Origin of the sequence: Lentzea rhizosphaerae, assembly GCF_042649515.1 — a bacterium.
Classification (GTDB): Bacteria; Actinomycetota; Actinomycetes; order Mycobacteriales; family Pseudonocardiaceae; genus Lentzea; species Lentzea aerocolonigenes.
This window is the reverse complement of the sequence record NZ_JBHRZI010000023.1, coordinates 185,156-242,136: the sequence shown is the minus strand read 5'-3', so window position 1 is coordinate 242,136 and position 56,981 is coordinate 185,156. Positions and strand designations below refer to the sequence as shown.

At 69.6% G+C, this 56,981-nt stretch carries 52 protein-coding genes (2 of these 52 running past the window's edge); 26 read left to right on the top strand and 26 right to left on the bottom strand.

Annotated features, from left to right (window positions below; all coding sequences use genetic code 11):
• The 8 genes in view from ACFOWZ_RS28165 to ACFOWZ_RS28130 are tightly spaced (at most 13 nt apart) and all read left to right on the top strand, a layout consistent with a single transcriptional unit that may run on beyond the window.
• Positions 1-1,763: the 3' portion of a condensation domain-containing protein gene (locus tag ACFOWZ_RS28165; RefSeq protein WP_382376920.1), read on the top strand. The gene continues 43 nt to the left of window position 1, outside the view; 1,763 of the gene's 1,806 nt are visible here — the last part of the coding sequence; its start codon lies off the left edge, out of view; the stop codon is at positions 1,761-1,763.
• Between the two features lie 13 nt (positions 1,764-1,776).
• Positions 1,777-2,862: a pyridoxal phosphate-dependent aminotransferase gene (locus ACFOWZ_RS28160; RefSeq protein ID WP_382376919.1), complete on the top strand. Its 1,086-nt coding sequence runs from the start codon at positions 1,777-1,779 to the stop codon at positions 2,860-2,862.
• Positions 2,859-3,707, top strand: coding sequence for a GNAT family N-acetyltransferase (locus ACFOWZ_RS28155; protein WP_051783089.1), 849 nt, complete (start codon positions 2,859-2,861; stop codon positions 3,705-3,707). The genes ACFOWZ_RS28160 and ACFOWZ_RS28155 overlap by 4 nt, the downstream gene beginning before the upstream one ends.
• Positions 3,704-5,116, top strand: a complete 1,413-nt coding sequence (locus ACFOWZ_RS28150) for a class I adenylate-forming enzyme family protein (protein WP_382376918.1) — start codon at positions 3,704-3,706, stop codon at positions 5,114-5,116. Before ACFOWZ_RS28155 ends, ACFOWZ_RS28150 begins: the two co-directional genes overlap by 4 nt.
• Positions 5,110-5,940 (top strand): transketolase, encoded by an 831-nt coding sequence (locus tag ACFOWZ_RS28145; protein WP_382376917.1) that lies wholly within the window; start codon positions 5,110-5,112, stop codon positions 5,938-5,940. The genes ACFOWZ_RS28150 and ACFOWZ_RS28145 overlap by 7 nt, the downstream gene beginning before the upstream one ends.
• Complete coding sequence (locus ACFOWZ_RS28140; RefSeq protein ID WP_382376916.1) at positions 5,937-6,899, top strand: transketolase family protein; 963 nt, start codon at positions 5,937-5,939, stop codon at positions 6,897-6,899. Before ACFOWZ_RS28145 ends, ACFOWZ_RS28140 begins: the two co-directional genes overlap by 4 nt.
• Positions 6,887-7,612 carry a hypothetical protein gene (locus ACFOWZ_RS28135; protein WP_382376915.1) on the top strand — a complete coding sequence of 242 codons (726 nt, stop codon included), beginning with the start codon at positions 6,887-6,889 and terminating at the stop codon, positions 7,610-7,612. The genes ACFOWZ_RS28140 and ACFOWZ_RS28135 overlap by 13 nt, the downstream gene beginning before the upstream one ends.
• A complete protein-coding gene (locus tag ACFOWZ_RS28130) occupies positions 7,609-8,655 on the top strand; it encodes an iron-containing alcohol dehydrogenase family protein (protein ID WP_382376914.1) in 1,047 nt (348 codons plus the stop codon). The genes ACFOWZ_RS28135 and ACFOWZ_RS28130 overlap by 4 nt, the downstream gene beginning before the upstream one ends.
• A gap of 80 nt (positions 8,656-8,735) precedes the next feature.
• On the opposite strand, the gene ACFOWZ_RS28125 is transcribed toward ACFOWZ_RS28130, so the two are convergent.
• The gene (locus ACFOWZ_RS28125) at positions 8,736-10,196 is read right to left on the bottom strand and encodes an MFS transporter (protein ID WP_382376913.1); all 1,461 of its coding nucleotides are present in this window, start codon (positions 10,194-10,196) and stop codon (positions 8,736-8,738) included.
• Between the two features lie 120 nt (positions 10,197-10,316).
• Here ACFOWZ_RS28125 and ACFOWZ_RS28120 point away from each other — a divergent pair, with 120 nt between their 5' ends.
• The 8 genes from ACFOWZ_RS28120 to ACFOWZ_RS28085 all read left to right on the top strand — a co-directional run bounded on the left by ACFOWZ_RS28120 (position 10,317) and on the right by ACFOWZ_RS28085 (position 16,819).
• Positions 10,317-11,255: a LysR family transcriptional regulator gene (locus ACFOWZ_RS28120; protein ID WP_382376912.1), complete on the top strand. Its 939-nt coding sequence runs from the start codon at positions 10,317-10,319 to the stop codon at positions 11,253-11,255.
• Between the two features lie 23 nt (positions 11,256-11,278).
• On the top strand, positions 11,279-11,944 hold the full coding sequence (nthB, locus tag ACFOWZ_RS28115) for a nitrile hydratase subunit beta (RefSeq protein WP_382376911.1): 666 nt from the start codon (positions 11,279-11,281) through the stop codon (positions 11,942-11,944).
• 12 nt (positions 11,945-11,956) lie between these two features.
• Positions 11,957-12,535 (top strand): nitrile hydratase subunit alpha, encoded by a 579-nt coding sequence (gene nthA / locus ACFOWZ_RS28110; RefSeq protein ID WP_382376989.1) that lies wholly within the window; start codon positions 11,957-11,959, stop codon positions 12,533-12,535.
• On the top strand, positions 12,532-12,828 hold the full coding sequence (locus ACFOWZ_RS28105; protein ID WP_382376910.1) for a nitrile hydratase accessory protein: 297 nt from the start codon (positions 12,532-12,534) through the stop codon (positions 12,826-12,828). Before nthA ends, ACFOWZ_RS28105 begins: the two co-directional genes overlap by 4 nt.
• A 121-nt stretch (positions 12,829-12,949) precedes the next feature.
• Complete coding sequence (locus ACFOWZ_RS28100) at positions 12,950-13,147, top strand: MbtH family protein (RefSeq protein ID WP_382376909.1); 198 nt, start codon at positions 12,950-12,952, stop codon at positions 13,145-13,147.
• Between the two features lie 3 nt (positions 13,148-13,150).
• The gene (locus ACFOWZ_RS28095) at positions 13,151-13,858 is read left to right on the top strand and encodes a thioesterase II family protein (protein WP_382376908.1); all 708 of its coding nucleotides are present in this window, start codon (positions 13,151-13,153) and stop codon (positions 13,856-13,858) included.
• Between the two features lie 10 nt (positions 13,859-13,868).
• Positions 13,869-15,623, top strand: a complete 1,755-nt coding sequence (locus ACFOWZ_RS28090) for a non-ribosomal peptide synthetase (protein ID WP_382376907.1) — start codon at positions 13,869-13,871, stop codon at positions 15,621-15,623.
• A complete protein-coding gene (locus ACFOWZ_RS28085; protein WP_382376906.1) occupies positions 15,620-16,819 on the top strand; it encodes a cytochrome P450 in 1,200 nt (399 codons plus the stop codon). The genes ACFOWZ_RS28090 and ACFOWZ_RS28085 overlap by 4 nt, the downstream gene beginning before the upstream one ends.
• Before the next feature lie 126 nt (positions 16,820-16,945).
• Here the strand turns inward: ACFOWZ_RS28085 and ACFOWZ_RS28080 are convergent, their stop codons facing one another.
• From ACFOWZ_RS28080 to ACFOWZ_RS28065, 4 genes are read right to left on the bottom strand one after another with little or no spacing between them, the layout of a single operon-like run.
• The gene (locus tag ACFOWZ_RS28080) at positions 16,946-17,533 is read right to left on the bottom strand and encodes an anthranilate synthase component II (RefSeq protein WP_382376905.1); all 588 of its coding nucleotides are present in this window, start codon (positions 17,531-17,533) and stop codon (positions 16,946-16,948) included.
• On the bottom strand, positions 17,530-18,906 hold the full coding sequence (locus ACFOWZ_RS28075) for an anthranilate synthase component I family protein (RefSeq protein WP_382376904.1): 1,377 nt from the start codon (positions 18,904-18,906) through the stop codon (positions 17,530-17,532). Before ACFOWZ_RS28075 ends, ACFOWZ_RS28080 begins: the two co-directional genes overlap by 4 nt.
• 13 nt (positions 18,907-18,919) lie before the next feature.
• Entirely contained in the window at positions 18,920-20,248 is a 1,329-nt protein-coding gene (locus tag ACFOWZ_RS28070; RefSeq protein WP_382376903.1) for a phenylacetate--CoA ligase family protein, read from the bottom strand.
• A 3-nt stretch (positions 20,249-20,251) separates the two neighbouring features.
• Positions 20,252-20,923, bottom strand: a complete 672-nt coding sequence (locus ACFOWZ_RS28065; RefSeq protein ID WP_382376902.1) for a flavodoxin family protein — start codon at positions 20,921-20,923, stop codon at positions 20,252-20,254.
• A gap of 55 nt (positions 20,924-20,978) precedes the next feature.
• Between ACFOWZ_RS28065 and ACFOWZ_RS28060 the strand changes: the two genes are divergently transcribed.
• Positions 20,979-21,545, top strand: a complete 567-nt coding sequence (locus ACFOWZ_RS28060) for a DJ-1/PfpI family protein (protein ID WP_382376901.1) — start codon at positions 20,979-20,981, stop codon at positions 21,543-21,545.
• Positions 21,546-21,644: 99 nt separating this feature from the next.
• Positions 21,645-22,331: a G1 family glutamic endopeptidase gene (locus tag ACFOWZ_RS28055; protein ID WP_382376900.1), complete on the top strand. Its 687-nt coding sequence runs from the start codon at positions 21,645-21,647 to the stop codon at positions 22,329-22,331.
• Here the strand turns inward: ACFOWZ_RS28055 and ACFOWZ_RS28050 are convergent.
• Positions 22,328-23,428: a winged helix DNA-binding domain-containing protein gene (locus ACFOWZ_RS28050; RefSeq protein ID WP_382376899.1), complete on the bottom strand. Its 1,101-nt coding sequence runs from the start codon at positions 23,426-23,428 to the stop codon at positions 22,328-22,330. The genes ACFOWZ_RS28055 and ACFOWZ_RS28050 overlap by 4 nt on opposite strands.
• Positions 23,425-24,177, bottom strand: a complete 753-nt coding sequence (locus ACFOWZ_RS28045) for a thioesterase II family protein (protein ID WP_382376898.1) — start codon at positions 24,175-24,177, stop codon at positions 23,425-23,427. Before ACFOWZ_RS28045 ends, ACFOWZ_RS28050 begins: the two co-directional genes overlap by 4 nt.
• A 66-nt stretch (positions 24,178-24,243) precedes the next feature.
• Between ACFOWZ_RS28045 and ACFOWZ_RS28040 the strand changes: the two genes are divergently transcribed.
• Positions 24,244-25,419, top strand: a complete 1,176-nt coding sequence (locus ACFOWZ_RS28040) for a condensation domain-containing protein (protein ID WP_382376897.1) — start codon at positions 24,244-24,246, stop codon at positions 25,417-25,419.
• On the top strand, positions 25,416-26,450 hold the full coding sequence (aroF, locus tag ACFOWZ_RS28035) for a 3-deoxy-7-phosphoheptulonate synthase (RefSeq protein ID WP_382376896.1): 1,035 nt from the start codon (positions 25,416-25,418) through the stop codon (positions 26,448-26,450). The genes ACFOWZ_RS28040 and aroF overlap by 4 nt, the downstream gene beginning before the upstream one ends.
• On the opposite strand, the gene ACFOWZ_RS28030 is transcribed toward aroF, so the two are convergent.
• The 3 genes from ACFOWZ_RS28030 to ACFOWZ_RS28020 form a co-directional block, all read right to left on the bottom strand.
• Positions 26,428-27,072 carry a response regulator gene (locus tag ACFOWZ_RS28030; protein ID WP_382376895.1) on the bottom strand — a complete coding sequence of 215 codons (645 nt, stop codon included), beginning with the start codon at positions 27,070-27,072 and terminating at the stop codon, positions 26,428-26,430. The genes aroF and ACFOWZ_RS28030 overlap by 23 nt on opposite strands.
• Complete coding sequence (locus ACFOWZ_RS28025) at positions 27,069-27,980, bottom strand: sensor histidine kinase (RefSeq protein WP_382376894.1); 912 nt, start codon at positions 27,978-27,980, stop codon at positions 27,069-27,071. Before ACFOWZ_RS28025 ends, ACFOWZ_RS28030 begins: the two co-directional genes overlap by 4 nt.
• A gap of 249 nt (positions 27,981-28,229) precedes the next feature.
• A complete protein-coding gene (locus ACFOWZ_RS28020; RefSeq protein WP_382376893.1) occupies positions 28,230-29,138 on the bottom strand; it encodes a UbiA family prenyltransferase in 909 nt (302 codons plus the stop codon).
• A gap of 192 nt (positions 29,139-29,330) precedes the next feature.
• Between ACFOWZ_RS28020 and ACFOWZ_RS28015 the strand changes: the two genes are divergently transcribed.
• Together ACFOWZ_RS28015 and ACFOWZ_RS28010 are read left to right on the top strand one after the other, a co-directional pair.
• Entirely contained in the window at positions 29,331-30,131 is an 801-nt protein-coding gene (locus tag ACFOWZ_RS28015) for an AfsR/SARP family transcriptional regulator (RefSeq protein ID WP_382376892.1), read from the top strand.
• 20 nt (positions 30,132-30,151) lie between these two features.
• Entirely contained in the window at positions 30,152-30,295 is a 144-nt protein-coding gene (locus ACFOWZ_RS28010) for a hypothetical protein (RefSeq protein WP_382376891.1), read from the top strand.
• Between the two features lie 45 nt (positions 30,296-30,340).
• Here ACFOWZ_RS28010 and ACFOWZ_RS28005 read toward each other — a convergent pair whose 3' ends face one another.
• The 16 genes from ACFOWZ_RS28005 to ACFOWZ_RS27930 form a co-directional block, all read right to left on the bottom strand.
• The gene (locus tag ACFOWZ_RS28005) at positions 30,341-34,495 is read right to left on the bottom strand and encodes a DUF4062 domain-containing protein (RefSeq protein ID WP_382376890.1); all 4,155 of its coding nucleotides are present in this window, start codon (positions 34,493-34,495) and stop codon (positions 30,341-30,343) included.
• Between the two features lie 107 nt (positions 34,496-34,602).
• The gene (locus ACFOWZ_RS28000; protein WP_382376889.1) at positions 34,603-37,806 is read right to left on the bottom strand and encodes a S8 family peptidase; all 3,204 of its coding nucleotides are present in this window, start codon (positions 37,804-37,806) and stop codon (positions 34,603-34,605) included.
• A gap of 35 nt (positions 37,807-37,841) precedes the next feature.
• A complete protein-coding gene (locus ACFOWZ_RS27995; protein ID WP_382376888.1) occupies positions 37,842-38,777 on the bottom strand; it encodes a hypothetical protein in 936 nt (311 codons plus the stop codon).
• Entirely contained in the window at positions 38,749-39,264 is a 516-nt protein-coding gene (locus ACFOWZ_RS27990) for a SigE family RNA polymerase sigma factor (protein ID WP_382376886.1), read from the bottom strand. Before ACFOWZ_RS27990 ends, ACFOWZ_RS27995 begins: the two co-directional genes overlap by 29 nt.
• Positions 39,265-39,322: 58 nt before the next feature.
• On the bottom strand, positions 39,323-40,132 hold the full coding sequence (locus tag ACFOWZ_RS27985; RefSeq protein WP_382376885.1) for a lipoyl protein ligase domain-containing protein: 810 nt from the start codon (positions 40,130-40,132) through the stop codon (positions 39,323-39,325).
• 22 nt (positions 40,133-40,154) lie between these two features.
• Positions 40,155-42,332, bottom strand: a complete 2,178-nt coding sequence (gene fxsT, locus ACFOWZ_RS27980; RefSeq protein ID WP_382376884.1) for an FxSxx-COOH system tetratricopeptide repeat protein — start codon at positions 42,330-42,332, stop codon at positions 40,155-40,157.
• A gap of 31 nt (positions 42,333-42,363) precedes the next feature.
• On the bottom strand, positions 42,364-43,701 hold the full coding sequence (locus tag ACFOWZ_RS27975) for an alpha/beta hydrolase family protein (protein ID WP_382376883.1): 1,338 nt from the start codon (positions 43,699-43,701) through the stop codon (positions 42,364-42,366).
• A gap of 171 nt (positions 43,702-43,872) precedes the next feature.
• Positions 43,873-45,144, bottom strand: coding sequence for a vanadium-dependent haloperoxidase (locus tag ACFOWZ_RS27970; RefSeq protein WP_382376882.1), 1,272 nt, complete (start codon positions 45,142-45,144; stop codon positions 43,873-43,875).
• A 104-nt stretch (positions 45,145-45,248) separates the two neighbouring features.
• Positions 45,249-46,202 (bottom strand): aldo/keto reductase, encoded by a 954-nt coding sequence (locus tag ACFOWZ_RS27965; RefSeq protein ID WP_382376881.1) that lies wholly within the window; start codon positions 46,200-46,202, stop codon positions 45,249-45,251.
• A gap of 37 nt (positions 46,203-46,239) precedes the next feature.
• The gene (locus ACFOWZ_RS27960) at positions 46,240-46,599 is read right to left on the bottom strand and encodes a hypothetical protein (protein ID WP_382376880.1); all 360 of its coding nucleotides are present in this window, start codon (positions 46,597-46,599) and stop codon (positions 46,240-46,242) included.
• A gap of 14 nt (positions 46,600-46,613) precedes the next feature.
• The gene (locus ACFOWZ_RS27955; protein ID WP_382376879.1) at positions 46,614-48,260 is read right to left on the bottom strand and encodes a hypothetical protein; all 1,647 of its coding nucleotides are present in this window, start codon (positions 48,258-48,260) and stop codon (positions 46,614-46,616) included.
• A 9-nt stretch (positions 48,261-48,269) separates the two neighbouring features.
• Complete coding sequence (locus tag ACFOWZ_RS27950) at positions 48,270-48,851, bottom strand: hypothetical protein (protein WP_382376878.1); 582 nt, start codon at positions 48,849-48,851, stop codon at positions 48,270-48,272.
• Positions 48,852-48,907: 56 nt separating this feature from the next.
• Entirely contained in the window at positions 48,908-50,329 is a 1,422-nt protein-coding gene (locus ACFOWZ_RS27945; RefSeq protein WP_382376877.1) for a dynamin family protein, read from the bottom strand.
• A complete protein-coding gene (locus ACFOWZ_RS27940) occupies positions 50,326-52,104 on the bottom strand; it encodes a dynamin family protein (protein WP_382376876.1) in 1,779 nt (592 codons plus the stop codon). Before ACFOWZ_RS27940 ends, ACFOWZ_RS27945 begins: the two co-directional genes overlap by 4 nt.
• 4 nt (positions 52,105-52,108) lie before the next feature.
• Positions 52,109-52,702, bottom strand: a complete 594-nt coding sequence (locus tag ACFOWZ_RS27935) for an IniB N-terminal domain-containing protein (protein ID WP_382376875.1) — start codon at positions 52,700-52,702, stop codon at positions 52,109-52,111.
• Positions 52,703-52,757: 55 nt separating this feature from the next.
• Entirely contained in the window at positions 52,758-53,330 is a 573-nt protein-coding gene (locus ACFOWZ_RS27930) for a hypothetical protein (protein WP_382376874.1), read from the bottom strand.
• Positions 53,331-53,694: 364 nt separating this feature from the next.
• Between ACFOWZ_RS27930 and ACFOWZ_RS27925 the strand changes: the two genes are divergently transcribed.
• The 4 genes in view from ACFOWZ_RS27925 to ACFOWZ_RS27910 are tightly spaced (at most 56 nt apart) and all read left to right on the top strand, a layout consistent with a single transcriptional unit that may run on beyond the window.
• Positions 53,695-55,026, top strand: coding sequence for an Hsp70 family protein (locus tag ACFOWZ_RS27925; protein WP_382376873.1), 1,332 nt, complete (start codon positions 53,695-53,697; stop codon positions 55,024-55,026).
• Positions 55,027-55,082: 56 nt separating this feature from the next.
• Complete coding sequence (locus tag ACFOWZ_RS27920) at positions 55,083-55,496, top strand: hypothetical protein (RefSeq protein ID WP_382376872.1); 414 nt, start codon at positions 55,083-55,085, stop codon at positions 55,494-55,496.
• Complete coding sequence (locus tag ACFOWZ_RS27915) at positions 55,496-56,887, top strand: helix-turn-helix transcriptional regulator (protein WP_382376871.1); 1,392 nt, start codon at positions 55,496-55,498, stop codon at positions 56,885-56,887. The genes ACFOWZ_RS27920 and ACFOWZ_RS27915 overlap by 1 nt, the downstream gene beginning before the upstream one ends.
• Before the next feature lie 40 nt (positions 56,888-56,927).
• A protein-coding gene (locus ACFOWZ_RS27910; RefSeq protein WP_382376870.1) for an endo alpha-1,4 polygalactosaminidase crosses the window boundary here: on the top strand, positions 56,928-56,981 show its start. It continues 693 nt past the right edge of the window; only the first 54 of its 747 coding nucleotides appear in the window; the start codon lies at positions 56,928-56,930; its stop codon lies beyond the right edge, outside the window.

The window sequence follows — 56,981 nt, the reverse complement described above, 5'->3', positions numbered from 1 at the left end:
AGCGAGCGCGACTGGTCGCCCGGGCTCGACAGGGCGCACCCGCGCGGGAGAGGCGGGTGCCGCGGGTGGACCCGAGCGGGCCGATTCCCGCGTCGTTCGCGCAGGAGCAGCTGTGGTTCCTGAGCCGGCTGGCGCCTGGCGTGCCGAACTACAACGTGCCGTTCCGCTTCGCCCTGGACGGACCCCTCGACGTCGAGAAGCTCACCGGTGCCCTCAACGACGTGATCGAGCGGCACGACGTGCTGCGGACGACCCTCCAACAGACCCCGGAAGGTCTGCGCCAGATCGTGCACGCGCACCAGGAGCGTGAACTTCCGGAGAGGGATCTCAGCGGGTACGAGGAGCCGGACGCGCTGGCCGATGCCAGGGCGTTCGAGCTGGCGCGCACGGTGTTCGACCTCGAAGAAGGTCCACTGTGGACGGCTGAGCTGCAGAAGCTCGCAGACCAGCGATATGTGCTCATCTGGGTCGCCTCGCACACGATCGCCGACGGCGGATCGATCGGCGTCGTCGTGGAGGAGCTCGCCAAGTGCTACACGGCACGGATCACGGGCACACCGCCACAGCTCGACGAGGATCCCGTCCAGTTCGGCGACTTCGCTGCCTGGCAGCGAAACACACTCGACAGCGACCGCACCGACGAACTGCTCGGCTACTGGCGCGAGCAGGTTCGCGGGTACGTCGGGCTCGGGCTGTCCTACGACCACCCCAAGCGGCCCGGGCTCGACGGGCGCACCATCGCGTTCCAGATCGAGCCGACCACCGCGGCCCTCGTCGACGAACTGGCCAAGAAGCGTGCCTCGTCGCCGTTCATGGTTCTGCTCGCCGCCTACCAGGTGCTGCTGATGCGGCTGAGCGGCCGGGACGACATCGCCGTCGCGACCCCGCTCGCCGGGCGTGACCGCGCCGAGTTCGAACGGGTCGCCGGGTCGCTCACCAACACCGTGGTCCTGCGCACCTCGCTCGAAGCCAACCCGTCGTTCGGCGAACTGGTCGACCGGGTCCGCGACGTCACGTTCGACGCGCTCAAGCACGCTGACCTGCCGTTCGGCAAGCTCGTCGAGGACACGAGGCCTGCCCGCAACGGGCAGTCGAACCCCATCGCGCAGACCATCTTCAGCTACGCCGGCACGCCGATGATGCGCAGCATCACGCCGTTCGGCCCGGACGTGCGGATGCGGTGCGACGGCATGTCGAACGACACCGTCCGGTTCGACTTCGAGCTCGTGCTCGACGAGAAGCTGGAGGGGCTGAGCGCCCGGTTCGAGTACAACGCCGGCTGGATCGAACGCGCCAGTGCCGAGCTGATCTGCCAGGCCTACCAGGAGATCCTCGCCGCGGCGGTGCGCGAGCCCGAGCAGAAGCTCGACGAGCTGCCCGCCCCGCGGCTGCCCGGCTGGGAGCCCGAGGAGGAGATTCCCGAGCAGAGGAGCCCCGAGGACGTGTCACCGCTGGAGGAACAGCTCACGCGGCTGTGGGCCTCCAAGCTCGATGTCGAGCGGATCGGCCGTGACGACGACTTCTTCGCGCTGGGCGGGCACTCGTTCCTCGCCACCGAGCTGGTGGCCGACATCAACGCCCAGCTGGGTTCCCGTCTCACCGTCCTGGAGCTGTTCCAGGCGAGCACGGTCGCGTCACTCGCGGAAGTGATCGAAGAAGCGCCCGACGAAGCACCCGAAGAGCCCGATCTCGCCGAGACCGTGCAGAGCATGTCCGACGACGAGGTCGCCGCCGCCTTGCAGCGACTGCGGTCCCGTGCCTGAAGGAGGTCCCCAGATGTCCGTCCCCGCTTACCGCTCGCAGGAGTGGCTGTTCGACGTGGCGGCCGGCCGGTACGACGTCGACCTCGCGGTCAGCGGCATGGAGGCGCACAGCGTCGAGCCGCTGCTCGCGGAGATGACCACGAAGGCCGGCTACGACGTCGACCGCGGCGCAGGGCAGCTCCGCGAGACGATCGCCGAGCTCTACCGCGTGCGGCCGGAGAACGTGCTGATCACGCACGGCGCGCAGGAAGCGCTCTACCTGCTGTACGCGTCGCTGCTCGAACCCGGTGACGAGGTCGTCGCCCGCGGACCCGGCTGGCAGCAGACGCTGGACCTGCCCGCCCGGTTCGGCGCGACCACGAAGACCGTCGACTACGACCTCACCAACGGTGACGCGGACGGCGGCGCGCGAACAGCCGCTGCCGTCGGCGAGAACACCCGCATGGTCGTGCTCAACAGCCCGCACAACCCGACCGGGCTGACGTTCGACGACGCGCAGTGGGAACCGCTGGGCGCCACGAAGACGTTGGTGGTCAACGACGAGGAGTACCTCACCGACTTCGACCGCAGCGTCGTGCAGCACGTGCCCGGCTCGTGCTCGGTCAGCTCGCTGTCCAAGGTGTACGGCTTCCCCGGCTTGAGGCTGGGCTGGCTCGTCGGCCCGTCCGACGTCGTCGAGAAGTGCGTGAACTACCGCCGCTACACCACGATCAGCAACTCGCCGCTGCTGGAGGACCTCGGCCTCGCGGTGCTGCGCCGCCGCGAGACCTACCTCGCCGAGTACCGCCGGCGGCTCACCGACGGCTGGCGGGTGTTCCGGGAGTGGGCAACCGGACACCCCCAGCTCCAGCCGCTCGAACCGCAGGGCACGCCGTACGTCTTCTGCCGCGTCGACCTGCCGGAGACCACGTCGTTGCAGCTGTGCAACGAGCTGCTCGACCGCGAACGGCTGCTGCTCATGCCGGGTGACGTCTTCGGCGCGCCCGGTCACGTCCGGATCTCCTACGCCCGGCCGGCCGACCTGCTCACCGACGGCCTCGACCGGCTCGGCCGGGTCGTGAAGTCGTTGTCGGGCCTCGAACTCGCGGAGCTGACATGACGATCACACCGGGCACCACCGAGGTGGAGAAGATCACCCTCGGCGGCGAGGCGATCGTGCTGCGCCGCGTCCAGGGGCACGACGAGTACACCGCGTGCGAGGACCTCCAGCGCCGCATCTGGGGCGAGGAGGACATCGCGCGGGTGCCGTTGCTGGACATGGTGACCGCGCAGGAGAACGGCGGTTTCGTGCTCGGCGCGTTCACCTCCGACGGCGATCTCGCCGGGTTCGTGTTCTCGTTCCCCGGCGTCACCGAGCACGACGAGGTCAAGCAGTGCTCGGTGCTCGCCGCGGTCGCCCCCGAGTACCAGAACCTCGGCCTCGGCTTCCGGCTCAAGCAGTACCAGGCCCACCTCGCCGCCCAGCACGGGTTCCGGCTGATCACCTGGACGTTCGACCCGCTGTCGGGGCGCAACGTGGTGTTCAACCTCAACAAGCTCGGCGCGGTCGGGGTCGAGTACGTCGTCAACGCGTACGGCGTCGGACAGGGCCTCAACGCGGGCCTCGAGACCGACCGGCTGCTCGTCGCCTGGCACGTGCCGCACGTGCCCCGGCAACGCGACCTCGGCGGCGGCACGCCGGTCAACGACATCCGCTTCTCCCGCAACGACCTTCCGGTGCCCGCGTGGTCCACGACCGAGTGCGACGACCACACCGTGCTGCTCAAGGTGCCGTGGGACGTCTACGCCATCAGCTCCCGCGACAAGGAGCTCGCGATCTCCTGGCGGCACACGAGCCGCGACCTGCTCGGCGGCTACCTCGGCCGCGGCTACCGCGCCGTCGGCCTGCGGGTGCACGAGCGCGGTGCGCCGCCGACCTACGTGCTGCGCAGGGGCGCGTTATGACGCTGGGGGAGTTGTTCGACGAGGCGGTCGCCAGGTTCGGCGACCGGCCGGTGCTGCTCGACCCTGACGTGTCCTATGTGGACTACTCGGCGAAGGTCAACGGCTGCGCGCACGCCCTGCGTGAGCTGGGCGTGGGCCGGGGAGACGCGGTCGCGGCGGTGCTGCCGAACTCACCGGTCCTGCTCACGCTGTGGCTCGCGGTCGCGAAGCTCGGAGCCGTGTTCGTGCCGCTGAACCCCGCGTTGCGCGACGCCGAACTGGAGCCGTTGCTCGCGCACTCGGAGGCAGTGCTGGTCGTCACGGATCGTCCGTTGCCCTGGCGTTCCACGAAGCCCGAGGAACTGGACGTGACGGCACCGACCGCACCGGACACGCACGTCGACCCCAGTGATCCGGTCACCCTGCTCTACACGTCCGGCACGACCGGGGCACCCAAGGGCTGCGTGCTCAGCCACACCTCGTACACCGCACCGGCTCCGGCGTTCGTGCTCAGGCTCGGCCTGGAGCCGGAGGACCGCCTGCTGGCGTGCCTGCCGCTGTTCCACATGGCCGGCCAGTCGTTCGCAGTCAGTGCGTTGCAGGCAGGCGCGTCGATCGGCGTGGTGCCCAAGTTCAGCGCGTCGGGCTTCTGGGACCAGGTCGCGCGGTTCGACGCGACAGTGTTCCGCCACCTCGGCGAGATGCTCACGCTCGTCCTGCGCAGTCCCGTCGAACCGGCGGACCACCGACTGCGCCTGGCCTACGGCGGCGGCGCGCGGCCCGACGTGGCCCGCGAGTTCACCGAACGGTTCGGAACGGCCGTCGTCGAGGGCTACGGGATGAGCGAGACCAACACGGTGCTGTGCGGCGATCCGTACGACCCGCGGCCGGGCTCGATGGGCACGCCGCTGCCACCCGCCGAGGTGCGGGTGGACGCCCCGGTCGGTGAGATCGGCGAGATCCAGGTGCGCGGCCCCGGCCTGATGAAGGGCTACCACCGCGACCCGGCCAGGACCCGCACCGCATTCGTGGAGTCATGGCTGCGCACCGGCGATCTCGGCTGGATGGACGACGACGCGCACGTGCACTTCGCCGCGCGTCGCACCGACGTGATCCGCCGGCGCGGCGAGCACGTCGACCCGGCCGAGGTCGAGGAGGCGCTCGCCGAGCACCCGGCAGTGCTGCTGGGCGCCGTGGTGGGCGTGCCGGGAGAGATGTCCGACGAGGACGTCGCCGCGTTCGTCGTGCCGCTGCCCGGCGCGCGGCTGGACGCCGCGGACGTGCGGACCTGGTGCCGCACGCGGCTGGCGTCGTTCAAGGTGCCGAACCACGTCCACGTGGTCGACCGGCTGCCGATGACCCCCACTTCGAAGATCAACCGGTCCCTGCTTCGGGCGGCCGGTGCACACGGGAGGAACCCGCGATGGTGAACGACCTCGCTGAGAGGGCACGCACGTTGCGCAAGCACGTGGTGCACCTGGCGGCCGACTCGCCCGGCGCGCACGTCGGCGGCTCGATGTCGGTCGTCGAGATACTGACCACGCTCTACTTCGACGGCGTGCTGCGCGTCGACCCGGCCGATCCCGCCAGGCCCGGCCGCGACCGGCTCATCTTCAGCAAGGGCCACTCCAGCGCCGCCTACTACGCCGCGCTCGCCGAGGCCGGCTTCTTCCCGGTGTCCGAACTGGACACCTACAAGAAGACCGGAAGCAGGCTCGCCGGCCACCCGCACACCGGGGTTCCCGGCGTCGAACTGGCGACCGGCTCGCTCGGCCACGGTCTTCCCGTCGGTGTCGGCCTCGCCATGGCCGCGCAGGCGGAAGGACTGCCCAGCAGGGTGTTCGTGATCGTCGGCGACGGCGAGTGCCAGGAGGGTTCGGTGTGGGAGGCCGCGATGGCCGCCGCGCACTACAAGCTCGACAACCTCGTGGTGATCGTCGATCGCAACGGCATCCAGGAGGACGGCCCGACCGAGGAGATCATGGCGCTGGAGCCGTTCGCGGACAAGTGGCGCGCGTTCGGCTGGGCGACCGTCGAGGTCGACGGGCACGACGTCGGCGAGCTGTCCAACGTCCTGCACGAGGTGCCGCTCACCTGGAGCCGGCCGACCGCGATCATCGCGAAGACGGTGAAGGGCAAGGGGTTGTCGTTCTCCGAGAACACCAACACCTGGCACTACGGGCATCTTTCTGCCGACCTGAAGCAGCAGGCGTTGCAGGAGCTCGCCAAAGAAACCATCGGGGGTGCCTCATGACGGCGCTCGCCGATCTCCGTGAAGGGGTGCGGTTCGATCCCGCGACGACGACGGCGTTCGAGGCGTGCCGCCTGGCCCAGCTCGACCTCGCGCGGGAGGATCCGCGCGTGGTGTCCGTCGAGGCCGACCTCGGCGACTGCTGGGGGCTCGAGTTCCGCGAGCAGATGCCGGACCGGTTCCTCGACTTCGGCATCGCCGAGGCGAGCGCGGTCGGTGCGGCCGCGGGCCTGGCGATGGGCGGGAAACGGCCGTTCCTCAACACGTTCGGCACGTTCGCGTTGATGCGCGCGGCCGAACAGGTGCGGCTCGACATCTGCTACCACCGCGCGCCGGTGGTGATCGCGGGCATGTTCACCGGCATCGCGGCCGGGTTCTCCGGCCCGACGCACCACGCCATCGAGGACGTCTCGGTGGCGCGGGCGTTGCCGAACCTCACGGTGATCGCGCCCGCCGACGCGGTGCAGGCCTACGACGCGACCCGTGCGGCGTTCGCGCACAACGCGCCGGTGTACCTGCGGCTCGGTGTCGAGCCGGGCGACCAGGTCTACGACGCGCACGAACCGTTCGAGATCGGACGCGGACGCGTGCTGCGAGAAGGGGATCGGCTCACGATCGTGACGTGCGGCGTGACGATCGTGCCCGAGGTGCTGAAGGCCGCCGAACGCCTCGGCGACGTCGAGGTGATCGACATGCCGACGATCAAGCCGATCGACCGCGAGGTGCTGGTGCGCAGCGCGTCCAGGACCGGCCGGGTCGTGACCGTCGAGGAACACTCGACGATCGGCGGCCTGGGCAGCGCGGTGGCGGAGGTGCTCGCCGAGCACGCGCCGGTGCCGTTGCGCCGGATCGGGCTGCCGGACGCGTTCGTCAAGGAGATCGGCGACTACGCCGAGCAGCTGCGCCGGTTCGAGTTGGACGCCGAGGGCGTCGAGAGGCAGGTGCGGGCATGGGTGTCCTAGGAATCCTCATGCTGGAGGGCAAGATGGCCGACGTGCCGGGCTGCATGGCGTCGGCCGAGACGTTCGGCTACCCGGTGATCCGGCACGTCGTGCGCGGCTCCACCACCCCGCGCAGCCAGGCAGAGGCCGAGGCCATGCTGCCGCTGTACGTCGAGGCGGCACGCGAGCTGGAGGCCCAGGGCGCCACCGTGATCACCGCGAACTGCGGACTCATCGCGTTGCTGCAGGACCAGCTCAGCGCCGCCGTGTCCGTGCCCGTCGTGACGTCGAGCCTCGCACTGGTCCCCGCCATCTCCACACTCGTCGGCAATCGGCCGATCGGCGTGCTCACGTTCTTCACCGAGGCGGTGGGGGAGCGCAACTTCCGCGCGAGCGGCTGGAGCTCGGAAGACGTCCCGGTCGTGATCGGCGGGGTCGGAAAGCACCCGTCGTGGCTCGAGTTCCTGGAGACCAAGGAGATCACGCCGGCCCTGCGCGGGCAGATGCGCCAGGACCTGCTGTCGGTCGTCGAGGACATGCTGGCGCGCGAACCCTCGCTGGGCGCGATCGTGTGCGAGTGCACGATGCTGCCCGCGGTGCTGGACGACGTGCGGGCCAACTCACCTGTGCCGATCTTCGACATCCTGACCGCGCTGGACTGGGCGGTCAGCGGGTTCGAACGGCCGGCGGTCGCCACGTCCGGGCTCGCCGCGCTGGGAGGCAGGGTGCGATGAGACTGCGCCTGCCGCCCAGCGTGCGGTTCGGCGCCGGATCCACCACGCAGCTTCCCGACATCGTGCGGGAGTGCGGAATGCGGCGGGCACTCGTGGTCACCGACCACGGCGTGCTCGCCGCTCGCGTTGTGGACCGGGTGCTGGACGCGCTGGACGTTCCCCGAACTGTTTACGTGTGCGGGTCGGCTTGTGCCACCGAGATCACCGCCTGCCGGAACGCGTTGCCCGGCCACGACGGGGTGATCGCCGTCGGCGGCGGCAGCGTCCTCGACGTCGCCAAGGCCGCGGTGGCCCTGCACGGCTCTGAGGGACCGCTGGAGTCCCTGTACGGCCTGGAACGGTCGCAGGGCCCGGCCCTGCCTCTCGTCGCCGTACCGACCACACCAGGCAGTGGTGGCGAGGTGTCGTCACACGCCGTGGTGACCGATGGTGAGCGCAGGCACGCGGTCAGCGGCCCGTCGCTGGTTCCCCGAGCGGTCGTCATAGATCCCGACCTGACAGCCACGCTGCCACACCAGGCCATGCTCGCCTGCGCGCTGGACGCGTTGATGCACGGTGCCGAGGCCTACCTCGCCCGTGCCGCGACACCGTTCAGCGACGCGCTCGCGTTGCCCGGAGTGCGGCGCATCGTCTCGTCGTTGCTCTCTCCGGATCCAGAAGAACTGAGCGCGGGCTGCCTGCAGGCGAATCTAGCCATGGCGCAGGCCAACGCCGGGCTCGTGCACGCGCTCGGTTACCCGCTCACGCAGCGGTACGGCATTCCGCACGGGATCGCCAACGTCGTGGTGGCGCCTGCGGTGTTGCGGGCGAGCCGGCACGTGCAGGAACAGCGTGACGCGGACCTGGCGTCTTGTTTTGGTGCTCATGACTTCGCTGACGGGCTCACCGCGTTGCTCGACCGTCTCGGGGTGGAGCGGGAGTTCCCGTCCGGCAACGCCGACGAACTCGCCACCGAGGCCTTGCTCTACGGCCCGGTCCGCGCCAACTGGCGGTTCGACGCCACCGTCGACGACATGGCCGCCATGTACCGCGCCGCCCCCTAGACCTCCTTGTCGATGAAGGGAACCTTCATCCACTTCAAGTGGATGAAGGTTCCCTTCATCGCGCACACCCGATCCGGGGATCAGACCGGAACGGCTGTTTGCGGTGCCTTCACCCGCTCCATGAAGGCCGCCACCAGAGCGGCTCCGACGGCGAGCACGATCGCCGCCACCACGAACGCGAGGCGGTAACCGGACACGGTCGCCTCGTTCTGCGCGACACCGGTGGCCACGGAGGCGGAGGCGTGGTTCAGCGCGATCGTTGTCAGCACCGCGAGACCGAGTGCGCTACCCAGCTGCTGCACCGACGTCTGCACACCCGAACCCAGTCCGGCGTCCTCATCGGACAGTTGGTGCAGCGCCGCGTTCTGCAGCGCGGGCAGGCCGATGGCGAGACCGAACGCGAGCACCGCGGTCGCCGGGACCAGCTGGCCCCAGAACGAGCCGTGCGCGTCGATGCGGGCGAGCAGCAGCATGCCTGCCGCCGACACCACGAAGCCGACGATGATGGCCGTCTTCGGGCCGAAGCGCGTCACCAGCTGGGTGGACAGCACCATGCCGGGGATGAACGCGATGCAGAACGGGATGTAGGCCAGGCCGGACTGCAACGGCGAATAACCCAGCACCTGCTGTACGTAGAGCGTGACGATGAAGAACATCGCGGCCATCGCACTGGTCAGCAGGATCGTCACGGCGTTGGCCGACACGCGCGTCCGGTTCGCGAAGAACCGCAACGGCATCATCGGGTCATCCGACCGCGCCTCGACCAGCACGAACAGGCCGAGCAGGATCAGACCGGCGACGAACGAACCCCACACGCCGAAGCTGCCCCAGGGGTGCTCGGCGGCGCGCAGCAGGCCGTTCACGACCAGAACCAGACCACCGGTCACCAGCAGGCCGCCGGGAACGTCGAGCTTGCGGCGGACACCCTGCGCGGGCGCGTCCTGCACCAGCTTGGCGCACAGCACGAGCGCGACGACGGCGATCGGGATGTTGATGAAGAACACCCAGCGCCAGTTCGCCAGGTCGACGAGCACACCGGACAGCAGGACACCGACGGTGGCACCCATACCGGCCAGACCACCCCAGATGCCGAGCGCCTTCGCGCGCTCCTTGGGCGTGGTGAACATCAGCACGATCAGCGCCAGCGCCGCCGGCGACGCGAGCGCCTCACCGACGCCCTGCAGGAACCGGCTCGCGATCAGCACGCCGGAGTTCCACGCGGCACCGCTGGTCAGCGACGCGAGCGCGAAGATCGACGTACCGATGACGAAAATCCTCTTGCGGCCCAACAGGTCGGCGAACCGCCCACCGAGCAGCAGCAGACCACCCGCGGTGAGCAGATAACCGTTGACCACCCAGGCGAGACCCGCCTGCGAGGTCCCCAGGTCGTTCCGGATGGACGGCAGGGCGATGTTCACGATCGTGTTGTCGATGACGATCATGAACTGCACCAGCGCCAGCACGGCCAACGCTTGCCACCGGCGAGGGTTCGCCTCGGGGGCTGTCACCCTCTCGCGGCTACGTTTCTCCACAGTGGACATGTGAACTCCCGTGAGACAGTCGAAAACGGGTCCATCCCAGGAAACTCCCACCAGGGTTCCCCGGTCCAACAACAACCAAGCCCAGCTTGACAACCAACGGTTGTTACCCAAGATGGAGCAGTGGAACTGGACATGGGGCAGGTGCGGGCGTTCGTGACCGCGGCCGAAGAACTGCACTTCGGACGGGCTGCCGAACGCCTGCACGTGAGCCAGCAAGCCCTTTCCAAGCGAGTGGGCAAGCTGGAGGATTCGCTGTCGGCGCGACTTTTCGACAGGTCCACGCAGAAGGTCGAGCTCACCCAGGCCGGTGAGCGCTTCCTCCCGTTCGCGATCGACGCGCTGGCCGCCGCGGACGCCGCCGTCGCGGCCATCAAGGGGACCAGGCAGACCGTCCGCGTCGACGTGCTCGACGAACGCCTGGCGCCCATGCAGCTCGTCCGGCACGCCACGCGCAGGCTAGAGGACCTGCCGATCGAGGTGAGCATGCGTCACGGCCTGCCGAACGCGCTGCCCGCGCTGCGCAGCGGTGAGGCCGACGCGGCGTTCGGCCGCGTGCACTCGCTGGCGCCACGAGAACTCGCCGAGCTCGCGCACCGCCTGGTGCTGCTGGAACCGCTGGCGCTGCTGGTGAGCCGCGACCACCCGCTCGCCGCCGCAGACTCCGTGGGCCTCGCGTCCTTGCGCGACGTTCCGCTCTGGGCGCCCATCGGTGGCGCGGTGGCGGAATGGGCCGCCTATCTCGAACAGTTCGCCGACGCGTGGGACCTGAACGTCGACTTCTCCGGCCCGTCGCTCAGCCTCGACCACCTGGTCGACGACATCGCCGCCCGCCCGGAGGTAGCGACGCTGGTCGGCGGCCGGATGCAGCTGCCGCCCACGTCCCGCGCGGCCGTGGTGTACCTGACCGGTCCGACACCGGTCTACCCGTGGTCGCTGGTGTGGCCCAAGGGCAAGCAGCACCCGTTGCTGGAGGCGCTGCTCGACGCGTTCACCGAGGGTTTCACCTGGCCGCCGGACGTGTGGCTGGCCGAGGCCGACCGGATCGGCCTGTCCGCGTAACCGCCGGCTGCCACGATGGAGCCATGGACGGTCCACACGACCTGGGTGGGGCGCAGGGCTTCGGGCCCGTGCGGTTCGACCCGGACGAACCGCTGTTCTCGCACGACTGGGAGCGCAAGGTCTTCGGGCTGACGATGGCCACGTCGACGGTCGGCCTGTACAACCGCGACGAGAACCGCCACGCCCGCGAGCGCATGCCGACGGACGAGTACCGCGCCACCAGCTACTTCGAGCAGTGGCTGGTGGCGATGGAGACCAACCTGACCGAGCTCGGCGTGCTGGACGCCTCGGCGTTGCGCGAGCGCGTCGCCGAGTTCCTGGAGGATCCGGACCGCGAGGTGCGCGGCAAGGACCAGCCCGAACTGTTCGAGCTGTTCCGCGACACGCTGGAGTTCGGTGCCTCGCTGGACCGGCCGGCCGGTCCACCGCGGTATTCCGTCGGCGACCGGGTTCGTGCCGTGCGGGACGCCAAACCCGGCCACACGCGGCTGCCCGCGTACGTGCGCGGCCACGTCGGTGTCGTGCACCGCGTCGACGGCTCGTTCGTGCTGCCGGACACCAACGCGCACCACGAGGGCGAGAACCCGGAAAACACCTACAACGTGGGGTTTAGCGCACAGGACCTGTGGGGTAAAGGGGACCACGAGGTCCTGGTCGACGTCTGGGAGAGCTACCTCGAACCGGCCTGAACCTGGGGAGGGATCGTGTCGGACGACGCCGAACTGCGCGCTCGGGTCAAGGCGCTGGAAGCCCTGCTCGTCGAACGCGGGCTGATCGGCGCGGACACGGTGGACCAGATCGTCGACGTCTACGAGTCCGAGATCGGGCCGTTGCTGGGGGCGAAGGTCGTCGCACGGGCCTGGGTGGACCCGGACTTCAAGGAACGGCTGCTGGACGACGCCACCGCCGCATGCGGAGAGCTCGGCATCGGCGGCCTCCAAGGCGAGAAGCTCGTCGCCGTCGAGAACACCGATCAGACGCACAACGTCGTCGTGTGCACGTTGTGCTCGTGCTATCCCTGGCCGGTGCTGGGCATTCCGCCCAACTGGTACAAGAGCCCCGAGTACCGCGCCCGCATGGTCGCCGAGCCGCGGACCGTGCTGGCAGAGGACTTCGGGTTGCCGCTCGGCGAGGACGTCGAGATCCGGGTGCAGGACTCCAGCGCGGAGGTCCGCTACTTCACCCTGCCGCAACGGCCCGCCGGCACCGAGGACTGGGACGAGGAACGGCTCGCGGGTGTCGTGACGCGCGAGTCGATGGTGGGGGTGGCGATCCTGTGACCGAGCTCCCTGCCGACGTGCCGCGCAGCAACGGCGAGCTGCTGTTCGAGTTCCCCTGGGAGAGCAGAGCTTTCGGCCTCGCCGTCGCGCTGGCCGAGTCCGGGACGCTCGTGTGGGACGACTTCCGCGCCGAGCTGGTGAAGGCCATCGGCGAGCGGGATCCCCAGGCGCCGTACCGGTACTACGAGTACTGGCTCGTCGCGTTGGAGCGGGCACTGGTGTCGACGGGGGTCTTCGACACCAGCGCCCTGTCAGCGTCAGTGCGTTCTGTCATGGACCAACGCGAGCACTAACGCGAGCTTTCCCGTCCCACGTTAAGAACCCCTGGTTAGACAGGGGTTACGTGCGCTCTCATAACCCCTTCCTAACCTCCGGCGCCTAACTTCGGCCGCCAGGCAGGTTCGGGAGGTCTACATGACACGGGCCGACTGCGGCTTGTTCTTCCGGGTCGTGGTGAACGCAGAGGGCCGCTACAGCATCTGGCCCACTGATCTCGCCGTGCCCCGGGGATGGCGGCCGACCGGCTTCTCCGGCAGCCGGCAGGCGTGCCTGAACCAGGTGGCCGAGCTGTGGCGCGACATGCGGCCCGGTGACGAGAGCGGAACGGAGTGATCGATGGGACGCTGGTTGCTGCTCGAACCCGATGCGAACGCCGCGAAACGGCTGTTCTGCTTCCCGTTCGCCGGAGCCGGCGCTTCGGCGTTCCGCGACTGGCCCGGCCGCATCGGCGACGTCGAGGTGTGCGCGGTCCAGTTGCCCGGCAGGGAGAACCGGATGCGGGACCCCGCGTACGGCGACTTCGACTCCTTCGCCGAGGACGCCGCGCGGGAGCTCGCGCCGTTCCTGGACCGGCCGTTCGCGTTCTTCGGGCACTGCATGGGCGCGTTGCTCGCGCACGCGGTCGCCGACCGGCTCGACCACAAGCCGCAGCGGCTGTTCGTGTCGTCGTCGTACGTGCCGTACCTCGGGGTGTCGAAACCGTTCCACCCCGACATGTCCGACGAGCACCTCGCCGAGGAGCTGCTGGCGATCACGAAGCGCCTGGGCGGGCCGGTACCGGCGCCGGAGCTGCTGGAGCTGTCGGTCATGGTGCTGCGCAACGACATCGAGATGTGCGTCGACCACGCGCCGCCCGTCCGGCCGCTCAAGTGTCCGATCACGACGATCGGCTGGGCGGACGACACGATCGTGCCGCCGGGGGACATGGGCGAGTGGGCCGAGTACGGCGACGTGACGCATCACGTGCTGAAGGGCGACTTCTTCGACTTCCTCAGCGCGCCCGCGGAGCTTCGCGACGTCATCGCACGGGACTTCAAGGAATGAGGCGGAAATCGTGACCAGCAAGACGCTCGTGGAACTGTTCGCGCGCAGTGTGCGGGACCACTCCGGCAAGGCCGCGGTCGCCGACGACGATCAGGAGCTCAGCTACGCCGAGTTGGACGCCCGCTCGGACGCGCTGGCGCACCGGCTCGTCGAGATCGGGGTCGGACGGGAGGACCGCGTCGCGGTGCACCTGCACCGCGGCGTGGACGTCGTCGTGGCCGTGCTCGGCGTGCTCAAGGCCGGCGCCGCGTACCTGCCGATCGACACGCGGTACGAGGGCGGCAGGCGGGACTACATGATCACCGCGGGCGAGGTGCGGCTGGTGATCACCGAACCGGACCTCGCGGCCGGGCTGCCGGACGTCGAGGTCCTGCACTGGCGCAGCGAACCGGTGGAGTCACCCGGATCGTTGCCAGGTCCCGAACCGGCTGACGCCGCGTGCGTCCTCTACACCTCGGGATCGACCGGGCAGCCGAAGGCCATCGTGCTGGAGCACCGGCAGATGGTCGCGTTCGCGCTCAACCCGGCGTTGCCCGAGATGACTCCGGAGGACCGCACCGCGCAGGTCGCGAGCATCTCCTTCGACCCGGCCAACTTCGAGCTCTGGAACACGTTCGCCGCGGGCGCCGCGCTCGTGGTGCTGCCGTCGATCCCGGAGCTGCTCGACGGTGACCTGCAGCGCGAGCTCAAGCGCCGCCGGATCACCGTGATGCTGGCGCCCGCCATCGCGATCAACCACGCGGTGAAGGTGGACCGCGACTCGTTCGCACCGCTGCGGATCCTGCACTCCGGCGGCGACGTGCTGTTGCCGTCGACGTGCCGCGACCTGCTCGCCGGCAAGTTCGAGGGACGGCTCTTCAACCTGTACGGCCCGGCCGAGACGACCACCGCGTGCACCGCGTTCGAGGTCACCGACGTGCCGGAGGACGCGGAGAGCGTGCCGATCGGCAGCGCACTGGAGGGCTACGAGCTCCACGTGCTCGACGCCGACTTCCGGCCGGTGCCGCGCGGTGAACCCGGCGAGCTCTGGGTGGGTGGCATCGGCGTGAGCCGCGGCTACCTGAACCGGCCGGACCTGACCGCGGAACGGTTCGTGCCCGACCCGTTCGCGGCCGACGGCGGAGCGATGTACCGCACCGGCGACCGCGTCCGCTGGAACGGCGACGTGCTCGAGTACCTGGGCAGGTTCGACACCCAGGTGAAGATCCGCGGTTACCGGGTCGAGCCCGGCGAGGTCGAACGGGCGTTGTGCGCCAACCCGGACGTGCGCGAGGCGGCCGTCATCGCGACCGGTGAGCAGGGGGACAAGCGGCTTGTCGCGTTCCTCGTGCCCGCGGTCGAGTCGTTGTCGCTCAAGGAACTGCGGACCGACCTCGACGGGCGCGTCGCGGACTTCCTGGTGCCCAGCGAGTTCATCGTGCTGCCCGCCATGCCGACCGACGCGCACGGCAAGCGGGACTGGGAGGACCTCGGCCACACGGCGTCGAGCCGGCTGCGGCAACGGCCGGACCACGTCGCCCCGCGCACCGACACGGAGAAGTACCTGGCAGAGCTGTGGGAGAAGCTGCTGATCGTCGAGCACGTCGGCGTCAACGACGACTTCTTCGTGCTGGGCGGCCACTCGCTGCTGGCCGTGCGGGTGCGTTCGCTGGTGCGCAAGGAGCTCGGCGTGACGCTGCGGCCGCGCGCGGTCTTCGAGTCGAGCGTGCTCGGCGAGCTGGCGGAACTCGTGGACCGGACCAGGGAAGGGGTGATGGTGTCGTGACCACCGCCAGGACCATCGATCTCACCGACACCGACCTGTTCGTGCACGGCGACCCGCACGAGGTGTGGGCCCACCTGCGGCACCACGAGCCGGTGCACTGGAACCCGTCCGCGGACGGCGGCTTCTGGTCGTTGACGAAGTACAACGACATCCACGACGTGTACCTGGACCCGTCGGCGTTCAGCTCCGAGCAGGGCACCGTGATGGGCGGTTCGTTCGGCAGCGCCCAGGACAGCGCCACCGGCCAGATGCTGATCTGCGCCGACCCGCCGGAGCACCGCCTGCTGCGCCAGCAGGTCAAACAGGGCTTCGCCGCCAGGATGCTCGAGGTCATCGGCACGAGCGTGCGGGAGTACGCCGGCCGCGCTTTGGACCGGATCGTGGCGGCGGGCGGCGGCGACTTCGCGGTCGAGGTCGCACCCGAACTGCCGGCGGGCGTGCTCGCGGCGATGTTCGGACTGTCCACAGAGGATGCGCACCACCTGCTGGCACTGACCCGCAACATGATCGGTTCCGAGGACGGCGAGTACCGGGACGGCGAACTCGCCCTGGTCAGCGCGCAGGTCGAGATCTTCGACTTCCTCGGCGACCTGGCCGACGAACGCCGCGAGCAGCCGGGCGACGACCTGGTCAGCATGCTGCTGAGCTCGTGTGTCAACGGCCGGCCGATGTCCGACGCGGAGATCCTCTACAACTCCCTCAACGTCGTGGTGGGCGGCAACGAGACCACGCCGTACACCGCGTGCGCCGGCGTGGCGGCCTTCGACGAGTTCCCGGACCAGGCGGACCGCTTCTACTCCGATCCGGAGGTACTGCCGACCGCGCTGGACGAGATCCTGCGCTGGACTTCCACGAACGCGTACGTGCAGCGCACCGCCACCCGTGACACGTCCATCCGGGACGTGGCGATCACCAAGGGCGACAAGCTGACCCTGTGGAACGCGTCGGCGAACCGCGACGAGGACGTGTTCGAGGCGGCGGACAGGTTCGACGTCACGCGCACGCCCAACCACCACATCGCGTTCGGCGTCGGCAACCACCGGTGCATCGGGCAGACGGTGGCGCGGCAGGAGATCACGATCCTGTTCGAGCTGCTGCGGGACCGCGGGATCCGGTTCGCGCTGGACGGACCGGTCGAGCGGCTGCGGTCGAACTTCATGCTGGGGACGAAGCACATGCCGGTGCGCGTGGTGTGAGTTCGGGACGGGGGATGGGCGGCCCCGTGGGAGCCGCCCATCCTCATGTGGTTGTGGCATGTGGTTGTGGCATGTGGTTGTGGCATGTGGTTGTGGCGAAGGGCGGCTCCGGGGGAGCCGCCCTTCTCACGCGGTCTTCGCCACCGCCCACGTTCTGACGAAGTTGGCGAAGAGCCGCAGCCCGTGCCCGGTCGTGATGCTCTCCGGGTGGAACTGCACCGACTCGACAGGCAACGTCCGGTGCCGCAGCCCCATGACGTAGCCGTCGTCCTCGGACCGGGCCGTCACCTCCAGCACGTCCGGCACGGTGTCCTCCACGACGATCAGCGAGTGGTACCGGGTCGCGTCGAACGGGCTGGGCAGGCCGCGGAACACCCCGCGGCCGTCGTGCCGGACCGGGCTGGTCTTGCCGTGCACCAGGTGGTTCGCCTGCCGGACGTCGGCGCCGTGCGCGAGCCCGATGGCCTGGTGGCCCAGGCACACGCCCAGCATCGGCGTCGAGTCGGCGAACCGGTGCACCAGCTCGACGTGCCCGGAGGCCGACGGGTGGCCGGGACCGGGGCCCAGGACGATGAGGTCCGGGTGCATCTCCGCCACGCCGGCCGGAGTCAGCTCGTTCGAGCGGACCACGACCGGGCCCGCGTCCACGGAGTCGAGGTACTGCCGGATGATGTGCACGAAGCTGTCGTAGGCGTCGACGACGAGCGTCCTCACGTGGCGAGCTCCTTTCCGGTGACCGCCCAGTAGGCGGCGCTCATCTTGGCCAGCGTCTCCCGCCACTCCTTGCCGGGATCGGAGTCCGCCACCACGCCGGCCGAGGCCCTGGTGCGGTACGTGGTGCCGGTGTGGGTGAGGCTGCGGATGCACAGCGCCAGGTTCAGCGTGCCGTCGAAGTCGATGAGGCCCAGCGCGCCCGCGTAGATGCCGCGGCGGCTCGTCTCGATGGACTCGATGATCTCCATCGCGCGGATCTTCGGCGCGCCCGTCATCGTTCCGGACGGGAACAGTGCGCGCACGACCTCGTAGGCGTCCGCATCAGAAACCTGGCCCGTTACCGTGGACACAAGGTGCGCCACGTGCGAGTAGCGGTCGACGACGAGCATGTCCGGCACGTCCAGCGTGTCGCGGTCGCAGACGCGGCCGATGTCGTTGCGGCACAGGTCGACCAGCATGACGTGCTCGGCGATCTCCTTGGGGTCCGCGCGCAGCCGTGCCGCCGCCTCGGGACCGGCGTCCAGCGGGATCGTGCCCGCGATCGGGCGCATGGTCGCGACTCCGCCGTCGTAGCGCACGAACAGCTCGGGGCTCGCACCGATCACGGTGTGCCCGCCGAAGTTCGCGAGGTACATGTACGGCGACGGGTTGCGTTCCCGCAGCCGCCGGTAGACGTCGATGGGCGCGAGCTGGCTGGTGATGCGCAGCTCGTGCCCGATCTGCACCTGGTAGATGTCGCCGATCGCGATGTGGTCCAACGCCCGCAGCACGTTGCGGTGGAAGGACGGCTCGTCGGTCTCGTCGACGCACTCCGCCGGGGGAAGCCGGGGAGCGGGAACCTCAGGGGCGCCGGTCAACGCGTCGAGCACCGCGTCCGGTTCGAGGTCGGGCCACAGCGAGCTGTGGTGCACGAGCAACTCCGCCTCGCCTGTGGTGAGGTCGAACCGGATCCGGCCCTGGTGCAGGACCACGCACACGTCCGGTTCGTCGTGGTTGCGCGCGATGGTCCGCGGCAGCTGTTCCACGTAGTGCGCGGTGTCGTAGCCGAAGAACGACAGGAAGCCGAAGTCGGGCAACGACGGGAACGCGTTCTGCGCCTGGCGCAACAGCTCCCACAGGTCGTCGAAGGGCAGCGAGATCCTCGACCGCACCGCCTCGACCACGGCCGGGACGCCGGTGAGCCGCACCTCGTCGCCGAACACCGACAGCGTCAGCAGCACGCCGAAACCGACCACCGCGTGGCGGCAGTCGGTTTCCGGGCCGGACGGCGACTCGAGCAGGTAGACCTCGTCCGTGCCGAACCGTTCGGCGAGGGCGAGGTAGGTGGTCAGCGGGTCGGCCGCCGGGAGTGCCCGGCGCTCGGTCGACACCATCGCGGCCTCCTGGTCAGGTGGTGTACGAGTGCCGGGCCGCCGCGGTGCGGGCGGCCTCGACGACGCGGTCGGGTCCGGTGCGGTTGTCCTTGATGCGTGCGGCTTTCCAGCTGACGAACGCACCGGTGTTGGTGATCGGGTCCAGCTCGGCGTCGACCGCGATGTCCGCGCCCACGCCGAACCTGTCCCGCAGCCGCTCGACGATGCCCCGCCGCACCACGCTCTCGTCGCCGTCGAGCAGGTCGAGCCGCACGGTGACGCGGTCGCCGGGATCGATCTCGACCTGGTAGCCCAGGCACCCGGTGACGCCGTGCAGGACCGCGGACTCGATCTCCGCGGGCTGGAACTGCCCGCCGCCCAGCGCGATCCGGTCGTCCACCCGGCCGATCACCTCGATCGGCGTGCCGGGCAACCCGCACGCGCAGGTTCCGCCGACCCGCACGAGATCGCCCGTGCGGTAGCGGATCAGCGGCTTGATGCCGTCGATCAGCATCGTCAGGCACAACTCGCCGGTGTCGCCGCTCGGTTCGAGGGTGTCCGGGTCGATCACCTCGGCGAGGTAGTTGGGGTCGGACAGGTGCAGGCGGTTCTCCACGCAGCCGGTCGCGATCGCCAGCGCCTCCTGCGAGCCGTACAGGCCGGGCAGCACGTCGGCGCCCCAGATCGACTTCACGTTCGCGGCGAACTCGGGTGTGCAGATCTCACCGAGCACCAGGAACATCTTCACGTTGAAGTCGCTGAGCTCATAACCGTGGTACAGCGCGGCTTTCGCGAGGTTCAGGCACAACGTCGGTGCACACGCGATCACCTCGACGTTGAGCTCCTTCATGAGCCGCAACGCCTTGGCGAACCCGACCCGGCTCGACTCCGGCCAGATCTTGGCGTGACAGGCACCCATGCTCTGCGTGACTTCGCCGAACGTGTCGCCGAACGCGTACAGCTCGGACGGCCCCATCAACCCGACGACGGGCATGCGGTCACCGAAGTGCCGCGCGAACATGTGCCGCCACGACCGTTCGACGTGCAGGTTGCTCCATTCGACGTCCCTGGCGCTGCGCGGGCACGGGGTCGGCGGGCCGGTGGTGCCGGTGGTCTCGTAGTAGATCGCGGCCTCGGAGACGTCACCGCTCAGCACGGCGTGCATCTCCCGGCGCAGATCCGCCTTGGTGGTGAAGGGAAGCCCGGTGAACGGCACGTCGTCCGGCAGATGCCTGCGGTAGAAGCCCGACTTCTCGCGCACGTGCCGCAGCACGACGTCCAGCCGCTCCAGCCGCCACGCCTGCATGTCCTCTTCGGACAGTTCGCCCGCGTAGTACCGTTGGCACAGCTCGTGGTAGTCCATCGCTCATCCGATCGGGGAGTGGCGCGCGGCGAACCACTTGTCGTCGCGCTCGTTGGCCAGCTCGGTGTCGAGCCCGTCGCGTCCGGTGAGCTCACGGTGCTCGCGCAGCACGTGGATGAGATCCACCATCCGGTTCACCATGCGCTCGACCATCTGCAGGCCCTCGTCGTCGTGCAGCACGTCGCCGGGCTGGTTGCCGTAGACGATCGCCGGGAAACCGCTGCCGATCATGATCATGCGGTTGAGCAGCACGTTGGCGGTGAGGTGGTGGTACACCTCGGTGTGGCTGTAGCGCCGGCCGATGACGATGACGCCGCCGACCTTGTTGGTGAGCGGCCGTTCGAACCTCATGAAGCCGACGCCGGAGCGCTCGATGAACGCCTGCATCAACGCGCCCGTGCCGAACCCGTGCACCGGAGCGGTGTAGAGGATCCCGTCGGCGCGCGCCATCCGTTCCACGACACCGGGGATGTCGTCCTCCAGCGCGCACGGCACGGTGCGCGAGTTGCAGTCCCCGCAGGGACCGCACGGCGACATGCGCAGATCGCCGAGCCGGACGATCTCCAGCTCGACCCCGCGTGCCGCGAGCACCTTGCCGACGTACTCCAGCACGTCGGCGGTGTTCCCGTGGTTGCGCTCGGAACCGTGGATGGCGACGATCTTCGGGCTGCTCATGGCGTCGAGGCTAGGAACGGCCGGTTACGTAACCGGCACCGCGCACGCTGGCCGCATGAACATCGGCATTCTGCTGTTCGAAGGCGTGGAGGAGCTCGACGTGGTGGGCCCGTGGGAGGTGCTCGCCGCGTGGACTCGAGGCCATCCCGAAGACGGCTACCAGGTGGCCACTTTCTCCCGTGACGGCAAGCCCGTGACGTGCGCGAAGGACATGGTGCTGACCCCTCAGCACTCGTTCGCCGACGCGCCCGCGTGGGACGTGCTGGTCCACCCCGGCGGCGAGGGCACCGAGGTGCTCGTGAAGGACGAGGAGCACCTCGAGTGGGTGCGCGGCCAGCGGGCCACGACCGGCCTGATGACGAGCGTGTGCACGGGTTCCCTGGTGTTCGCGGCTGCCGGACTGCTGGAAGGCCGCCCGGCGACCTCGCACTGGGAGACCGTGGAGTTCCTGGAGTTCCTCGATCCCACGATCGAGGTGCGCGAGGACGACCGGTTCGTCGACGACGGCGACGTGATCACCGCGGCCGGTGTGTCCGCCGGGATCGACATGGCAGTGCACCTGGTGTCGCGCCTGGCGAGCCCGGAGCGTGCGGCGGAGGTCAAGCGGTACATCCAGTACTGACTCTGCGTGTCCGTTTCTCTTTCGGGTGCCTTTCGGTGGTGCTTGCTCGGACGTGCCCGACACTCGGGTCCAAACGGGATCGAACGAGAGGGACGGACCATGCACCGCATCGCAGCACTTCTCGTCGTTCTGGTGTCGGTGGTGGGCATCACGCCGCCTGCCTGGGCTGACGACAGCCGTGACTCCCTCTACTGGGCCGGGTACATGGGGCTGAGAACCGGCGGCTTCAAATACGTGAGTGCCAGATGGACGGTTCCCGCTGTCACCTGTGAAGCCGGCGAGGACTCCGCGGTCGCGGTGTGGGTGGGCATGGGCAGTCAGACCTCTGGCGAGAACACGGTCGACCAGACCGGCACGGTCACCGAGTGCGACGACGGCGTGCCGAGGCACAGGACGTTCGTCGAGGCCTATCCGGCGAAGCCCGTGTACCTGTTCGACGTCTCTCCCGGCGACACGATCCACGCCCGGATCACCATGGGGACGGGGAAGTTCGGCTACTTCATCATGGACTACAACACGGCGGAGTCCGAGTTCGGCGAGCTGCCGACCACCGGACGAGGCAGGTCGGCGGAGGTGATCGTCGAGGGACCGAAGAACGACATCCTGCCGGAGTTCGGTCGAATCGAGCTGCAGAACGCGAAGATCAACGACATTCCCATCGGCCTCAGGGACCTGGTTCACTGGACCATGATCGAGCCCGATGCCAGCAGCAGGAAGGTTCGCGCGTACGCGAGCCAGCTGACTGACGGCGGCCGTGACTTCAACGTCTACTTCCTGAGGCCCTAGACCCAGATCAGTTCTGGTGTGCCGCCCAGGTGACCCGCGAGCCGCTCCACCTCCGCCTCGACCCCCTTGCGCGCCTTGGCGGACAAGGCCTTGAACGGCTCGACCTCCACCACGAGCCGCTTGCCCTTGCGCTGGTGCCGCCAGATCCCGGCGAACATCGCGTCCACCACGACCACCGCGGACAACCAGCCCTGCGGCCGGTAGATCAGGTCTGCCGAGCCGCCGCGCAGGAAGTTCCCGGCGTGGCGGGTGGCCGCGACGACGTACTGGTCGAACGCGGGCAACAACCGCACACCGCGCACGGGTTCGGCGTCCAGCACCGCGTCCAGGTCAGCGACCCACCACGTCTGGCCGTCCAGCTCGGCCTGCCACGCCGAGGTCCCCGCCAGGATCTTCGCGCCCTCCGCGGGCGTGACTCCCCACCACCGCGCGAAGTCCTCGCGCGTCGCGGGGCCGTGCACGTTCAGGAACCTCGTGGCGATCTCCGGCAACGGTTCCCCTGGTGGTGTCCCGGCCGGCAGCCACTGGTCCGGCCTGGCAAAGCTGATCTTCTGGCCGTCGTTGGGGCCGAACAGGAGTTTGCCCTGGAACGACGCGGGTTTGAGGTGCGCGCCCCAGCTCTCCCTGAGCCTGTCACCGATCGCGGCGTCTCCGCTGACCCGAGTGACCTCGTCGGCGAGTTGTTCGCGGGTGAGGACCTGGCCGTCCAGCGCCGCGTGCACGGCGTCGAGCAGCTGGTCCTGCTCCTCGGCGGTGATGTGGAAGTTCCGCAGCCACACCGGTTTGCGGTAGTGCGCGTAGGTGTCGAGGCCCGCCTGCCACAACGGGTACTCGGCGGCGGGCAGCAGGTGCAGGGTGCCGCGCATGCACCACGTCTTGACCAGCGCCTTTTCCTGCCACAACAAGCGGTCGACGTCCTGGGCGGCGAACCCGTCCAGCCGCGCGTGCAGCGTCAGCCCAGCCGAGGACATCAGCTGCGCGTGCACCCCGCACAGTTCGCTCACCACGGCGAGCGCGTCGTCGGCCGGGCGCAACGTGTGCAGGCCGTGCCGCCGGGCACGCCACGCGGCCACCTGCTTCCAGGAGATCGACTTCACACCCCCAAGCTTCGCAGATCGTCGAGAACCGCACGCGCCACGCGGGGCCGCGACTCGTCGAGGTAGAAGTGGCCGCCGTCGAACAGTCGCAGCCGGAACGCACCCGTGGTGTGCTCCGCCCAGCTCGCCACCGTCGTGGGCGGCACCTCCTCGTCGGACATCCCGCCGTACGCGGAGATGGCGCACGGCAGCGGCGGTTCCGGTTGGTACTCGTAGGTCTCGACGACCTCGAAGTCCGCGCGCAGAGTGGGCAGGAACATGCGCAGCAGCGCGGGATCCTCCAGCAGTTCGTCCGGCGTGCCGCTGTAGCCGCGCAACCGCTGCACCAGCCGGTCCTCCGGCAGGCTGTGCACGAACTCGTAGCCCGGCGGGTACGGCACGTGCGGCGCGGGCCTGCCCGAGGCGATGATCCGGTCCGGCAGCCGGTGCCCGGACCGGCGCAGGTGCCGGGCCAGCTCGAACGCGACCAGCGCGCCCATGCTGTGCCCGAAGAACGCGAGCCGGCGCGTGCCGACGTCCAGGCACTCCTCGAGCTCCTCGGCGAGCCGCGGCACCAGCTCGGTCAGCTTGCGGTGCGGTTCCTCGGCGATTCGAGCCTCCCGGCCGGGCAGCCGCACGATCGTCAGCTCGGCGGCCGGCGCGAGCAGCGGTGCGAACGCGCGGTAGCCCGCGGCACCGGAACCGGCGTTGGGGAAGCACACCACGCGGACCGGCGCGTCCGGGTTCTCCTGCGGTGTCAACAGGTTCATCGTGCGGGTGTATCCCGTCGCGGTTACGTAACCGGTGCCGAACCGCCGCACGCCATCGTCGTGGGCGTGACTCTGTCCGACGAACGCCGCGAGCTGCTCGCCCTGCTGGCCGCCAGGAAGGCGACCACGCCGGGCCAGCTGCGCTTCTGGCGGCTCAACCAGGCCGATCCCGCCGACCCGGCGTACAGCTGGCCGTGGGCGCTGCGCCTGCCGGAGCCGGTGGACGAACCGCGGCTGCGGCGCGCGCTCGACGTCGTGCTCGACCGGCACGAGATCCTCACGTCCGCCTACGACTGGGACGACGGAACGCTGTGGCAGGTCCCGGCTTCCCGTCCCGGACTCGAAGTCGTCGACACGGACGTGCAGACCGCACTGCGGCAGGAGAACCTCCGGCCGTTCCACCTCGGCTCCGAACCACCTCTGCGGATGAGCCTGCTGCCGGGCGGCCTGCTGCTGGTGAACATCCACAACATCGCCAACGACGGCTGGTCGATGCGCGTCTTCGTCGACGAGCTCACCCAGGCATATCGCGGTGAAGAGCTGCCTGAACCGACCCTGCCGCACCACGAGCACGCCGCCCGCCAACGCGGATGGCTCGCGTCGCGCCGCGCCGAACAGGAGGTCGCCTACTGGCGGCGCAGGCTCGCCGGGCTGGAACCGCGCAACGGCAGGTCCTGCGAGTCCACAGTGGAGCGGGTCCGTATCGGGCCCGACGTGGCGGAGAAGGTGCGCCTGCTGGGTCTGCCGGCGAAGGCCACGCCGTTCATGACGATGTTCGCGTTGTTCGCGAAGCTGCACGGCGAGCGCACCGGCAGCGAGGACGTCGCGATCGGCACGTCGATGTCCGGCCGCGGCCCCGACGTCGAACGCACCATCGGCTACTTCGTGAACCGGCTCGTGCTGCGGGTGAACACCGCGGGCGAGATCCCGGACGTCGTGCGGCGCGCCAGAACGACGGCGGTCGAGGCGTTCGCGCACGCCACCGTGCCGTTCGAGCACCTCGTGGAACGGTTGTTCCCCGCCGAGTACCTGGCCGCGGCGCCGCTGGTCGACGTGATGTTCGTGTTCGACTCGAGCGGTCCGGCCGCGGTCGAGCCCGAGTACCGCACGTCGAAGTTCTCGTTGGTGGTGAACGTCAAGCCGGACGACGGCGGCTACGTGATCGAGGCACACCACCCGAAGGGCGCGCCCCACGGGGTGCTGCAGGACTACGCCCGCCTACTGAAGGGTCTGACCACATGATCGTCATCATGCTGAGCGAGGCGTGCACGCCCGCGGATCGGCGTCGCATCATCGACCTCGTGCAGTTCGCGGGCACCGGGCTGCGCGTGCACACACCGGAGCTGCTGTCGCTGTCCGGCGACCGCGACGCGATTCGTGCGCTGCTGTCCGACGAACCGTGCGTGCTCGACATCGCGAAGCTGCCCGCCGCGTATCCCCGCTCGGCACGTCTGCACGGCCGCCCCGACTGCACTCCCGTGACGTTGGGGGAGTCCTCGATCGGCGGTCCCGGCTTCACCGTCGTCGCAGGCCCGTGCTCGGTGGAGAACCGCAGCCAGCTCCTCACCACCGCCGAGGCCGTGCGCGCCGCCGGTGCCCACGCGTTGCGGGCGGGCGCCTTCAAGCCGCGCACGTCGCCGTACTCGTTCCACGGCCTGGGAGTGCCGGGTCTGCGGCTGCTCGCCGAGGCACGGGAGGTGACCGGCCTGCCGGTGGTCAGCGAGTGCGTGGACGTGCGCGACATCGAGGTGATGGCATCGTCCGTCGACATGATCCAGATCGGTGCCCGCAACATGCAGAACTACACGCTGCTGAGGGAAGCGGGCCGCACGCGTGTCCCGGTGCTGCTCAAGCGGGGGCTGGCTGCGACGCTGGACGAGCTGCTGCTCGCGTGCGAGTACCTGCTCGACGGGGGGAACGAGCAGGTCGTGTTGTGCGAACGCGGAATCCGCACGTTCGAGACGAGCTACCGCTTCACCCTCGACGTCGCCGCCGTGCCGGTGCTGAAGGAGCGCACGCACCTGCCGGTGATCGTGGACCCGAGCCACGCCGCCGGTGCGAAGGGACGCGTCGTGCCGCTGGCCCTGGCCGCCGCGGCCGCCGGTGCCGACGGGATCATCCTGGAGAGCCACCACGATCCGGCCACCGCGCTGTGCGACGGCGCGCAGGCGCTGCCGGTGGAGGAGCTGCCCGCGTTGATGGAACGGCTCGGGCACGCCTGTGCCGCGGCGGGACGGACGATGCGCGCCGCTACGCCTGCTCGAGCCCGCTGATCAGGTTCGCGGCGGCGGCCTTCTTGATGGCGTCGACGCGGGAGACGGCGTCGAGCTTGCCGTAGATGTTGGTCAGGTGGCGCTTCACCGTGCCCTCGCTGATGAACAGGGCTGCGGCGATCTGCGCGTTGCTCATCGCCTTGGCCACGAGCCGCAGCACGTCGAGCTCGCGTGCGGACAACGGACTCGCCTGTTCCGCGGGCGGTTCCAGCGCGTCCATGGTCTCGCGGGGGATCGACAGCACGACGTTCTCGCTGTTGCGGCTCACCGAGCGCACGGCGGCCACCAGCTGGTCGCGTGCGATGTTCTTGACCAGGTAGGCGGCGGCACCGCTCTGCAGCAGGTCGCGGACGACGCCGGCGCTGTCGTGCATGGTCAGGATGATCACGTTGAGTTCGGGCATCGCGGTGCGCAGAGCGACGATCACCGCCTTGGCGCCGGGGCCCGGCATCTCGACGTCGAGCAGCAGCACGTCCGGCCGGTGCTCCTCGGCCAGTGCGATCGCCTCGTCGCCGCTGGAACCCTCGCCCACCACCTGGAAGTCCGGATCGGTGGACAGCAGTTCACGCAGGCCCTCGCGGAACAACGTGTGGTCGTCGGCCAGAACGATGCGCACCGTCATGCCGCGTCCAGCCAGGGCAGCGTGACCATCACGGTCGTGCCCACGCCGATGCTGCTGGCCGCGGCGAACGTGCCGCCGAGCAGCTCGACCCGTTCCCGCATGGAATCCAGCCCCATGCCGGAGCTCGCGGCCTGGTCGAGGTCGAACCCGCGGCCGTCGTCGCGCACCAGCGCCCGCACCAGGTTCTCGCCGACCGTGATCTCGATGTCCACGGACTGCGGTGCGGCGTGCAGCAGCGAGTTGCGGGCGGCCTCGCGCAGGACGAGGTACAGCTCCTCGACGACCTCGCCCGGCAGGCTCAGCACGTCGCCCTCCACCACCACGTTGTGCACCACGCCGAACGGCGCGTGGGCGTCGAGGTAGTCGGACAGCGCGACCTGGAGGCCTCCCGCCATCACCGCGGACGCGCGCAGCTCGGTCGCGAGGTGGCGGATGACGTCGAACGCGTCGTGCAGCACGTCCTGGCCCATCTTGAGCTTCGCCTTGGCACGGGCCGGGTCGTTGGCGAGGTAGGCGTCGTGCAGCTGGAGGTGCTGCAACGCGTTGCCGACGGAGTGCGCGACGCGGTCGTGCAGCTCGCGGGCGATGCGGTGGCGTTCGTCCTCGTGCGAGCTGGTGACCTTCTTCAGCAGGTAGCTCGCGTAGGCGATGGAACCCTGCGCGATCCGGGACATGATCGACCGGTGCAGCGCCTTGCTCGCCTTGATCAGGTCGGCGTCCGTGCCACCGTGCCGGCGCAGCTCCTCCGCCACCACTGGCAGGGCCACGTCGAACAACGCGGTCGCGGCCTTGACGGACTCGACGGGGTGGATGGCGTGCACGGCGCGGTTCACACCGATTTCAGTCGCCAATGGGGGCGGTTCTGCCTCTGGGCAGCTCGTGACAGCGGCTTCGACGTCGGTGAGCACGGTGTCCACCTGCCGGGCGAGCTGCTCGCGGACATCAGAAAAGTCTATGAGTGGACTGCGATCCTCACGAAGTCGGGCGCTAAATGCGTCCACGACTTCTCGGCGCACTTCGGCGCGGAACCCCGCTAATCGACCGTCAGTCACCGCCGTCCCTCCCCGAAAAAGCGGTACGTGTCCACTCTCTTACCGTGCGTGACATTCAGTTGTGTCCGCCCCGTGTGACCTAAGCAACACTAACACCGCATTCTGTTACTGGAAGATCAGTGAGACAAGAAGTGTTAGATGTGCGGTGTACTGGGTAATCATGAAGGTTCGGTAGGGGCGACGGCGCCGGAAGCGCTCTCCGCGGCTCGCGTTGCTCGACACGACGAGGGCCAGTGCCACCGAACCCGCGCACACCACGAAGCCGACCGGCGCGACCGACGGCGCCCACCGCAGAGCGGCGAGCAGAAATCCCCACCCGACCGCGCTCGCGCCAATCGCCATCGCGATGCGGGCCGCGCGATCGCCGAGCACGACAGGCAGCGTGCGCCGCCCGGCGAGGCGATCCCCGGCGACGTCGGAAAGGTCCTTGGTGGCACCGCCGAATCCCATCCAGAGCGACATCGCGCCACCGAACAACAGCAGCGGCGCCCCGATCTCGGTCGCCCCGCTCGCATACCAGCCGCACAGATAAGTCAGCCCTCCCAGCGCCACCACGGCGCCGAAAAACCCGGGCACGTTTCCCTTGAGCGGACGTGGCCCCGTCGAGTACGCGATGCCGGCCGCGAGGTGCAGTGCGACCAGCAGACACACGACCGGCGAGAAGAGCGCGGCAAACCCGATCGCCACCGCGGACAGCCCCACGACCACTGATTTTGCGAAGTCCACCGGAAGAATTCCACGCGCTATAGGCCGAACGGAGCCGTTCTCCCGGTCCTCGACGACGTCCGCGACGCCGTTGAGCAGATAGATGGCCCAAGTGGCGGCGACCCAGCACCCCAACACCCCGGCAACCCGCGGCCAAACTGCTCCATTTGTGTGATGGTCGGCGAGGAGGGCGGCGCAGAAGAATCGCAGAGCGAAGATTCCCTGCACCACCGGCCGTGCTTCCTTCCAGGACAGGCGCAGGTTTGTGACCGTTGCCTGTTCAACTTTCGACCGTTTTGTCAGGTACATGTGGCCGAGCCTATCGAGCCGTGCTCGTTCCGGCGCGGCAAGAATGCGCCAAATACCACTACGACCAGGGTCGTAGCCGCACTACGACCATCCGCACATTGTGTTCGTTCCAGTGGCAGCCCACTTGAGGAGCGGTGACGGGCGTCATAAAGTCGATTTCACGTGATCCGGTCGGGAGGAAAGGCGACGCAAATGCTGCGAGAAACCACAGACGCTGCTGTCACGGCGCGATTCTTCGGCGATTTCTCGGTGCACGTGTGCGGTCGCCCGGTCGAACGCTGGCGGGCAGGCAAGGCCCGCAGCCTCTTCCAGTACCTCCTGGTGAACCGAGGCCGCGTGGTGACGAGGGACAAGCTCTACCAGGTCCTCTGGCCCGACCAGGAATGGTCGCCGACGGGCAGTTCCCTGAAGGTCGCCATGCACGGCGTGCGCCAGGTGCTGCACGCGGTCGATTCGGACGAGCCCGCCGTGGAAATCGTCAACCGGGACCACGGTTACCTCCTCAAGGCGGACGACGTCTGGCTGGACCTCGACGAGTTCTCGTCGGCCATCGACACGGCCCGTGCCGCCGAACTGGCAGGCGATCACCCCAAGGCCCTGCGCCACTACACCCGCGCGGTGGACCTGTGCCCAGGCGACTTCCTGGCCACCGAGTCCGGCGACTGGATCGACGAGCAACGAGCGTGCAGCAAGGCTCTCGTGTTGCAGGCCCTGCACTACCTGCGCGCCGACGCGTTGCGCAGAAGCGACCGCCTCGGCGCGGTGCGAATGTGCCAGCGCCTACTGGCCGTCGACCCGTACCAGGAGGAGCTCTACCAGACCCTCATGGTCGTGCACGGCAGGCAGGGCGAGCTCGGCCAGGTGCAGACCTGGTACGACATCTGCCTGCGCCGCCTCCAGCACGAGCTGGACGTGGAACCGACCGAGACGACCTACCGGATCTTCGCCCGCGCCATCCGCGGCGAGCTGCGCGAGAAGGCGATGGCGGCCTGACTCTTGGAGGAACGTTTGCGATGGAACCCGAAGTACCTGAGGTTGCTGACCTCGACCTGTTGATTCCGCACCAGATGACCGACCTGGAGGGGTGGGCCCTGGCTGGGCACCTGCTCGGGGCGGAGGCGGAGGCGGAGCCGCACATCCTGCGGGCGCTGGAGTAGTTGTTGTCCACTGTGGACTCGCGCATGCGTGCACGGGTCCACTTGTCATGATTCCCCGGTGCGCAACAAGATCTCTTGGGGACCGTATTCGGTCAGCTCGGGCAGGTCGCTGATGGAGGGTCGATCACGGGCGACGGCCAACCGTGCTTCCAGGTGGAACGGAGATCCGCTGACCGAGGCGAGGGCGGGACGCGGATGAGCGGGGTCGTGCTCCCTGAGAAGTTTCAGGCCCTCGCGTGCCAACACCGTTCCATGTTCCTCGTCGACGCGGTTCGCCACGGTGTCGAGTACGTGTCGGTCGCCTGGGTGGCGTCGCAACAGACCTGTCGCGGCGACGTGGAAAACCGATTCGGCGCTGTCGTGCCGCAGTCGATCCCACAACAACCCCTCGGCGACGTCCGCGGGATCGAGTCGGTCCAGCACCACCAGCGCGTTGTACCGGAACCGGAAAATCGTGGTGTCTACTACCAGTTCCCCCAGCCTGGCCAAGATCTCCCCGGTGTCTGGTGCGTGGCGGAGCCGTTCAACGACGTCAGTGATCTCCGCTTCGTCAGACAGCAATGGGCCGCGGATCCGGCCAAGAGCTGTGAGCATCCCGAGTCGCGGATGTGTGTGGTCGTACGCGGTGAGAATCTCCAGGCCCACGCGCGCCAATGCGTCCCCCTCTTCGGCGCGTTCGACGATGGTGTCGAGTACGTGTGGGTCGCCTGGGTGGCGTCGTAGCAGGCTTGTCGCGGCGGCGCGGAACACGTCGTCGTCATCGTCGTGTCGCAGTCGATCCCACAACAGTTCCTCGACGTCCACAGGATCGAGTCTGTCGAGCAGGACGAGCGCGTTGTACCGAGCCTGATAGGAGGAGGCGGTCGTGGCAAATGCTCTCAGGTCGGCCAGTACCGCGTCGCGGTCGCCAAGCACGTCGGGGATCCGCCCAACCACCTCGGTGATTTCCTCGTCGGACAGCAACGAGTCCAAGTCCAGGATCCCTCGAACGGTCATGAGGCGCGGAAGTGCGCGGTTGTGGGCGATGAGAATCCTTGTGCCCACGCGTGCCAACCGCGTGGTGGGCTCTTGTTCGGCGCGTTCGACGCGTTCGACGATGGTGTCGAGTACGTGTGGGTCGCCTGGGTGGCGTCGTAGCAGGCTTGTCGCGGCGGCGCGGAACACGTCGTCGTCATCGTCGTGTCGCAGTCGATCCCACAACGGTTCCTCGACGTCCGCAGGATCGAGTCTGTCGAGCAGGACGAGCGCGTTGTACCGAGCCTGATAGGAGGAGGCGGTCGTGGCAAACGCTCTCAACCTGGCCAGTACCGCGTCGCGGTCGCCAAGCACGTCGGCGAGCCGTCGAACTGTCTCCGCGATTTCCTCTTCGTCGGACAACATCAGGCCACCGACCCGCTGAACAGCCGTGAGCAGCGGGAGTCGTGGATGTTCGAGGTTCTGGGTGGCGAGGATCTCCATGCCCACGCCTGCCAGCGACGACGGCTGCGTCCGTTCGACGCGTTCGACGATGGTGTCGACTACGTGTGGGTCGCCTGGGTGGCGTCGTAGCAGGCTTGTCGCGGCGGCGCGGAACACGTCGTCGTCATCGTCGTGTCGCAGCCGATCCCACAACAACTCCTCGGCGACGTCCGAAGGACCGAGTTGGTCCAACATCTGCATCGCCCACTTCCGCGCAGCATACGAACCGGTGCGCAGCACTGCCGTCAGCTTGGTCAGGACCGAACTGTCGAGCGGTGATGCGGCGGCATCGTGCGAGTACGCACCCGCCCGGTGCCGTTCGGCCTCGTTCGCGGCGGCAGAGAAGGCCTCATTCGCTCGGAAGTCTTCGACACGTTCGAAGTCGGCCAACGACACCAGCACGTCCGGGCGGTCGATGAACAGGACGGTCAGCAGTCTCGCCGCCAGTTCGGTCACCGGTGCCCAGATCAGCCAGCGGCCGCGGTCGCGGTACCAGCCGGCGACCACGTCTCGACCAGGCCAGCCCGTGCCCACGGTCCGGAGTGCGGGCAGGACGTCGCCTTCGACGAGCAGACAGGTTGCGGCGTCCTCGACGCCAACGCAATGCTCGAGCAGGAGTACCACCTCGGCGAGCGCTGCCTCAGCGGCCTCCTCGACCGCTCTCATCGAACGCAGTTCACCCAGGCACTGCACCGCGACCGCAATGCCGTGCGGAGGTGTCGTGAACTCGTCGACAGGCCAAGGCCGGTCCACGTCGAGCAGCCGACGGGCGATCTCACCCACGTGGTGCTCAGCCAACACGGAGGCGAGCAACCGCAACACCTCACGCCAACTCGTGTCACCACACCGCTCCACGAACAGCGCGACGACGTTGTCCAACGTGATCGACTGCTCCCGCTGGAACCGCCGCACCACAGCATCAGCGCAGAAGAACTCCAAGAACGCCCGGTGCACGAAGCTGTACAGGTTCGGCCCGAACCGGCTGAGGATGAAGTTCCGGTGCTGGAACTGGTCGATGATGACCGTCGCCACGACCTTCGCGTCGGCCGGATTGCGGGCGTAGGTCTCGATCAGGTAATCCTCGAAGAGCCGTTGCAGGTCCTCGCGGTGGACGTAGTTGCCCGTCGCGCCGTCCGCCCCGGTCTGCATTCGCCAGGCCAGCCGGCGCAGCAGCTCGCGCTTGTCGTCCTCGTCGATGTAGTCGGCGGCGACGCGTCGCTCCCGGAGTTGACGCTTGATGTCCCAGTGCTGGACCAGAACCCTGGCGGCGTGGTCGTAGACCTTCCACCGTTCCCTGGGCAGCGTCTGGTGCTTGCCGATGATCGCGAGGATGGTCAGCAGCAGCGGGTTGCCCGCGAGGTCCCCGATCGGCCGGGACTCGCGCACGGCTTCCAGCAGGCGGTCGCGTCGCTGGGCCGCCTCGGCCGGGCGGTCGTGCAGGGCGAGGGTGTACCAGCTGCCCAGGAAGTCGGCGATCTGGTCGGCGTCGAGGTCCTGCAACGTGTGGTGGACGAAGCCCGCGTCGGTGAGGCGGCGGGAGTTGTAGCCGACGACGCGTGAGGTCACGAGCACCCGGACGCCGGGGTAGCGGTCGGCGAAGCTCGCGATCTCCTTCGTCGCCTCCTCCCTGCGGCCTGGGTCGAAGACCTCGTCCAGGCCGTCGAAGACGACGAGCGCCGCGCCACCCGCCTCCAGGTAGGGCTCGAGGTGCCGGCGGGCGATGCCGAGGGTTTGGGTCGTCGCCAGCTCGTCGAGGAACTCGAGGATCGTGCGGCAGGAACCCGCTTCTCGTGCCGCCGCGTACTGCCGCAGCTCCACCAGCAACGGGAGGCTTCCGGCCAGCGGGGTGAGGCGGCGGCTCACGCCCGCGAGGTCGAGCACGGCGAACCTCGCCAGGGTCGACTTGCCCGCTCCCGGGTCGCCCAGCACCACGACGTGGCGGTCGGCTCCCATTACCACGTCCAGTACGGGACGTTGTGGCTTGGCGCGGTACGACTCCTGTGCCGCCCGCAGGTCCGCCAGGTCGACGCCCTCCGGCAATGCGGCCTCGTCGATCTCGCCTTCCGCCTGGAGCCGTTGGAGCAGCTCGGGCGGCAGCTTCACCGGCGGCGGGTCCTCGCGGACGTACTGCTCGACGAACACCGACTCCAGCAGGATCTGCAGGTACTCCTCGCGCTCCGGCGGGGTGAGCGCGTCCAGGTCCAGGCGGCCGTACTCCTTCTGCAGCCGCAGGTAGTACGCGGTCACCACGGCCGGGTCGAGCTGGCCGAGGCGCCGTGCCGGGTCGTCCGCGGAGGTCATGTAGCGGTGCAACGCCGTCGCGACCTCGATGCCGAGGTCCGCGGCGACGCGGAAGTGGCTCGGGGTGTGGCGTTCGGAGAGCTCGGCCCGCAGCTTCTCGATCGCCTCCGGATCGCGGTCCATGAAAGGACGTGGCCAGGACGCGTTCTCGTCCAGCAGGAAGATCAGGCACGGCTTGTCCGCATCGATCGCGGCCCGGTACTCCAGCTCCGTGATCGACTGCTGGTAGCCGTCCGGCACGTGGCCGTAGCGCCAGGCGAAGATGCCGAGGTAGACGTCGCACGAACGCACGTCGCGCAGGCACACGTCGACGGGCCGGTCGGGCTCGGCGACGTAGTACTCCATCGCGACGTCGTCGATCTGCAGGCGCCGGAGGGTCCGGTGCACGACCTCCCGGCACTCCTGCAGATCGAGAAACGTCGACGACACGTAAACCCGCATGTGACCTGTCCCCGGGAGGTTCGCGGTACCGGCTGGTACCTGCTCCCGATCACATCGCGGACCGGCCGTGCCGGGTTACCTCACTCACCCGAACGGCGGCCGGACGATCACCGTTGGTTCAGCCCGTAGGCGCGGATGATCGTCTGATCGACGGTGTTGCCCGAAGCGTCGTGCGCCTGTGCCTTGAGCGACACGAACTTCGCGTCCTTCGGGTGTGCGACCACCGCCAGCCACTGGTCCCGCGAGCGGACCAGGTGCACCGGCTGCCACGTGGCACCGTCGTCGTACGACACCTGCACCGCGGGCTTGCGGAGTTGCGAGAGGTCGGTGGAACCGTTGCGCTGCACGTAGACCGGGAACGTGAACGGCCGCCCCGCCTCGGTGCGGTTGTGCTCGTCCAGTGACGGGGCGAACCGCACGGCCAGCAGCGGCAGAGGCGCGTTGTCCCAGCCCGGCACCGTGTCGGACTTGAACGTCCAGTCCGCGCTGACGGAGGTGGACAGCTCGGACAACCCGGTCCTGGTCGCCTCCGCGTGGAACTGGTACGTGGCCGCGCCAGCGGGCACGGTGCCGTAGAAGGACCCCGTGTACGGCGTGTCGGACAGCACGGTTCCGTTGCGGGACAACACACTGCGAGCACTGGTGGTGCTCGACGTGCCGTAGCGCGTGGAGCTCTGGTCGGTGAACATCGGCACGTTGAGGAACATTTCGTCGCCTCGCCGGGCCCCGAACTCGTAGGGGCGGGACGGGATCTCCGGGAACGCCGGCCCGAACACCGCGGCGTTCCACTTCTCCGTGTGGTGGCCTGGAGTGAACGACCGTGGAGTCGCGGAGTACTGCGTGGTCGCGGGCGGGATCGGGTTCGCGCCGTCGAACTCGGTGAACGATCCCCACCAAGGCGTGTTCGGCGTGTAGTACTCGGTCAACCGCATCGGCGGCTTGCCCCTGGCCACCCGGTCACGTTCGGCCGTGGCCGTGGGACTGCCGTGCGAGGACGCCTGCGAGTGCACCACGGCGAGCGACCGGTCCGAGATCGCCGGGCGCAGGTCGGTGGGCACGGTGTCCGGAGTCGTGTGCGTCAGGTGGTACAGGTACGGGGTGCCGAGGAACTTGCCGTTGCCGTCCGGCTCGGCCAGCAGCGCGGACGCCGTGTACGTGAACGCGCCCGGCGCGGACGTTTTCGCGGGCCGCAGCAGGAAACCGTCGAAATCACGCATGTCCCTGATCACGCCGGTGACGCCCCACTTGGTGTTCAGCAGGAACGCCAACTGCGCCGCGCCCGGCTTCGCGTTGGGTTTGTCGAGCCTGAACCCGGGCTGGGTGCCGTCTCTCGCGTCGTTGACCAGCACACCGTTGCCGGTGACCGTGAACGACGGTTCGACGATCTGCGTCAGCTTCGGGTACTCACCTTCCTGGATGGTCGCATCGTAGTAGTAGGTGCCCTTGGGCAGCCGCTGCACGATCCGGCCCGAGGGATCCCATCCGTAGTACGCCTTCGGGCGGTCGTGGGAGACGAACCTGTACTGGTACCAGTCGGTCGGTGCGCCGTTGCGGCCGAGGAAGCTCAGGTCGATCTCGACGGTCTCGATCTCCTTGCTGAACCCGATCGGCGTGCGCACGGAAACAGTGCCGTCGGACGCGACGAGGGCCCCGCCGTAGAGCCCGTCCGGTGAGTCCAGCGACGTCGTCACGGTGAGGGTCGCCGTCGCCTCGCCGCCCGCGGGCACGACGATCGTGCCGGGGGACACGGTGGCCATGCCCGCGACGGCGGGCTTGCCGGACGGATCGGTCAACGCAGGCGTCAGCGTGAGCGTCCGGGCGGCCGGCCCGACGTTCCGGTAGGTCACCGTTTGCACGATCGTCGGGTCGTCGGTGTGCGGCCACGACGCCGTGCCGAGGCTCAGTGACGCGGGCGCCGCCGTCACCGGTTGCGCGACCGCGCGGGCGACGTCGACCCGTCCCGCACCCTGCTGGTACACCGTCAGCGCGTCGTTCGGGCGGGCGCTGTTCATGAGGGCGGACTTCAGCTGCGCGGCGGTCCAGTCCGGGTGCTGCCCGGCGAGGATCGCCGCCGCGCCCGCGACGTGGGGGGTGGCCATCGACGTGCCGGACAGGGCGACGTGCTGGTCTCCCACCGGGCTGCCGATCCTCCCTCTGGCCGCGCGGGCCGCGACGATGTCGACGCCAGGAGCGGTGATGTCCGGCTTGATCGCGTCGTCGCCCGTTCGCGGTCCCCGTGAGGAGAAGTCGGCGAGCTGGTCCTGACGGTCCACCGCTCCCACGGTGAGCGCGAGGTCCGCGGAACCGGGAGTGTTGACCGACTCGACGTCCCTCCCGTCGTTGCCCGCCGCCACGACGAACAGCGTGCCGGTGTCGGTGGTGAGCCGATTGAGCGCCTGCGACATCGGGTCGGTTCCGTCGGTGGGATCGCCACCGAGGCTGAGGTTCACCACGTCGGCCTTCGCGGCCGCCGCCCATTCCATCGCGGCGATGATGCCGGACTCCGACCCGAAACCGTTGTCGTCAAGAACCTTGCCCACCAACAGCTTCGCATCCGGTGCGACGCCGCGGTACCGGCCATCGCCGGTGACGGTCGCGGCGACGTGCGTGCCGTGGCCGTTGCGGTCGTCGGCGCCGGAAGCGCTGCCGGTGAAGTCCTTCGCCTCGACCACGGCCCCCGCGAGGTCCGGGTGCGCGGCGTCGATCCCGGTGTCCAGCACGGCGACGGTGGTGTCCTTGCCGGTGTGCCCGGCCTGCCACGCCTGCGGTGCACCGATCTGCGGAACGCTCTTGTTGAGCGAGGCCTTCACCTTGCCGTCCAGCCAGATCCGCCCGGCGCCCGCGGTCCGCGGGCCGGAGAGGAACGACGCCGACTTGTCCGCCTTCACCGCCACACCGCCGATGCTCGGCAGCGCCCGGCCGCCGCTCAGGGCGGCGGCCGAGACGCCCTGCACGATCAGCGGAATCGCCGGGCTGGACGCGTCGTCGTAACCGGACCGCATGAGCTCGCTGACGTTGAACAGCCGCCGGTCGAGCTCGCGCGCGGACAGCCGCCGTTCCACGTCCGACGGCACGACGTTCAGATCACCGCGTTCGTCGCGGTACTGCCGGAAGGAGACCCGCTCGCGTTCGCCCCCAGGACGGACGCGAGCGCGATCACCCTCGATCGACACGTGATCACCGGTCAGCAGGGTGATCCCCGCGCCCGGTGGTGCCGGTGCCGGTGCCGGTTCCGCAACCGCCGGAACGGTCACACCGCTCAACGCGGCCACCGTCACGAGGGCAGCGGACAGCCAGAATCGTTTTCTCACACCAAATCTCCCCAGGTTCGTTGTGCGACTACAGGTCAGCGGTCGATCCGCAGCCTCCGGTACAGCTCGACCGGGTCTCCGTCCGGCAGATGGACGTGCGAGTGGACACCGGAGGGTTCGACGACCACCAGGTACTTGTTCTCCAGACGCGCTTTCTTGCCGTCGACCTCGGTGTCGAACATGCTGTCGGGGGTGGCGCCGTCGCTCTGGACGGTCACCCTCGCACCACCCTCGTAGTCCAGGCCCGCGCTCCACCGGAAGCCCAGCTCCTCGATGTAGAGCCCCGTGAGCCGGCCCGGCGGGCTGGTCAGGTGGAACGGAACACGGACGTCCTCCTCGCCGATGCGGACACCGTTCACGACGTCGAGGAGGAGATCCTTGGGGTTGTCCGCGTTCTGCACCGCGACCTCGATCCACGCCCCCGGTGCGTACTGCCACCGCAGCGCGAAGTCGCGTGCCGTGATGCGCACCGCGTTCCACTCCACGTCCCGGCCGTCGGGCGGATCGGTGCGGTAGAGCCACCGGTGATCCACCTGTGCGGGGTCGACCGCGAAGTCCTTGTCGGTGCCGGAGAGTTCCATGTCATGGCCGGCGGTCACCATCCGCAACTCGACCTGCCACGACCCGCTCGTGACCCACTGCCGGTGCCACTCAGGCCTGGTCTCGACGATGGTCTGGTCGGCCCCGCCGGGCAGCCAGCCGAACGAGGCGTACTTCTTCCCGGGCTCGAACACCTTGCTGAACCCCGGTGCCGGCAGCGGAACGGCGGGTTCCTCCTGCGCGGCGGGCGTGAAGACCAGAGCCGACGCGACGAGACACGCGACCACGGCCGACGCCGCGCCCACCGCCCACGCCGTCCGCCTGCGCCGCACGATCCGCGTGCCGGACCGCACGGCCAGCTCGACGTCGACCCGAGCGGGAGGCGCCGGTGCCGACGCGGCGTCATCCAGCAATGTTCGCAAGTAGTTCATCGGCTTTCCCTCCCAACGCCTTGCGCAGGGCCTGAAGCCCCTTGCTCGTCTGGCTCTTCACCGTGCCCTTGGTGCAGCGCAACGCCGTCGCGGTGTCCTCGACGGACAGATCGCAGTAGTAGCGCAGCACCAACGCGGCCCGCTGCTTCGGCGGTACGGCGAGCAGGGCCTGCCGCACCGCGAGAGTGGTGACGGAGTCCTCCGCCTCGATCGCCCGGTCGGCCGCTTCGTCGTCCAGGCGCACGTTGCGCGACCACGCCGAACGCCGCTCCTTGAGGAACACGCGCGTCAGCACCGTCCGCGCGTAGCCGTCGAGGTTGTCGGCGGCGCGAGCCCTGCTCCAGTGCACGAACAACTGCGTGATCGCTGTCTGCACGACGTCGTCGGCCCGGTGCCAGTCCTGACACAGCAGGTACGCGAGCTTGCGCAGCCACGGCATCCGTGACCGCACGTACTCGACGTACGCGGCCTGCTCGTCCACTCTCACGATGACCTGATGCTCGCAGAGCACCGGAAGGTTGCCCGCGACTTTTCGGGATCAGCCGCTACACCGGCTGAAGGGGATTCGCCCGCGTCCAGTCGTCGACGTGGAACGGGGACGTGCCGGACGCGCCCGCCGCGTGGACGACCACCCCGGCGGGCAGCGGTCCGTCGGCCAGCCCGAGCCGGTCGCGGTAGTCCGCCGCGAACGCCTCGGCGACCTCGCCGGCGGTCAGCCCCGGCACGTAGTCGGCCAGGCCCGCGATGGAGCTGTGCCGCAGGTCGTAACCGAGCGCCTCGGACACGTCCACGATCACCGCGCGCACCCGGTCCGAGACGGTGACCTGCACGACCGTGCTGAACAGGGACCCGGTGGCGGTGACCCGTTGCGCCGACCCCACGACCTTCGCGGTGCCACCGACGTTGATGCTGAACTCACCGGGGCAGTACTCGCCGTCGACCTCACCGACACGGGCGTCGACGCCACCGAACGCGCGCAGCACCCGCACGTGGCTCTCGGCGTTCGCGGCGAAGGTCGCACTCCCCGCGTGCCGGATGCCGGTGGTGCGGTCGAGGTGGTCGATCACGACGGCACCGCTGTCGTAGGCGACCATCCGCCCGCCCGGCGACCGGACCACCGGCTCGAACCCCGCCGCGCGAGCCACCTCGGTGGCGGCGGCGATCCCCGGTGAGCGGAGGTCGCGGCCGCTGAAGGCGACGGTGGGTCCGTTCGGCACGTACACGTGGACGAGCTCCGACCACGTGGCGCTGGGGGAGCGCAGCAGCAGGGCCGGGGTCACCAGCTCCGAGACCGCGGAGCCGGTGGTTCCGGACACCAGCAGGCGGGCGTGGCCGAGGTTGTTCGCGGTGGGCACGCGATGATTCTCGGCCACGGCCTCACGCGTCGCTCGACCGCAGGTAGGCGTCGGCACTGGCGGTGAGCCACGCCGCTTCAGGCGCCAGACCCGGCAGAGAGGCCGTGGCCTCGGCCACGGCAAGGACGTGGGGAAGAAGTTGACGCCACAGCGGCCAGCCGGGCTCGCCGTCGGGATTCGACGTGAGCGCACTGCGGAGCAACAGGACCGCCACGCCCCGCCACCCGTACGAGTGGTCGTCCGTGGGCGGGAAGAAGTCGTTGGCCCGCAACAAGACGGCAAGGATCTGGTGCATCTGCAGGGTCTCCTGCCGGATCTGCACCAGCGACTGCTCGCGCAGCTGGGCCAGCAGTGCGGCGAACAGGAACTGGTCCCCGGCGGCACTGGCGAGCGGCAGTGGCAGCGTGTACGAGTTCCTGGTGAAGAGGTCGAGCGGGACGGGCTCGGGAGCGAGCCAGGCGATCAGTGTGGCGAGCTGCATCGCCGCCGGTGATCGCCTGGAGAGCTGGTCGAACGTCACCTTGAAGGACGCGGCGACGGAACCGCGATGCCCCGCGAGCTCGGTTCCGAGGACGTTCCGGGCCGGATCGCGCAACAAGGTCAGGTAGGTGTCAGCGATGAGGCCGTAACCGTTCAGCGCCACCGCGGCCTGTTCGAGTGCCAGGGGCAGGTCGCCGACTGCTTCCGCGATCCGTCCGGCGTCACGCGTGCTGAGGGACGATTTGGGGCGTCGAAGCAGCTGAACCGCTTCGTCACGGGTGAGCTCGGAGACCTCGATGGTCGAACCCAGGGAGTCCCAGTTCGGGTTCCGCGAGGTGATCACCACGTGCCCTGGGCCTCGTGGCAGGAACTCCGCCAGCGCTTCCGGGTTCGTGGCGTTGTCGAAGATGATCAGCCACCGGTCGAGCCGGCGGAGCTGACCGAACAGCCGGGCGACGGCGACTCGGCCGCCGACGTCCGGTTCGGCGAACTGAAGGGCGTGTGCGAGCTCGGCGAGGCGGTCGGTGATCACCACCGGGTCGTCGGCGGGCACCCGCCACACCGTGTCGTAGTCCGTGATGTTCCGGTGGGCGTACTCGACGGCCACCGTGGACTTGCCGACGCCGCCCATGCCGTGCAGGGCCAGCACGGCCGACCTTCCCGCGGGCAGGGAGAGGCTCATGCGGTTGAGAAGATCGGCTCTTCCCACGAACGTGCGCGAGCCCGCCGGGATGTTGGAGGCGGCTCGGCGGTGCCCTGTCTGCTGCGCGGTGGTGGCCAGCACGGTGAGCGCTTGCAGGATCTGGGTCTCGAGCTCGTCGGGGTTCTCGATCGTCACGCAGGTGAGCCCGCTGCGCCCCAACCGTTCCCGGAACGCCAACTGCCGCTTGCCGTGCTCCAGGTCGGTGAGCGTCTGGACGGTCCCCTCCGTGCCCTCGCCGAGGAGGAAGACCAGGCGCTCGATCGAGGAGTTCCCTGCTGTCTCGAACTCGAGCTCGGTGTAGGACACCTCTGGCCGGTCGACGACCGGCGAGCCGTAGCGGAATCCGGCCACCAGGACGTAGACGTTGCAGTCCGCGACGGCCTCGGCGCACACCTGTGCCGGCGGCTGGTCGTGCGCGGTGAAGTAGGCCATGTCGCGTGGTGCGTGACCGGCACGTTTGATCGCCGACTCCGCCGCGTCGATGAACGACTTCCTGGCCGGCCAGGCCCGGAGTTCCGAGGTGTGGCTCAGGAAGACCTTCCACGGAGGGCTGGGCAACCGCGGTGGAGGCGTGGGACTGGCTTCCGGCTCCTGGTCGTCCCCGACCACCTTCTGGATCAGCAGTTGCGCGACCTGGCGTGGCGTCAGCGTCCGTCCGTCGAGGTAGCCGATGCTCGGAGGCCAGCCGGGGATCTCCGTGTCGTCGAGCCGGATCGGCAGCACGAACTGCGAAGACGTGCTGAAGGAACGAGCCAGAACACTGCGGCGTTCGAAGGAGGTCCACGAGCTTTGCGCGTAGAACGCCGAAGCGAAGATGACCACGAACCGTGATCGCCGTCGGTAGATCTCGTCCAGGTACTCGGTGAGTTCACGTCCCCAAAGCTCGGCCGTCTCCTGCACGTCGTAGAAGATCCGGAGGCCGGCGTCCGTGAGCAGACGCGCGACCTCCTCCACGTACGGCCGATCTTCTCCGGCGAACGACAGCGCCAGGTCGAACTCGTACTCCGGCTCCGGCATCGCCCTCGTGGTGTCCTTCGGCTGGTCTTCGTCAGGGACAGGGTGCGAACAACTTACGCGTCCCAGGCCCGTCGTACGCCGCACGATCGGAGAACCGGCACCCGAACGCCGGCGCGGCCACCGCCACACGGTCACCGATCGCGTCACCAGCGGGTTTCGTCCCGCGGTCGACCCACGTCACGAGGTCGTTCCACGCCGCACCGGCCTCGGCAGGCGAGAACTCGCAGTGGTCCACCGTGCGGATCGCGCGCTGCACCAGCCACTTCGACTGACCGTTGCGGGCGACGTCGGATCGGTAGTCCTGCTCCATCGAGAACGGCACGAAGAGGTCGCCCAGCCCGTGCAGCGACAGCACCGGAACCTTCGGCCTGCCCGCGATCCTCGGCACCTCGGTGAGCGCGGGGGAGAGGCGGGACCGCCAGTCCCGCGGTGCCACCCGCTGCACCTCGCGGTTGAGGTCCACCGGCGGGTTCGGCTGGTAGCGGGTGCCGAGGTTGGTCGCCAACCGGCCGGGGTCGCGCGAGAGCGGGGCGTTGTCGTCGGGTGGCGCGGCGAGGCTGAACAGGAAGTCCTTCCAGAACGCGAAGGCGGGCGTCGCGCCAGGGCGTGGTCCGCCGCTGCGTTCGACGACCACCGAGCGGAACTGGGCGCCGCGGTCCGTCACGGTGTCCTGGCCGCCGGGGACGAGCTTGGTCAGGCCCAGCTTCTCCTGGATGCGCGGCACGACGGTGGTGAGGTAGTCGGCAGGCACCGGGTAGGCGCGTTCACCGGCGAGCGCCTGCGAGGTCAGCTGGTAGTCGAGGAAGAAGTCGAACAGCTCGTGATCACCCATCACACCGCACATCGGCAGCGCACCGTCGTAGAAGCCGGGGTACTGCTCCAGCGAACGGCCGATGACGTGACCGCCCATCGACGCACCCGCGATGAGGACCTGCTTCGGCTTCGCGACCAGCGTGCCGAAGTGCTTCGCGAGGTCGTGCGTCGCCTGGACGCCGGCGCGGACGTCGTAACCGTTGCTGTAGTAGGAGGACGCGGCCCAGGCGTATCCCTGGCCGAGCATCCGGGTGCGCAGGCCGTAGGCGGGCGGGTCCACGGTGAGCACGGTGCCGGTGCCGCGGTAGCCGTGCGCCCACATGGCCAGCCGGCCGTTCCACTTCGCGGGCACCTCGACGATGTACGCCGAGTGCTGGTGGATGCCCTGCAGCACCCTCGTCGGCTGTCCGTCGACGATCTCCGGTTTCAGCGGCGGGTTGTTGACGGTGTAGCCGGGCAACGGCTGGTCACCGGGGACACCGGGCGTGGCGAGCGCGGGCGCGCCACCCGCGAGAAGCACCAGTGCCAGCAACGAGATCACGAACCGTGTTCGCATGCCCCACCTCCGTCGTTCATTCCACCCCGGCGGAGTCGTCGCGGCCACCCTTCCATCGGCTGAACCACAGGCGCCCCACCACGATCACGGCGATCACCAGGCACAGCCAGGTGAACCAGTCGCCCAGCCGCGTGTACGGCGTGGCCCGGCAGTTTCCAGCCCATCGGCGATTCAGTTGCCGCGGGGACCGAACGCGTGCCCGAGCACGGCGTGCGACACGCTGCTGCCGAGCCGGTGCCCGTCCCTGGAGGCGAAGCGGTAGTGCACCCCGGCCCAGACCCTGGCCTGGTCCAGTTCGGCGTTCGCCTGGGAGAGGCTGCGGTAGTGGCGGGTCGTGCCGGAGTCGGCGCTGTGGGCGCTGAACGACAGGTCGTCGCGGCCGAAGAACGCGCGCAGCGCCGTCGTCGTGCCTGCGGTGAAGCAGGCGTGCCCCGACGGGTACTCCGGTGACGGCGCGGTGGTGCGCAACGGGGCCCAGGCCGGATCGGGCTCGGTGGCCGGGTTGCCGTCGGTGCCGGCGAGCGGGACCGCGGTCACCGGACGCCAGAAGTCCCAGCGCTTCTTCTCCTGGTAGCAGGCGATGAGCGCGTCGGCGGCGGCCACGTCCACCATCGCGAACAGGCGGGCCGTCTGCAGCGTGCCGAGCCGGTGGGTCGCGGCGAGCTGACGTTTGATCGCCCACTCCACCAGACGCGGGTCATCCCACCAGATCGCCGCTTCGGTCTGGTCCGGTGTGCGGGTTGTGCTGGTGGCCGAGCCGAGCGACTTGATCTCGTTGAAGTCGCGAGCCCACGCCGAGCTGGTCAGGGCCGGCGGGCCGGGGACGCGGTAGGGCTTCGGGTCCACCACGAACGGCTTCAGGGTGGCGAACCAGGCCCCGGTCTGGAGGAAGCCGGGCGGGGTCGGCCGCCACTGGCCGGGAGCGGATCCGACCGGCCAGGTCGCGTCGGAGAACGCGCCGTCGTCGCGCCGGGCGTTGATCATGGCCGTGGCCGCGGCCTCACCGACGGCGATCCCACCGCGTTCGGAGGGGCCGTCGGGGATCGCGGCGAGCGACTCGTCGTAGCGGGCCCGCAGGGAATCGGCCTGGGCGGGAAAGAGCCACACGAGCGTGCGGTAGGCAGCGGTCGCGACGGCCGCTGGGGCCGAGTCGCCCGGCCGCGTGCGCGGGGCGACGAGGTACGGCTCGTACGGGGTGCCGGCGATCGCGTTGGCCGCGTCGTACACCGCGCCCTGCACGATCGCGAAGCTGCGCGCGGTCGCGGTCGGCGACTGCTTGGCGACGTCGAAGATCGCGGTCTCGGCGAGGACGTTCCAGGTGATGACGGCGTTCTGGCGGGGTGCGTCGCCCTGTGCCGCAGGGGCGACCACCACCGAAAGCGCGGTCAGCACAGCTGCCGCGCAGAAACTGATTTTTCCGGGCTCGGAAATACGACGTGTCATGGAATCCCCCAGTGGCAAACAGCTCCACGAAGGTTCCAGTGTCCAGCTGTTGTGCGGCACGGGCAACAAGCTTTGCCGGGTAAGCACTTGCTCCGAACGCGCGATCAACCCGACAGCGCCCGGATCTCCTCGTCGCCGAGCTCGAACGTCAACGTTCCCGCGTTCTCCGCCGCCTGCCTGCCGTTCTTCGCACCCGGAATCGGAAGCACACCGGGCTGCTGGACGAGCCAGCGCAACGCCATCTGCGCGGGCGTTCTGCCGTGGGTCTCGGCCAGGCGCCGCAGCACGGCGTTGACCCGGTCGAGCTCGGCCAGCGCCGTCTTGCCGCGGAACGGCGCCCGGTACCGGCGCCAGCCCGCTGGCCGGTGCTCGGCGTCGTACTTGCCGGTGAGCGCACCTGAGGCGAGCGGCATGTACGCGATGAGCGTGACGCCGAGCTCCCGGCACGCGGCCAGCACGCCGTCGGTCTCGGGCTTGCGGTGCAGCAGCGAGTACTGGACCTGGTTGGAGGCCAACGGAATGCCGCGCTCCGCCAGCGCGGCGTGCGCGGTCCGCATCTGGTCCGCGGAGAAGTTGCTGACGCCCACGGCCCGCACCTTGCCCGCCGCCACCGCGTCGGCCATCAGGTCCATCAGCCGGGGGATCGGCATCCAGCGCACCGGGAAGTGGACCTGGTACAGGTCGATCACCTGGCGCCGCAGCCGGGAGAGGCTCGCGTCGAGCGTCTCGGGCAGGCTGTCGGCGCGGGAGAAGAACTCGGCCGGGAACTTGGTCGCGACGAGCACGTGGTCGTCGCCCTCGGTCAGCTCTCCCAGACGTTGCTCAGACACCCCGTTGCCGTACATGGCCGCGGTGTCGAAGAGGTTCACGCCCGCCGCGAGGCTGACCTGGTACGCCTCGCGCTGGTCGCCGAGACCACTGGTGGGACCGTAGGCGTTGCGGGCAGGGTTCATCCGGGGCGCTCGCGTCATGTCGCCCCACACCATGACGCCGACGCCCAGCGGCGGCACTTTCACGCCTGTCCGTCCCAGCTCACGGGCAGTACTGCTCCCGGTCACGAGCACAGTGTGCGCCCCGATCGGCGGCGCCGCCGGGTCAGCCGCCGAACCCCTCCACCGCTTTGGTCAGTTCGCCGACCGTCTCGACCAGGGGAGCGACGGGTTTGACCATGTTGGTGAGCCGCTCGAGCGTCCGCGCGATCACACCGCGGTCGGGCTCCGGCGAGTCCAGCTCGTCCTGCAGTTCCTCGGCAACCGCCTCGGCCTCCTCGGGGACTTCCGCGCGATGGCGTTCCAGCAACGTCATCAGCTCGGTGATCAGCTCGCTGGTCTGCGGCGAGGCGGTGAAGGTCAGCCCGTGGCTGACCGCGCGGGCGTGCGGGCCGACGGCCTGGTTGCCGACGTTGCTGACGCCGCCGGACTGCTGGATGCCGTAGTTCGGTGAGCTTTCCGGCACTGGTTTCCCTTCTGTCACGCCGGTTTCCCGGCGGCGGGCTCGGGTGCGGGGACCTGCACCGTGGCGGTGGCCTCGCTGCCGACGGCCTGGTTGCCGACGTTGCTGACGCCGCCGGTCTGGATGACGCCCTGGTTGAGGATCGTCATCTGGCGGTTGCGGAACTCCGCCGTGTCCACGCCGTGTTCGTCGAGGAAGTCCAGCAGCGCGGCCAGCACGTGCCGCTCGATCAGCTTGAGGTGCTTGGCGGTGTCGGTCTTCTGGAAGTAGTTGTGGTAGCTGGCGTCCGTGGCCTCCTCCCGGACGCTGAAGCGGGCGCCGTAGTTGTAGCCGAGGTCCTGCCGGGCGATCGCCCGCTCCAAGGCGCGACGTCGTTCCCAGCGCCAGCGGAAGGTGAGGTCGCGCACGACGCGGAAGGGTGCACGCGGCACCGCGCTCGACACCCCGCTCGCCGCCCTGACGAGCAGCCGGCCGATCGCGCCCGCGGTGAGCAGCGGGCTGATCCGGTCCACGTCGTGGTACTGCTGCCACAACGGTCCCAGCACGGTCCGGTCGCACTGCAGGTAGAGCAGGCCGCCGTCGGTCGAGAAGTGCAGGAACGTGCTGGCGACCACCTCACCGCCCCACGACGGGACCTGCGCGCAGAGATAGTGCCGTGCCGACCCGTGCGGGCGTGCGGCGAGCCGGGCCAGGTCGTCGGCGGGCAGGTGCTGCCGGGGAGTCTCGTCGCGTTCGGGCAGCAGAGCCGGGTGCATGGTGAGCGCGTTGCCGCTGACGAACGCCCGTTCGCTGAGGACGAGCCCCGGCAGTTCGTCGGGCTCCACGCCGATGCCGGCCAACCGGTCCCGGACGTGGGTCACGAGTTCGGCGATGTCGAGCGGCACCACGGCGTCGTCGTCGGCAGTGGAGTCACGCCGCAGCGACGGCAGGGCGAACGACCACGTCGACACGAGCGGTCCGTGGCCGATGAACGGCGTGAACCCGTCGTAGATCGTCACGTTGCCGCCCTCGGCCGCGTCGATCGCCGCCAGCCGGTCGGACAACCACGCCTGGCTCGACGGCAGTGCCGGGGCGTCCTCCGGGCTGAACGAGCCTCGGGTGAGCCGGCTCAGCAACGTCAGGCGGGTTTGCCACTCGCTCCACACCATCAGCGCGTACACCACCAGGCCCATCACCAACGCGAGCCACGGCAGGCCGACCAGCCACTCCGCGACCGGCGGCTCCGGCTCCGGGGTTCGCCGCGTCGGCTCCGGTGCGGTGCCCAGCGCGGACACCATCGACACGGACAACAACAGTGTGATCGCCAGCACGATCAGGGCGAACACCACATCGCGGAGCCTGCGGGACTCCCCGGCGCGCCGGGCGAGTCTGCCGCCGACCGGCAGGATCACCAGCAGTGCCAGAACCGTCCACAGTGGAGAGATGATCAGCGCCGCCACCGTCGCCGCGAGCAGGTACCAGTTCCGCACCGTGTGCTGGCGGGCCGCGTCCAGCGCGTGCAGCAACACAGGGCGCAGCGCGAACCCGACCGAAGGTGCCGCCGCGTGCAGGTCGTCGTTCAGCAGCGCCTTGGTCATCCGCGCGGCGAAGCGCTCGTCGGTCCTCGCCGCGACGCACAGGTACCGCGTCGTGTCGTCGGGGGAGAAGGCGGTTGGCTGGCTCATCGATCCCCTTCACCAGAACGACTTCGGTGTGTCGGCACGGCGTTCCCCGTTCGCGGGAGCCCGGCGCTCCGCGGCCACGACGGCGCCGAGCACCAAGCCGAACAGCATCCCGAACGACGCCGACGTGCTGAACAGGCTGAGAAAGAACTCCCCGGACCGGTCGGGCGCGAAGTACCCGTAGGTCGCGCTCGTGTCCATCAGGGTCACTGTGAGCGCTGCAGAGCCCAGTTCGGCGGTCACGGCGCTGAGCGTCGTCAGTCCCACGGTGACGACGAACAGACCCGTGCGGCCCGCGGTCTCGCGGACCCAGCGCGACGTACTGGCCAGCCCCGCGATGGTCAGCGCCACGAACAGCACCGCCCGCAGGTTCGCGAACCAGAACAGGAACGGGCCGACGCGATCGACGTCCACGTGCCAGCTCGCATAGGAGAACAGCACGCTGATGATGCGAACGGCCGAGTCGGCGTCGGACAGCGCGATGGTGATGTCCCGGTTCAGCCACGGGTTGCCGGCCAGCAGGACGTAGCCGATCACCACGCCGACGGCCGGCGTGAACAAGCCCGGTTGCTGAGGCTCCCCCTGTCCTGCCACACGATCAACCTAGTCACGTGCCGGTTTCGCGGCGACGGCCAACCGGCGTAGGTGGTTCACCGCCCGCGGGTCAGCAGCCCTTCGCACGTCCGCACCAGCACGCGGCACGCGTCCGCGGATTTCCTGCCCAGCATCGGGTTCTCCGCGTGTGCCTGCCAGCGGCGCAGGGCGGCGAACGCGGTCTGCCGCACCTCGGCGGCCACGGCGTCCGGCGCCAGGCCCAGCCGGGCCGCCGGGGCGATGCCCTCCTCGCCCAGCAGACGTTCCGCCTCCGCCACCATCGGCCGGGGCAGGGCCACGACGCCGGACCGCAACGCCGACAGCAGACGGAGTTCGGTGAACTCGTGGGTCCCGGCGAGGATCCGTTCCACCTCGCCGGCCAGGCGCCCGCCGCCCGAGGTGCGCACGACCCGGTCCAGCGCCAGCAACGCCGACCGGGCCTTCAACAGGTCACGGCGCTCGCTGAACTGCGTCTGCAACACCCGTTGCAGGTCCCGGAGTCCGCTGCGGGCCACCAGTTCGTCGGCCAGCGCCGCCTGCGACCGGACGCCCTGGCGGATCAGCGTCACCGCCAGCCGGATGCCGAACACGCCGAACCGGCGCAGCAGCGCGGCCCTCTCCTGCGAACCGGAGGTGAACCGGTCCGCCGAGAGCAACGACGACTCCAGCGACTCCCTGGGCTCGGCCGCCAGTGCCGACAGGGCCACGAACTCGGCCTGCGTCAGCGTCCGCCCGGCCATGGCGACCAGGCCCGCGACGGCGACCACGTTCTGCGCCAGGCCGTGCAGTTCGGGTGCGGAGCGGTAGCGTGCCGCGATGGCACGGGCCGAGATCATCGCGTCGACCCGGCCGCCGGCGATCTCGTCGGCGCGGGAGATCACCGCGACGGTGTTGACGGCGGCCGCGCGGGCGACCCCCTGATCGCGGAAGGATTCCAAAAAGGACGCATCCGCCGAGTGCAGGTGCTTCATCAGGTACACCACGGCGTCCGCCTCGGTCGGCGTCTCGTCGTCCGGGGTCAGGAACCGCACCGCCCGCGCCGAGTTCTCGGCCGTCAGGGAAGCGATGCCCGGCGTGTCGATCAACGTGGTGTGCCGCAGGCTCTGCGACGGCCAGTCCACGACCAGCCGGTTGACCGCGGCACCGCCGAGGTCCATCGACAGGGCTCCGTCGCGGCGCACCACCGGCAGCGAGACCGGGCTCCCGGCCACGGGATGCATCACGACGCGCGGCGAACGCCCGTCCTGGTACCAGGTGACGACCCGCGTGCACTCACCGGCGTCGGTCGGCGCCAGCGAGTCGCCGACCAGCGCGTTGAGCAGCGTGGACTTGCCCGCCTTGACGCGTCCGGCGATCGCGACGCGCAGCGGTGAGTCCAGGCGGTCCAGCTGACCGCGCAGGAAGTGGGCGGCGCGCGGCTGGTCGCGGTAGGCGTCGACCGCGAGGGACAGCACGCGGCGGACCTCGTCGGTGATCACGCGGTCACCTCCGCACGGACCTTCTCCAGCACCGCCAGTTCCGCGGCGATCTCCTTCAGCCTGGCCGAACGGTCGGCAGAGGAGGCCTTCACGGACTTCTGAGCGGACTGGATCGACTCCTGCAGCGAGCGCTTGAGCTGCTCGGCCAGCGCGGTGAAGTGGTCGCGCAGGTCGCGTTGCATCGCGCGGAGAACGTCGCGGGACTCCTTGCCGGCGTGGAACGTCACGTCGTCGACGTACCGGCGCAGCGCGGTCTTGGCGTCGTTCTGGCGGCGCTGGACGATGCGTTTCCGTTCGTCGCCGATGGTCTTGCCGCCCAGCAGCACCGCGGCGCCGATGGAGATCGGGTTGATCAGCGACAGCCCGATCGCGGAGCCGAGCAGCCCGAACATCAGCAGACCCGAGTACCCGCCGCGCAGACCGCTCAGGAAACGGCCGCCCACACCGAACTTCTCGTCGGAACGCACCTCCAATGCGCGCACCGAACGCAAAGGGTCGCCGGACGACGTTCGCAACGACGGCAAGGTCTGCTCGCGTTCCGAGTCGAAGTGCTCGGCCACGCGTCGGGCCAGCCAGCGCGCCCGCTGGGTCGCCCAGACCGAGTTCGCCGAGACGGCCGACGCGGCGGCGTCCTGGACCCACTTCGTGAACTGGTCCCAGATCTTGGTCGGATCACCGTCCATGATGGACTCCTCCGCTTCGCGGACGATCTCGCGCATGCGGTCGCGCAGGTCGTAGTCGACGTCGGCGTTCAGGTCCGCGACACCGTCGGACAACGTCTGCTGCCAGCGCGCCGAGCGTTCCTTCAGCCCTGCGGCGCGTTGCTCTGCCGCGGAGAGCTCGTCGATCAACGCCTGGGCGGACGCGGGATCCGACTGCGCCGACTCCTCCGCGCGCAACGACGAGATGATCTGGTCGAGGACGGCGTGCACGTCGTGCGCGGTCGAGCGACGGGCCAGCGACTCGGCCTCGCCCAGCACCTTCTTGCGGATGTAGGTGACCAGCGGCGGGTAGCCGGACTCGCGGTTCACGTCCTGGTCGCCCGTCTGGAGAGCGTGCCAGCGCAGCGTCGACGACACCGTGAAGAAGGACGGCGTCAGCCCGACGGCTTCCAGGTGCGACTTGTTCTGGGAAGCGACGAAACGCCAGTCCGGGTAGAGGTCGGTCTTCGTGACCACGCACGCCACGTTCGGGCACACGGCCACGGCGTTGCGCAGGAACTCCAGTTCCGGGGCCGTGTACTCCTGGGACGCGTCGGACACCAGGAGCACCGCGTCGGCGGTCGGCAGCGCGGACATCGTCGCCGCGCCGTGGACCGAGCCGAGCCCGCCGACACCGGGGGTGTCGACGAGCTCCAGCCCCGCTGAGTCCGATCCGGGAGCGAGGATCGTTCGTGGAATCCCGACCTCGACGTGGTCCAGCCGTTCGGCGTTGCCGGGGTTGCCCGACTCCGACGCGTGCGCCGCCAGCTCCTCCACCGGCACCTCGATGCGCGAGTCACCGCGCACCAGGGTGACGACGGGCTGATCGGCGTACCGGACGACGGTCGGGACCGAGGTCGCGACGTCGTCGAACACCGGGCACACCGGCGCCCCGAGCAGGCCGTTGACCAGCATGCTCTTGCCCTGCTTGAACTCACCGACGACCAGCAGCCGCACGCGGTCGTCCTGCAGTCGTGCCCTCGCCTGGCGCAGCCGCGCTTCGAGGTCCGGCCGTCCGTAGCGCGCGATGGCGGCGAGCGCGCGGTCGACGGCCTCGATCGGTGTGGTCGTCATGAGCTCACGCAACCACCGGGTCGGGTTCGGGCAGGGGCTCCGGCTCGACGTCCACCGGAAGTGCGTCCGGAAGGGGCTCCGGCTCGGGCAGCACGACCGGGTCGTCCAGCACGATCTCCGGGTCCTCGTCCAACGGTTCCGGCTCGAGCGGCACGTCGTCCTCGTCCTTCAGGACCGGCTCCGGCTCGTTGAACGAGTCCTTCACCTGCACGACGTTCGTGTCGTTGTCCTGGATCGCGACGGAGTTGACCTCGGTGTCGTCGTCGGAGTTGAACGAGTCGTCGATGATCGTGACGTCCCGGTCGTCGATGCTGATGTTCTGCTCGATGTTCGTGACCGGCTTCTCCACCACGTACTCGCGCGTGGTGTGGTGGATCTCCCGGACCGGGTCGTCGTCGTGCGAGGACGATCTCTCCGCACCGCGGGCGCGCACCCCGCCGGAGTCGGCCATGATCAGCCGCGCGTCCCGGACGTCCTGTCCGGTGACGCCGTTCAGACCCGCCTTGGTCAGCTCGGCGTCGGGGTTCTCGTCGAACGCCTTCTTCGCCTCGTCGTCCTTCAGCAGGTTCATCAGGAAGTCGATCAGGGTGGACAGCACGTCCGGCTCCTCACGTGGAACGAGCCGGCCCTGGTGGCCCAGGGCCGGCCCGGGATCAGAAAGCGGGCAGGTCCAGGTCCTCGACGATGTTGTCGATCTCGTTCTCGACGTCGATGTCGAAGTCGTTGGACTGGTCCGACACGGCGGTCAGGTCGGCGTCCTGGTCCGAGACCTGGTCGACGTCCTGGTCCAGGTCCTGGTCGGCGTCCACGTCGACGTTGGACTGCGCCGCGCCGCCGTTGCCGCCGGACGCGTCGGCGTCGCCACCGTCACCGGTCACGCCGCCGTTGCCGCCGAAACCGATGCCGCTGCCACCCGACGTGGAGCCGAAGTTGACGTTGACGAGCCCGTCCTGGTCGATGTCGCCGCCGGCGCCGCCCACCCCGAGGCCGTTGCCCCCGTTGGCGCTGCCGCTGTCGCCACCGACGGCCGTCCCGCCGTCGCCTCCGCCGCCACCCTCGGTGTTCGTGACCGTGGTGGTGTCCTGGGTCTGCTCGGCGTCCTGGTCCGCGGCCTGCGGGTTGACCTGAGCCGTCTGCAGCTGCTGCTCGGCGGCGTTGGTGGTGTCGAGGTCCAGGTCGGCGGTCAGGTCGGCGAGGAACGCGTTGAGGTCGATGGGGGTGCTCATGTCCTGCTCCTTGGTGTTGGTCGCCGGCGGCGGTTCCGACCGGCTGACAACAACGAAGTTAGGTTCCGGCGAGGCCTCTGCCATCGGGACCAAACCCTGTTCGTCGCGGCTCCGAACACAGGGATTGAGGGGGTCGTTGAGGGATTGCTCCTTGTTTCGTCAACTGCGGTGAACCGGCCAACTGAGACACACGTGTAGGTACGTCCGCTGCGAAGTGCCATAGGAGAGTCCGATGTCGTACCAGGTTGGACTGGATCTGGGATCGACCTTCACCACGGTGTCGACCTGTAGACCAGATCAGGCCGCGAGGCTTGAAGTGCTTGTGCCGTCAGTGGTTTTCCAGAGTCCTGACGGGACGTTCCTCGTGGGATCCGAGGCCGAACGCCGTGCGCTCGCCGATCCCGGTCGCGTCGCGCGGCAGTTCAAGAACCGAATCGGCGACCCCACTCCGTTGCGGATCGGTGACGCCGCGTTGACGGCCGAGGCGGTGACCGCCCGATTTTTGGTGACGTTGCTCGGTTCCCTGCCTGACGGAAGGCCCGCGCGGGTGGCCGTGACGCACCCTGCGGGGTGGGGCCACTACCGGCTGGAGTCGTTGCGGGCCGCCCTGTCCGCGAACGGTCTGGCCGACGTGCTGCTGGTACCGGAACCGCAGGCCGCCGTCCGCGCGCACGACGCCCTCGCGCGCCTGCAGGACGGTGCGGTCGTCGCCGTGTACGACCTGGGTGGCAAGACTTTCGACGCCGCTGTGGTGCGCAAGCTCGCCGCGGACAGGTTCGTGCTGGCCGGGCCGCCGGAGGAGCTCGAGGTCGGTGGCCTCGACTTCGACGAGGTGGTGTTCGGGCACGTCGCCGAGGCGCTGCCTGGTTGGGACGCGCTGGACCCGGCGGATCCCGCGGTGCTGACGGCGGTCGCCGAGCTGCGGCGCGCGTGCACCGCGGCCAAGGAGAGGCTGTCCGCCGACACCGAGGTGCTGATTCCCGTGGCGTTGCCGGGGATCGCTGTGCGGGAGGTGCGCCTGGGACGACCCGAGTTCGAGTCGATGATCCGGCCGGCGGTCGAGGAGACGGTGGCCGCACTGGACCGCGCGCTGCGGGCCGCCGGAACATCGCCTCGCGAGCTGGCCGCTGTGCTGCTGGTCGGCGGTTCGTCGCGGATTCCGCTGGTGACGCAGGAGGTTTCCGCGCAGCTCGGGCGGGCCGTGTCACCCGCGCCCGCAGGCATCGTGGCCATCGGTGCCGCGCTGGAGGCCCGCGGTCTCGAACCAGCGCCGGCCGCGGCCGCCACCGCGACGTGGACCCGCCCGCCGCTGCCGGAAGCGCCGAAGTCGTTGCGCCGCAAGCGGACGAAGCTGACACCGTTCGTGACGGCCGGAGTGCTCGCGGTGGCCGTCGCGGGTGGGGTGCTCGCGAACAACGTGCTGACCAACAAGGCCGGTGCCGAGTCTCGAACTCCCACCACGACCGTGGTGCCCACGACGACGCAGACCGTCGACGAACCCGCGGTCGTGGAGTACGTGCCGACCCGGCCTGCTGCTCCGGCGCCTGCGCCACGGACGACCCAGCCGCCGAAACCCAAGCCCACCACCACGACCACGCGTCCTTCGACGACTGTCACCACGACCAAGTCCACTCCGCCGCCGCCGAGCTCGACGACCACCACCACGAGCGGCACGACGAAAGCCGGTGCCCCGTGACAAGACCTGCCGTTCCTCCTAGACCTCGCCTGCAACGCTTTCAGCCCGTCTCGCCGGTGAAGCCACGTGTGGTCAGGATCGCCGTGTGGTTGTGGGTCGTCGCCGCGGTGGTGCAGCCGGCCAGCTCCGTGCTGGCGTTGATCGACGTGCGTCAGGGCGTGGTTGCTGAAGTGGCGCAACGGTTTCCGGCGGAGCCTGCGGTCGCGCAGGAACGGGTGGTGGTCGCCGTGCTGGCGCTGCTGCTCGGTGCCGGGCTGCTGATCGCGGCCCTGGAACTCGGGCTTGCTCTCGCGCTGAACCGGGGGAAGCGGTGGGCGCGGGTGGTGTCGGTGGTGCTCGTCGGTGTCGTCGCGGTGATCGCGGCCGTGGGGCCGGTGCACTTCGTGGTGGCGAGCGGGATTCCCGTCGTCGCGGTGGTCGTGTCGTTCCTGCCCGCGGCGCGCGCGTGGTTCGGAGGGGGAGAGAAATGATGAAGGCACCCGAGGTCGAACAGGCGTGGAGAGCCGGGAACACGGCCGCGGCGATAGAGGCGGCGGACCGCATCCTCGCCGAGGGAGCGGACCAGAACTGCCTGGCCGCGGGAGTAGCCGCCGCGGCCGCCGCAGCCGACGGTTCGCTGCTCGATGCGGCAGCCAGGTGGAGGGTGATCGCGTCCGCACTGACAGGCGCCCCGTCCGTCGCCGCGCAGGGACGGGCAGCGCTCGCCGCATGCCTCGGCGGCGACGTCGAAGCGGCAGACCGCGACCTGGCCGCTGCCCGCGAGCAGCTGTCGGGCGCGGCCCCGCGCGGGCTGACCGTCTTCCTGGACGGCGTCGACGCCGCCATCGAGGCGGTGCGCGGCGGGTTCGACCGCGCGGCCCGCAGGCTCGCCGGCTTGGCGGCCGCAACCGTGCCACAGGACGGCCTGGCCGCCGAGCGTTGGGACGACCTGGCCGTGACCGTCCTGATCGCGGGCGGCGACGACCGAACGGCCCAGGAAGTCCTGACCGCCCACGAAGACCGCCCGCCCACCGCCCGCCGTCGCCTGCTCTCCGCCTGGCTCCACCTGCGCGCAGGACGCCTCGCCGAAGCTCGCGCCGCAATCGTGGCCGCCGGCAACACCCCGGTGTTGCGCCGCGACGCCGTCCTGGCGGCCGCCGTGACGATCGGCCTGGCCCGGCGCGCGGGTGACGCGGAGGCGTTGCGAGCCACGTGGCGCCGCGTAGCACCGGTAGTCGCCGGCGCCGACGTCGAGATCCTGCTGCTCGACGCCTGGGGAGAGCTGTCCGTCGGCGCGGCCGCGGTGTCGCGGTTCGACGGCGAGACCGTGGTGGAGGCCATGACCTGCGCCATCGCTCAGGCCGGCGTGCCGCAGTGGGCGCTGGAGTCGAACCACTGGTGGAAGCTGCACCGCGCCATCGGCTCCGGGGACGCCGAGGCGGCGACCCAGGCCGCGGCGGCGCTGCAGGCCTCGGAACGTGGCGCGGCGGCACACGCGTGGGCCTCCGTGGTGCGCGGAACCGTCGACGGACGCGAGGTCGCCGCCGTGGCCGCCGGTCTGGACGACGCCTGGGAGGCCATGGCGCTGTGTGGCGCCGCTGCGGCCAAGCTCAACGACCCGTTGGAAGCGCGGGAGCTCCTGAGCACCGGGCGGGCGTTGCGGGCTCGCTTCGCGACCGAGGAGGCGGCCGACGGGCTGTCGAAGCGGGAGCGTTCGGTCGGCGAGCTGCTGCTGGACGGGCTGACGCAGAAGGAGATCGGCGCGCGGCTGTACATCTCGCCGAAGACGGTGGAGCAGCACGTGGCGCGGATCCGGCAGAAGCTCGCGGTGTCGAGCCGGGCGGAGCTGATGGCGTCGCTGCGGTCGCGCCTGGCGGGCTGACGGCCCGCGGCTCGGGTGGTGGCTGGAGGTAGGGGCGTGGTTGGGGGGGCTAAGCACCAGGCCAAGCCTCCAACCCGTTCCTGTTCCCTTTGGC

Excerpts from the sequence above, each read along its gene's own strand:
- ACFOWZ_RS28160 (WP_382376919.1), top strand. The coding sequence starts at position 1,777 with ATGTCCGTCCCCGCTTACCGCTCGCAGGAGTGGCTGTTCGACGTGGCG.
- ACFOWZ_RS28155 (WP_051783089.1), top strand. The coding sequence starts at position 2,859 with ATGACGATCACACCGGGCACCACCGAGGTGGAGAAGATCACCCTCGGC.
- ACFOWZ_RS28150 (WP_382376918.1), top strand. The coding sequence starts at position 3,704 with ATGACGCTGGGGGAGTTGTTCGACGAGGCGGTCGCCAGGTTCGGCGAC.
- ACFOWZ_RS28145 (WP_382376917.1), top strand. The coding sequence starts at position 5,110 with ATGGTGAACGACCTCGCTGAGAGGGCACGCACGTTGCGCAAGCACGTG.
- ACFOWZ_RS28140 (WP_382376916.1), top strand. The coding sequence starts at position 5,937 with ATGACGGCGCTCGCCGATCTCCGTGAAGGGGTGCGGTTCGATCCCGCG.
- ACFOWZ_RS28135 (WP_382376915.1), top strand. The coding sequence starts at position 6,887 with ATGGGTGTCCTAGGAATCCTCATGCTGGAGGGCAAGATGGCCGACGTG.
- ACFOWZ_RS28130 (WP_382376914.1), top strand. The coding sequence starts at position 7,609 with ATGAGACTGCGCCTGCCGCCCAGCGTGCGGTTCGGCGCCGGATCCACC.
- ACFOWZ_RS28125 (WP_382376913.1), bottom strand. The coding sequence starts at position 10,196 with ATGTCCACTGTGGAGAAACGTAGCCGCGAGAGGGTGACAGCCCCCGAG.
- nthB (WP_382376911.1), top strand. The coding sequence starts at position 11,279 with ATGGACGGTCCACACGACCTGGGTGGGGCGCAGGGCTTCGGGCCCGTG.
- ACFOWZ_RS28100 (WP_382376909.1), top strand. The coding sequence starts at position 12,950 with ATGACACGGGCCGACTGCGGCTTGTTCTTCCGGGTCGTGGTGAACGCA.
- ACFOWZ_RS28095 (WP_382376908.1), top strand. The coding sequence starts at position 13,151 with ATGGGACGCTGGTTGCTGCTCGAACCCGATGCGAACGCCGCGAAACGG.
- ACFOWZ_RS28075 (WP_382376904.1), bottom strand. The coding sequence starts at position 18,906 with ATGGTGTCGACCGAGCGCCGGGCACTCCCGGCGGCCGACCCGCTGACC.
- ACFOWZ_RS28070 (WP_382376903.1), bottom strand. The coding sequence starts at position 20,248 with ATGGACTACCACGAGCTGTGCCAACGGTACTACGCGGGCGAACTGTCC.
- ACFOWZ_RS28065 (WP_382376902.1), bottom strand. The coding sequence starts at position 20,923 with ATGAGCAGCCCGAAGATCGTCGCCATCCACGGTTCCGAGCGCAACCAC.
- ACFOWZ_RS28060 (WP_382376901.1), top strand. The coding sequence starts at position 20,979 with ATGAACATCGGCATTCTGCTGTTCGAAGGCGTGGAGGAGCTCGACGTG.
- ACFOWZ_RS28055 (WP_382376900.1), top strand. The coding sequence starts at position 21,645 with ATGCACCGCATCGCAGCACTTCTCGTCGTTCTGGTGTCGGTGGTGGGC.
- ACFOWZ_RS28045 (WP_382376898.1), bottom strand. The coding sequence starts at position 24,177 with ATGAACCTGTTGACACCGCAGGAGAACCCGGACGCGCCGGTCCGCGTG.
- aroF (WP_382376896.1), top strand. The coding sequence starts at position 25,416 with ATGATCGTCATCATGCTGAGCGAGGCGTGCACGCCCGCGGATCGGCGT.
- ACFOWZ_RS28030 (WP_382376895.1), bottom strand. The coding sequence starts at position 27,072 with ATGACGGTGCGCATCGTTCTGGCCGACGACCACACGTTGTTCCGCGAG.
- ACFOWZ_RS28020 (WP_382376893.1), bottom strand. The coding sequence starts at position 29,138 with ATGTACCTGACAAAACGGTCGAAAGTTGAACAGGCAACGGTCACAAAC.
- ACFOWZ_RS28015 (WP_382376892.1), top strand. The coding sequence starts at position 29,331 with ATGCTGCGAGAAACCACAGACGCTGCTGTCACGGCGCGATTCTTCGGC.
- ACFOWZ_RS28010 (WP_382376891.1), top strand. The coding sequence starts at position 30,152 with ATGGAACCCGAAGTACCTGAGGTTGCTGACCTCGACCTGTTGATTCCG.
- ACFOWZ_RS28005 (WP_382376890.1), bottom strand. The coding sequence starts at position 34,495 with ATGCGGGTTTACGTGTCGTCGACGTTTCTCGATCTGCAGGAGTGCCGG.
- ACFOWZ_RS27995 (WP_382376888.1), bottom strand. The coding sequence starts at position 38,777 with ATGAACTACTTGCGAACATTGCTGGATGACGCCGCGTCGGCACCGGCG.
- fxsT (WP_382376884.1), bottom strand. The coding sequence starts at position 42,332 with ATGCCGGAGCCGGAGTACGAGTTCGACCTGGCGCTGTCGTTCGCCGGA.
- ACFOWZ_RS27975 (WP_382376883.1), bottom strand. The coding sequence starts at position 43,701 with ATGCGAACACGGTTCGTGATCTCGTTGCTGGCACTGGTGCTTCTCGCG.
- ACFOWZ_RS27970 (WP_382376882.1), bottom strand. The coding sequence starts at position 45,144 with ATGACACGTCGTATTTCCGAGCCCGGAAAAATCAGTTTCTGCGCGGCA.
- ACFOWZ_RS27955 (WP_382376879.1), bottom strand. The coding sequence starts at position 48,260 with ATGAGCCAGCCAACCGCCTTCTCCCCCGACGACACGACGCGGTACCTG.
- ACFOWZ_RS27940 (WP_382376876.1), bottom strand. The coding sequence starts at position 52,104 with ATGACGACCACACCGATCGAGGCCGTCGACCGCGCGCTCGCCGCCATC.
- ACFOWZ_RS27930 (WP_382376874.1), bottom strand. The coding sequence starts at position 53,330 with ATGAGCACCCCCATCGACCTCAACGCGTTCCTCGCCGACCTGACCGCC.
- ACFOWZ_RS27915 (WP_382376871.1), top strand. The coding sequence starts at position 55,496 with ATGAAGGCACCCGAGGTCGAACAGGCGTGGAGAGCCGGGAACACGGCC.